The sequence below is a fragment of the Paenalcaligenes sp. genome (assembly GCF_030152715.1).
GTDB lineage: Bacteria > Pseudomonadota > Gammaproteobacteria > Burkholderiales > Burkholderiaceae_B > Paenalcaligenes > Paenalcaligenes hermetiae.
Genome location: NZ_JASLIX010000036.1, coordinates 1 through 42766 on the forward strand (window position 1 = coordinate 1; position 42766 = coordinate 42766).

36 protein-coding genes and 1 tRNA gene are annotated in these 42766 nt (G+C 48.2%); 19 read left to right on the plus strand and 18 right to left on the minus strand.

The genetic code is table 11. The annotated features are described in order from the left end of the window. The 4 genes from Q1V74_RS02660 to Q1V74_RS02675 form a co-directional block, all read left to right on the plus strand. The coding region (locus tag Q1V74_RS02660) for a hydantoinase B/oxoprolinase family protein (RefSeq protein ID WP_300646946.1) at positions 1-1932 on the plus strand (1932 nt) is incomplete at its 5' end. Positions 1933-2027: 95 nt separating this feature from the next. Further along, positions 2028-2996, plus strand: coding sequence for a TRAP transporter substrate-binding protein (locus tag Q1V74_RS02665; RefSeq protein WP_300646947.1), 969 nt, complete (start codon positions 2028-2030; stop codon positions 2994-2996). Between the two features lie 59 nt (positions 2997-3055). Continuing rightward, positions 3056-3607 (plus strand): TRAP transporter small permease, encoded by a 552-nt coding sequence (locus Q1V74_RS02670; RefSeq protein ID WP_300646948.1) that lies wholly within the window; start codon positions 3056-3058, stop codon positions 3605-3607. Beyond that, positions 3607-4908, plus strand: coding sequence for a TRAP transporter large permease subunit (locus Q1V74_RS02675; RefSeq protein ID WP_300646949.1), 1302 nt, complete (start codon positions 3607-3609; stop codon positions 4906-4908). The genes Q1V74_RS02670 and Q1V74_RS02675 overlap by 1 nt, the downstream gene beginning before the upstream one ends. A 78-nt stretch (positions 4909-4986) precedes the next feature. Here the strand turns inward: Q1V74_RS02675 and sodC are convergent, their stop codons facing one another. Continuing rightward, entirely contained in the window at positions 4987-5517 is a 531-nt protein-coding gene (gene sodC / locus Q1V74_RS02680; protein WP_300646950.1) for a superoxide dismutase [Cu-Zn] SodC, read from the minus strand. A gap of 203 nt (positions 5518-5720) precedes the next feature. Between sodC and Q1V74_RS02685 the strand changes: the two genes are divergently transcribed. The 3 genes from Q1V74_RS02685 to Q1V74_RS02695 all read left to right on the plus strand — a co-directional run bounded on the left by Q1V74_RS02685 (position 5721) and on the right by Q1V74_RS02695 (position 6892). Next, positions 5721-5799 (plus strand) — tRNA-Ile (locus Q1V74_RS02685). A gap of 153 nt (positions 5800-5952) precedes the next feature. Continuing rightward, entirely contained in the window at positions 5953-6501 is a 549-nt protein-coding gene (locus Q1V74_RS02690) for a TetR/AcrR family transcriptional regulator (RefSeq protein ID WP_300646951.1), read from the plus strand. A 1-nt stretch (position 6502) separates the two neighbouring features. After that, complete coding sequence (locus tag Q1V74_RS02695) at positions 6503-6892, plus strand: YchJ family metal-binding protein (protein WP_300646952.1); 390 nt, start codon at positions 6503-6505, stop codon at positions 6890-6892. A gap of 42 nt (positions 6893-6934) precedes the next feature. On the opposite strand, the gene mgtE is transcribed toward Q1V74_RS02695, so the two are convergent. Next, positions 6935-8269, minus strand: a complete 1335-nt coding sequence (gene mgtE / locus Q1V74_RS02700) for a magnesium transporter (RefSeq protein ID WP_300646953.1) — start codon at positions 8267-8269, stop codon at positions 6935-6937. Between the two features lie 9 nt (positions 8270-8278). Next, complete coding sequence (locus Q1V74_RS02705; protein ID WP_300646954.1) at positions 8279-9424, minus strand: PrpF domain-containing protein; 1146 nt, start codon at positions 9422-9424, stop codon at positions 8279-8281. A 104-nt stretch (positions 9425-9528) separates the two neighbouring features. On the opposite strand from Q1V74_RS02705, the gene acnA reads away from it, so the two are divergent. Next, positions 9529-12213 carry an aconitate hydratase AcnA gene (gene acnA / locus Q1V74_RS02710; RefSeq protein WP_300646955.1) on the plus strand — a complete coding sequence of 895 codons (2685 nt, stop codon included), beginning with the start codon at positions 9529-9531 and terminating at the stop codon, positions 12211-12213. Between the two features lie 69 nt (positions 12214-12282). Here the strand turns inward: acnA and Q1V74_RS02715 are convergent, their stop codons facing one another. The 7 genes from Q1V74_RS02715 to Q1V74_RS02745 all read right to left on the minus strand — a co-directional run bounded on the left by Q1V74_RS02715 (position 12283) and on the right by Q1V74_RS02745 (position 18057). Then, positions 12283-13101 carry an META domain-containing protein gene (locus tag Q1V74_RS02715; protein WP_300646957.1) on the minus strand — a complete coding sequence of 273 codons (819 nt, stop codon included), beginning with the start codon at positions 13099-13101 and terminating at the stop codon, positions 12283-12285. Between the two features lie 84 nt (positions 13102-13185). Further along, positions 13186-13680, minus strand: a complete 495-nt coding sequence (locus Q1V74_RS02720) for a hypothetical protein (protein ID WP_260649520.1) — start codon at positions 13678-13680, stop codon at positions 13186-13188. Between the two features lie 65 nt (positions 13681-13745). Next, positions 13746-14513 (minus strand): ABC transporter permease, encoded by a 768-nt coding sequence (locus Q1V74_RS02725; protein ID WP_300646959.1) that lies wholly within the window; start codon positions 14511-14513, stop codon positions 13746-13748. Next, a complete protein-coding gene (locus tag Q1V74_RS02730) occupies positions 14501-15682 on the minus strand; it encodes an ABC transporter substrate-binding protein (protein ID WP_300646960.1) in 1182 nt (393 codons plus the stop codon). The genes Q1V74_RS02725 and Q1V74_RS02730 overlap by 13 nt, the downstream gene beginning before the upstream one ends. Then, positions 15683-16432, minus strand: a complete 750-nt coding sequence (locus Q1V74_RS02735) for an ATP-binding cassette domain-containing protein (RefSeq protein ID WP_300646962.1) — start codon at positions 16430-16432, stop codon at positions 15683-15685. It abuts the gene before it with no gap. A gap of 3 nt (positions 16433-16435) precedes the next feature. Further along, positions 16436-17512: an acyl-CoA dehydrogenase family protein gene (locus Q1V74_RS02740; RefSeq protein ID WP_300646964.1), complete on the minus strand. Its 1077-nt coding sequence runs from the start codon at positions 17510-17512 to the stop codon at positions 16436-16438. Continuing rightward, complete coding sequence (locus Q1V74_RS02745) at positions 17497-18057, minus strand: carboxymuconolactone decarboxylase family protein (protein WP_300646965.1); 561 nt, start codon at positions 18055-18057, stop codon at positions 17497-17499. The genes Q1V74_RS02740 and Q1V74_RS02745 overlap by 16 nt, the downstream gene beginning before the upstream one ends. Before the next feature lie 119 nt (positions 18058-18176). On the opposite strand from Q1V74_RS02745, the gene Q1V74_RS02750 reads away from it, so the two are divergent. Then, the gene (locus tag Q1V74_RS02750) at positions 18177-19055 is read left to right on the plus strand and encodes an AraC family transcriptional regulator (RefSeq protein ID WP_300646967.1); all 879 of its coding nucleotides are present in this window, start codon (positions 18177-18179) and stop codon (positions 19053-19055) included. Positions 19056-19181: 126 nt separating this feature from the next. Then, positions 19182-19940, plus strand: a complete 759-nt coding sequence (gene nagB / locus Q1V74_RS02755) for a glucosamine-6-phosphate deaminase (RefSeq protein WP_300646968.1) — start codon at positions 19182-19184, stop codon at positions 19938-19940. Positions 19941-20003: 63 nt separating this feature from the next. Here the strand turns inward: nagB and Q1V74_RS02760 are convergent, their stop codons facing one another. Together Q1V74_RS02760 and Q1V74_RS02765 are read right to left on the minus strand one after the other, a co-directional pair. Then, positions 20004-20579 carry a DJ-1/PfpI family protein gene (locus Q1V74_RS02760; RefSeq protein ID WP_300646969.1) on the minus strand — a complete coding sequence of 192 codons (576 nt, stop codon included), beginning with the start codon at positions 20577-20579 and terminating at the stop codon, positions 20004-20006. Positions 20580-20768: 189 nt separating this feature from the next. After that, positions 20769-22793, minus strand: a complete 2025-nt coding sequence (locus Q1V74_RS02765) for a ligand-gated channel protein (RefSeq protein ID WP_300646970.1) — start codon at positions 22791-22793, stop codon at positions 20769-20771. A gap of 155 nt (positions 22794-22948) precedes the next feature. Between Q1V74_RS02765 and Q1V74_RS02770 the strand changes: the two genes are divergently transcribed. The 7 genes from Q1V74_RS02770 to Q1V74_RS02800 all read left to right on the plus strand — a co-directional run bounded on the left by Q1V74_RS02770 (position 22949) and on the right by Q1V74_RS02800 (position 35981). Then, positions 22949-28426, plus strand: coding sequence for an alpha-2-macroglobulin family protein (locus Q1V74_RS02770; RefSeq protein ID WP_300646971.1), 5478 nt, complete (start codon positions 22949-22951; stop codon positions 28424-28426). Positions 28427-28442: 16 nt separating this feature from the next. After that, positions 28443-30530 carry a penicillin-binding protein 1C gene (gene pbpC / locus Q1V74_RS02775; protein ID WP_300646972.1) on the plus strand — a complete coding sequence of 696 codons (2088 nt, stop codon included), beginning with the start codon at positions 28443-28445 and terminating at the stop codon, positions 30528-30530. Positions 30531-30632: 102 nt separating this feature from the next. Continuing rightward, positions 30633-31196: a hypothetical protein gene (locus Q1V74_RS02780; protein WP_300646973.1), complete on the plus strand. Its 564-nt coding sequence runs from the start codon at positions 30633-30635 to the stop codon at positions 31194-31196. A gap of 97 nt (positions 31197-31293) precedes the next feature. Continuing rightward, complete coding sequence (locus Q1V74_RS02785) at positions 31294-32589, plus strand: aspartate carbamoyltransferase (protein ID WP_260649536.1); 1296 nt, start codon at positions 31294-31296, stop codon at positions 32587-32589. A 111-nt stretch (positions 32590-32700) separates the two neighbouring features. After that, positions 32701-33867: a nitronate monooxygenase family protein gene (locus tag Q1V74_RS02790; RefSeq protein WP_300646979.1), complete on the plus strand. Its 1167-nt coding sequence runs from the start codon at positions 32701-32703 to the stop codon at positions 33865-33867. Positions 33868-34070: 203 nt separating this feature from the next. After that, positions 34071-34478 (plus strand): tripartite tricarboxylate transporter TctB family protein, encoded by a 408-nt coding sequence (locus Q1V74_RS02795; protein ID WP_300646980.1) that lies wholly within the window; start codon positions 34071-34073, stop codon positions 34476-34478. A 3-nt stretch (positions 34479-34481) separates the two neighbouring features. Beyond that, on the plus strand, positions 34482-35981 hold the full coding sequence (locus tag Q1V74_RS02800; protein ID WP_300646974.1) for a tripartite tricarboxylate transporter permease: 1500 nt from the start codon (positions 34482-34484) through the stop codon (positions 35979-35981). Between the two features lie 53 nt (positions 35982-36034). On the opposite strand, the gene Q1V74_RS02805 is transcribed toward Q1V74_RS02800, so the two are convergent. Together Q1V74_RS02805 and Q1V74_RS02810 are read right to left on the minus strand one after the other, a co-directional pair. Beyond that, positions 36035-36586, minus strand: a complete 552-nt coding sequence (locus Q1V74_RS02805) for a hypothetical protein (protein ID WP_300646975.1) — start codon at positions 36584-36586, stop codon at positions 36035-36037. Between the two features lie 12 nt (positions 36587-36598). Beyond that, positions 36599-36988 carry an NUDIX domain-containing protein gene (locus Q1V74_RS02810; RefSeq protein ID WP_300646976.1) on the minus strand — a complete coding sequence of 130 codons (390 nt, stop codon included), beginning with the start codon at positions 36986-36988 and terminating at the stop codon, positions 36599-36601. Between the two features lie 106 nt (positions 36989-37094). Between Q1V74_RS02810 and argG the strand changes: the two genes are divergently transcribed. Further along, on the plus strand, positions 37095-38432 hold the full coding sequence (gene argG / locus Q1V74_RS02815) for an argininosuccinate synthase (protein WP_300646977.1): 1338 nt from the start codon (positions 37095-37097) through the stop codon (positions 38430-38432). 58 nt (positions 38433-38490) lie between these two features. Here argG and Q1V74_RS02820 read toward each other — a convergent pair whose 3' ends face one another. Together Q1V74_RS02820 and argF are read right to left on the minus strand one after the other, a co-directional pair. Then, positions 38491-39387 (minus strand): AEC family transporter, encoded by an 897-nt coding sequence (locus Q1V74_RS02820; protein ID WP_260649543.1) that lies wholly within the window; start codon positions 39385-39387, stop codon positions 38491-38493. Between the two features lie 105 nt (positions 39388-39492). Further along, entirely contained in the window at positions 39493-40425 is a 933-nt protein-coding gene (argF, locus tag Q1V74_RS02825; RefSeq protein ID WP_260649545.1) for an ornithine carbamoyltransferase, read from the minus strand. Between the two features lie 248 nt (positions 40426-40673). Between argF and Q1V74_RS02830 the strand changes: the two genes are divergently transcribed. Continuing rightward, a complete protein-coding gene (locus tag Q1V74_RS02830) occupies positions 40674-40958 on the plus strand; it encodes a DUF3579 domain-containing protein (protein ID WP_260649546.1) in 285 nt (94 codons plus the stop codon). A 156-nt stretch (positions 40959-41114) separates the two neighbouring features. Here the strand turns inward: Q1V74_RS02830 and rpsT are convergent, their stop codons facing one another. Beyond that, positions 41115-41381 (minus strand): 30S ribosomal protein S20, encoded by a 267-nt coding sequence (gene rpsT, locus Q1V74_RS02835; protein ID WP_260649547.1) that lies wholly within the window; start codon positions 41379-41381, stop codon positions 41115-41117. Positions 41382-41431: 50 nt separating this feature from the next. Further along, on the minus strand, positions 41432-42766 hold a 1335-nt coding region (murJ, locus tag Q1V74_RS02840), incomplete at its 5' end, for a murein biosynthesis integral membrane protein MurJ (RefSeq protein WP_300646978.1).

The following is a 42766-nucleotide window of genomic DNA, read 5'->3' on the forward strand; positions in this document are numbered from 1 at the left end:
CAGGCGTATTTGCAGCGTTATAGCTTTTTAATGCGAGATAAGCCGCTGATTGTAGAGGCCGTGTCAGTAGAGGCGATTGGTAAAAGCGGCGAGGATTTAGTTCCTACAGCCCCAAATACAGAGCCTTTAGAGCCACCGGCCGCTTTGGCGCATGTGCGAGTATTCTCGCAAGATCAGGCGCATTCCACACCTGTATATAACCGTGATGAGCTAGAAACAGGGGTGCGCATTTTAGGTCCCGCCATTGTTTTTGATCAGAATGGTACCACCATTGTCGAGCCCGAATGGCAACTCGATTTGCTTTCAGCTGGGGAGATGTTGCTTAGCCGTGTTAAAGCCAAAGCCAAAAAAGTGGCTATAGGTACGGATGTGGATCCCGTGATGCTGGAGATTTTTAATAATTTGTTCATGTCCATCGCTGAACAAATGGGAGCCACATTATCGAATACCGCTTTTTCCGTCAATATTAAAGAGCGCTTGGATTTTTCTTGTGCTTTGTTCGATGCTCAAGGCAATTTAATTGCGAATGCTCCTCATATGCCTGTGCATTTGGGTTCGATGGGAGAGAGCATTAAAGCGGTGATTCAGAAAAATGCGGGACAGATGCAACCCGGTGATACCTATGTGTTAAATGACCCCTACAATGGCGGTACCCATTTACCTGATATTACGGTTGTGACGCCAATTTTCGATGCGGCGGATGAGAACATTCTGTTTTTTGTCGCTTCGCGTGGGCACCATGCGGATGTAGGGGGGATTACGCCGGGGTCCATGCCTCCTGGCAGTCGTACCGTGATGGAAGAGGGTGTACTGATTGATAATTTTAAATTGGTAGAAAAAGGGGAAATGCGAGCGGAGGCTTTGCGAGAGCTGTTATCCAGTGGCCCCTATCCTGCTCGCAATATAGAGCAAAATTTGGCGGATTTACGCGCACAAATTGCAGCCAATGAAAAAGGGGTGCAAGAGTTGCAGCGCATGGTGCAGTCATTTGGTTTGGACGTGGTGCAAGCCTATATGCAGCACGTACAAGATAATGCGGAAGAGTCCGTGCGTCGCGTCATTGATGTGCTGCAAGATGGTGAGTTTTATTACGAGCTGGATAATGGCGCGCACATTCAAGTAGCGGTGCGGGTGAATAAAGCCGAGCGTAGTGCTGTGGTTGATTTCACCGGGACATCAGAGCAGCTAAGCAGCAATTTTAATGCGCCTAAGGCAGTTTGTATGGCGGCAGTGTTGTATGTGTTCCGGACTTTAGTCAATGATGAGATTCCGATGAACCAAGGGTGCCTAAAGCCGATCGAGGTCATTATTCCCGCTGGTAGTATGTTAAATCCTACCTACCCTGCAGCTACTGTGGCGGGCAACGTCGAAACCTCTCAGTGCATTACGGATGCATTATACGGGGCTTTAGGTGTAATGGCGGCATCCCAAGGCACGATGAATAACTTTACCTTTGGTGATGACGAATACCAATATTATGAAACCATTGCTGGTGGTTCAGGCGCGGGGGTAATTCTCAATACTGACGGCTCGCACGAGGTTTTTCCCGGAACAGACGTGGTGCAAACCCACATGACGAACTCACGCCTTACGGACCCGGAAATTTTAGAATGGCGCTATCCCGTTGTATTAGAAGAGTTCTCGATTCGAGCAGGGAGTGGGGGCGCTGGGCAGGCTGCAGGTGGGAACGGTGGCACACGGCGTATACGTTTTCTTAAGCCAATGACGGCCTCTATTCTTGCGAATCGTCGTCGGGTGCCCCCATTTGGTGCGGCGGGAGGTCAGCCAGGAGCACTAGGCGTAAACTATGTGGAGCGCACGGATGGCACAAGAGAGGATTTGAGTGCAACGGCCTCGGTGGTGATGCAAGCAGGTGATGTATTTGTGATTCACACCCCAGGGGGGGGAGGTTTTGGGAAAAAGCAGGAGTAAAAGCGGCTTCAGACCTAGTAGAGATCCCCATTTCTATTTCATTGGAATTTCAGAATAATAGCCTATCTTATTTTTTAGGCTCCCGAGGAGAAAATATGAAACTAAAACAACTCGTCTTTGTAGGTGCCGCGGTGGCCTTTTCGTTGTCCGCAGCTCAAGCGCAAACGTGGCGTATGGCAACGGCTTATCCTGAAGCCAACTTCCATACACAAAATATCAACCAGTTTGTAAAAGAGATCGAAGAGGGCACAGGTGGCAAGCTCACCATCAATGTACATCCAGGGGGGTCACTCATTAAACCTGCCGAAATTAAAAATGCTACGCGTTCACGGCAGATTGAAATGGGAGAATTTATCATTTCTGGTTTGGCAAATGAAAATCCGGTATTTGCTTTAGATTCTGTTCCTTTTATGGCCACCTCTTATGATGAGTCATTTAAGATGTATCAGGTCTCTAAGCCGTATCTGGATGAGCTATTTGCTAAACAAAACCTAAAGGTGTTGTATTCAGTGGCTTGGCCTCCTCAAGGGCTTTACACAGAGCGTCCTATAGAAAAAATCGAGGACCTGAAAGGCTTGCGTATGCGCGCTTATAGCCCACAAACGGAGCGCTTTGCTCAGCTAGCAGGGGCTGTGCCGACCCAAATCGAGGCTACCGATTTGGCCCAGGCTTTTACCACGGGTCGTGTTAATGCCATGATTACATCGGCATCAACCGGGGTGAACTCCAGTGCTTGGGACTTTTTAACGCATTACTATGATGTGGCCGCCTTTTTGCCTAAAAACGTGGTTGTAGTAAATAAGCGTAGCTTCGAGGCGTTGGATGAGGCCACGAAAAAAGTCATAATAGACGCTGCAGCAAAAGCGGAGCAGCGTGGTTGGGAAATGTCCAAAGAGGATCGTATTAAACAGGGGCAGGTCTTACGCGACCATGGCATCACTGTTAGCGAGGGTACAGAGGAGCTGCGTGCGGCTCTTCAAGCAATCGGCGCTAAGATGGCGACGGAGTGGAGCAAAGAAGCCGGTAAGCAGGGCGAAGATATTATTCAAGCTTACTCCAATTAATTCCAGTCATTTTGGGATATCGACGCAGCTTAGGCTGCGTCGTTTTTTAAGGAAATACAATGCGCAAAAGTCTCGACTGGTTGTATAAGTGTAGTGGGGCCGTCGCTGCATTATCTTTGCTAATGATCATGGTTGTGGTGTTTGGCCAGGTCATGCTAAATACGATCGATTTTGTAGCACTTTCTTTATTTGGCAAAAGTTATGGGTTTTTAATTCCTTCCTATGCGCTATTTTCTGGTTATGCGCTAGGTTTTGCTACTTTTTTATCTTTAGGCTTAGGCTTGCGTCGAGCCGTTCATATTCGAGTCACTCTTGTTGAAAACACCTTCTCCCTAAGGGGGCGTCGTTATAGCTTGACTCTAGTTGCCCTAATTGGTGTGTTGATGGGGGCATTATTTACATATAGTTTGGCAGAGCTTACATACCAATCTTGGGATTGGGGCGATACGGCATCCGGTTTAGTCCGCGTACCTTTATGGATACCTCAGCTGGTACTAACAATCGGAGCAGGTATTTTTACTATTGCTGCAGTAGATACTTTGATTGAAATGGTGCGTGATAAACAATCACCCGCTTTGCGTGCCACGGATCCTACTGAGGAGGGCATGTAATGTCTGATGTGTGGTTGTCTTTGATTTTAATTATTACGCTTATTGGTAGCTTAGCTTTAGGGGTATGGGTATCCGTTGCTTTGTTTGTGACAGGTGTGGTGGGGATACTTTTATTTTCCAGCGCGCCCTTAACTAATGTATTGGCAACAAATATTTGGAGCTCTTCGGCCGAATGGTCTTTAGCGGCTTTGCCTTTGTTTATCTGGATGGGGGAAATCCTGTTCCGCTCACGCATGTCCAAAGACTTATTTAGTGGTTTAGCACCATGGATGCGCTCGCTGCCCGGGGGGTTAGGACATGTAGGCATTTTGGCATCGGGGATTTTTGCTGCGGTTAGCGGCTCATCCGCCGCCACCTGTGCAACAGTAGCCAAAGTCACGGTGCCAGAACTGAAAGCACGGGGCTATGATGAAAAATTGGTTGTGGGCACAATTGCTGGTTCCGGTACGTTAGGTCTGTTGATCCCACCCTCGATTATTTTGATTGTTTATGGGGTAGCAGCAGAGTTATCAATTGCGCGTTTATTTGTGGCTGGGGTGTTGCCGGGGCTGATGATGATTGGCCTATTTATGGCGTATGTGGCGATTTGGTCATGGCGCAACCCCGATAAAGTACCAGCTAAAGACCCGCCGTTATCTTTTGTCCAGAAATTAAAGGCGACCTGTACGCTATTGCCGGTTACCTTATTGATCATCGGGATTATGGGCTCTATTTATTTAGGCTTAGCAAGCCCGACGGACTCAGCGGCGGTCGGGGTGGTAATTGCGTTGCTATTGAGCTGGGCCTTTGGTGACTTGAGCTGGAAAAGCTTTAAAGACAGCTTGATTGCCGCGATGTTATCTTCGTCGATGATTGCTTTTATTTTGGCGGGGTCGGCTTTTCTCACCATTGCGATGGGTTACTCGAATATCCCTATGAATTTAGCTCGCTGGATTGGAGAGCTGGGAATGAGTCCCTATGCCCTGCTGATTGTGCTGACATTATTTTTCATCATTTTAGGTAGCTTTTTAGACGGGATTTCCATAGTGGTATTGACTACCGCGATTTTACTGCCGGCCGTGCAAGCCGTAGGGATTGACCCGATTTGGTTTGGCTTATATTTGGTGCTGGTAGTAGAAATGGCACAAATTACCCCACCAGTGGGGCTAAACTTGTTCGTTTTGCAGGGGATGACGGGGCACGATATTGTGTATTTGTCTAAAGCCGCTTTGCCGTTTTTCCTTATGCTAGTGCTTGGCGTATTTTTGGTTATTCTTTTCCCTGAGATTATTTTGTTTTTGCCAAAACTAATGTACATGTAGTCACAAAACGGTCTCAAGGGGTAGGGGCGAGCCAGCCCCTTGAGGCTATTTACATAGATAGGCGGTCTGGTGATGCGATTATTGGATCACACCGCATGCCACTCTGGCTCCTCCCCCTCCTAAGGGTTTGGGGTGATCGGAGTGGTTATCTCCACCTTCGTGTACCATGAGCGAATGCCCGCGTAAATCATCGATGTTTTTTAGGCGTGGAGCGAGCACCGGCTGCGTGGCTTCACCATTTTCAGCCACATATAAAGGGGGAAGGTCGCCAAGATGGCCTTTGCCCCAAGGTTCGCCGTGCTGACCGGTGTTTTCAGGATCCCAGTGCCCTTTGGCTGCGCCGGCTGGTACCATTTTTCCATCTTGCTCTGATGGCTCGCAACTGGGGGCTTCGTGAATATGAAAGCCGTGTAGGCCGGGTTCTAAGCCTTGTAGCGCTGGGGTAAAGACCAAGCCATAGTCGGATGGGTTGACAGCGACCTCACCAATTTGTTTTTGTATCCCTTTTTCATCCACTATATGCATAGGAATTAAGAGCGAATCGGCCCACGCGGTGGCGCTTAGTGTGATGGCAGCCAGTGCAGCCATACCCCAGATACGTTTTTGCATTATCGTTCTCCTGATGAAGATGAATGAAAGATACCAGTATGACGCACAACCTATATGGCAGTGCGTAATCAAGCATAACTCATTGTGACAGGGGTCGAAGTAGAGAAAAAATCCTAATAGGCTTGTTATGCGTTTAAGTACTAGGCAAACCGCCCTAGTTTATGTAATAATTATGATCTTTGATGCATCCTTAGATGAATCAGGCCCCTCTAGCTCATGCTTGGTTAGAGCAGCGGACTCATAATCCGTTGGTGCGCGGTTCGACTCCGCGGGGGGGCACCATTTTCTATTACGAACAGAGACCACCTTTAGGGTGGTTTTTTTGTCCCTGCGGGTTTTTCGTTCGTTGCTCTTTTATTTGAATCCTTTTAGAATCACTGATTGGAATAAAATCGTTCCATTTGGTTTGTTTTTGATTCGGTGAAGGAGGGTAGGGTGAACGCAAAAAAACGGCAACGCATGGACGACTTAATTATCGCTTTAGCCACTAATCCAAGTGCGAGTTTAAATGAATTAGCAGAAGCTGCGGGCATAGGTAAAACCACCTTATATCGTCTGGGTGGTGCAAGAGAAAGCCTAGTCGAAAAAGCGGTCAGTTATGCCGTAGCGAAGCTTAGCGCCATACTGGATGAGTTCGTTTTTGATGCGCGCCATATCCGCCCATTGCTTGTGCGTTTGGCTCAGCGCTCCCTTGACGAGGGTGCAAGCATTTTATTGCTTGTGGCTTGTTGTCATCTAAATATCAGTGCCTTAAGCCAGCTTGAGCAGCGCTGGCATCAGACGCTAGACACCTTTTTTTTACAAGCACAACAAGAGGGGTTGCTGCGTATAGATATTAGTGCGAGTGCATTAACAGAGACATGGGGGGCGCTGATGTCAGGGCTCATCTTTTCGGAACAACAAGGGCGTATGACTAAAGCCGAAGTAGTGGATACGGTGGAAAAAGTTTTTTTCCAAGGCGCGTTAGCGCAGGGGAAAGCTTAAAATGAAAACGCAACCTTGTCCTTGTCAAAGTACAAAAGCCTATGCCGATTGCTGCCAACGTTGGCACGAGGGAGAACATTATCTACAAGCACCCGACGCAGAAAGCTTAATGCGCTCACGTTATAGTGCTTTTGTTTTGGATAAGTTGGAATATCTGTTACAAACTTGGCATCCACAAACGCGCCCTGAGTATTTGGATCCGAATCCCATTGGTTTGAAATGGCTGGGTTTGCAAATTCGCCAACATACAATTATTGATGATACGCAACAAGAGGTCGAGTTTGTTGCGCGCAGCCGATACCAAGGCCGAGCAACGCGTTTGCATGAAATAAGTCGTTTTGTGAGGGAGCAGGGGCGTTGGTTTTACGTGGATGGAGCGTTTAAGACATAAAAATAGGCTCCCGTAAATATGGGAGCCTATGTGTTAACAGCGTTACAGTAAGGTACCGGTCAGGATGAGGGCAGCGACAGAAAAATAAATCACTAGCCCCAGCACATCGACAAGTGTAGCCACGAGTGGCGCCGAGGCGCTCGCTGGATCAAATCCAAAGCGCTGTAAAAGAAATGGCAGCATGGAGCCAATGCTCGATCCAAAGCAGACAATGCCAATTAAGGACATCCAAATGGTGAAGCCAATCAGTAAGTAATGCTCGCCATAATCATAGAGTCCAATATGTTGCCACACAAAAATACGACTAAAGCCAATAGCGCCAAGCATTGCACCTAAAACGAGCCCTGTAGGCAGTTCACGCAATAATACTCGCCACCAATCGCGTAAGCGAACTTCATTTAAGGCCAGGCCGCGAATCAGAAGAGAGGTAGCCTGAGAGCCTGAGTTACCGCCAGAGCTCATGATGAGAGGGATAAACATGGCAAGCACCACCGCTTTTTCTAGCTCCATCTCATAATATTGCATAGCACTGGCGGTGAGCATTTCCCCTAAAAATAAAATAGCGAGCCACCCCCCGCGTTTACGTAACATGGTGCCAAAGCCTACCTCTAAATAGGGCTGATCAATATGCTCTCCACCCCCAAAGCGACCGAAGTCTTCGGCGGCCTCTTCCATAAGCGCATCAATGACATCATCCACGGTCACAATGCCAATCACTTGTTGCTCGTCGTCGACCACTGGTAACGCTAAAAAATCGTGACGACGGATTATGTGGGCGACCTCTTCGCGATCCATGAAGGCATCGACAGTAATAGGGGTTTGGCCAGTCCATAAATCGGTGAGGGGCGAGCTGGGATCGGCACAGACCAGTTGACGTAAAGGCAATACAAAACGAAGGCGTTGTCTATCGTCTACCACATAAATCGCATATACCGTTTCGCGAGTGCTTTCGACCTCGCGTATATGTTGCAAGGTTTGCGCTACGGTCCAGGTAGTAGGTACTTCAATAAACTCAGTGGTCATAATGCTACCCGCCGTACCTTGGGGGTAGCTCATGAGGCGTAGTACAGAGGCGCGTGTAGTGGGGCTTAATAAGTTTAGCGCCTGTTGACGGATGGGAGGCTCAAAGCCACTCATCAAGTCGGCCATGCGGTCTTCGGCAAGCTGATCCAAGACCTCAGCGCGGCCGGCTGCGGCCAAATACGCTGCCAGATCGGAATCACACCGGAGGTCTGGGTTCTCTAGTAAATCAACCAGGGCTGCGGAGTCGAGTTGGGCGGCCAGTTTTACCGCTTGCGTATTTTTAAGTTGATTCAGGTAGCTGACGGCATCGGCAACGTGATCAAATTGTTGTAAGGTATGAAAAGAAGTCTGCATAGTGCTGGCTTATGGTTGGTTAACCCAAACTCTCCCATCAAATAAACGACGTGCTGTACGGTAAAAAGCGCCTGATTTTGCTTGCCATTGTCCCGACTCATAATGCACCTCTGCATCAACGGTGAGCACGCCAGAGGGCATTCCCAAGCGTAGGGCTTGCGCACCGGCTTTAGGGCTTAGCACATCGGCAACCACGGTGCCTTGAATACGTGCGGCCACAGCGGTGCAAAGAGAGATAGTAAGGGGCAAAGCACGGTGTGGCTGTCCGTTAGACATCACGCGCGCGACCAAGTCCATTTCCTGTGCGGGGATGCGTTCACCGGCAAGGGTAGGGTTATCTTGACTAGGACTCACTAAGGCCACAAAAGGCACGATCGTAATTTGCTTAGCACTCTCAAGGTCGGGCGCGATTCCCATCGCTACAGAGGCGTGGCAGCGGATGCTTTCAAGGGTAGCAAGAAGCTCAGGGCGATTTTCAATCGCGTCGGGTAGCTCCAAGCCGGTAAGCCCAAGGTCTTGTGCTCGAATAAAGACGGCAGCATTGGCTGCATCCACTAAAGAAACCGTTAAAGGACCTAAACCTGGAATCATCAGCGTATCGGTAACCTGGCCTGTGGGTAAGAGCTGGCCCGTAGTGGCGCCGCCAGGCTCAATGAATTCCAGTTTAATTGGTGCGCCGGTTCCCCCCACTCCAGGAATAGCTAAGTCCCCTTGATATTGAGTTTGGCCATTGGGTGTGGCAAAGGTGCTATGGATGATTTTTTTTGTGTTGGTGTTGTAGATACGCACGGTGGTGGTTTCATCCTTTGGTATGACCAGCCCTTGATCTACGGCGAAGGGACCGACAGCTGCGCTCATATTGCCACAGTTGCCTTGGTAGCTGACTTTTTGCTCTTTGATCGCCACTTGAGCAAAGGTGTAATCCACATCAGCTTCAGGATGTGAGGAAGGACCAACGATGCAAACCTTTGATAAAGAGGAGACCCCGCCACCCATACCATCCAGTTGTCGTCCATAAGGGTCTGGGCTACCCATAGCAGCGCAAAATAAAGGTGCCCAGTCGTTTTGATTGGCGGGAAGATCCTTAGGTTGTAGCATAAGCGCTTTGCTGGTGCCTCCGCGCATGAACACAGCGGGGATAGAAATTTGGGACATAGGACTTTCCTTTGCTAAAGTATCGGTGTTGTCGGTTTGTTATGAGTAAGCAGTAAAAATGCAGTCAAAATAAGTTGATTCTTTTCTTAAAAAGGGGCAGGAGCATGTATCTTCATCCTAAACTAGAGCCAATACAGATCCATGGCAGAAGCTTTAATTATGTACCGATTCATACGATTCCTGGCATTGATCAACTACCCTTTTCTTTACGTATAGTATTAGAAAACGTATTACGCCAAACCGCAACCAAAGGTATTGATAATCATCGTGAAATTCAAGCGATTTTAAATCGTGATGTGGATGCAGGGATCCTCTTTTATCCCGCCCGTGTTTTTGGACATGATATTTTAGGTTTAGTGATGTTGTTAGACATGGTGGCTATGCGCGAAGCTGTTCACCATGCCGGAGGTGATGCCTCTCAGGTGCGTCCTACTGTGCCGACAGATGTGGTGATCGATCACTCTTTACAGGTGGATAGCTGGGCAAATCCTTTAGCCGCTGAAATTAACTTAAAAAAAGAATACGAGCGTAACGCCGAGCGTTTTGCTTTTTTACGTTGGTGTGGGGCGAACTTTGAGGGGGTGAATGTGATTCCCCCGGGCAAGGGCATCATGCATCAACTGCATATTGAACATATTGGGCAGGTGGTCGGAGCGACTCCCCTTCAGGATAAGGGGGCTACACTGCTTTTCCCTGATAGCTGTGTGGGTACAGATAGTCATACGCCCATGGTAAATGGGTTAGGGATTTTAGCGTGGGGGGTGGGAGGCATTGAAGCCGAAGCGGTCATGGTGGGGCTGCCGGTGAGTATGCCGCTGCCCGAAGTGGTAGGCATTGAGCTCACTGGGCAGCTACCCAATGGCGTGTTACCCACTGATTTGGTGTTAACGATTACAGAGCAGTTGCGTCAATTAGGTGTAGTAGGTAAGTTTGTTGAGTTTTTTGGTGCGGGGTTGGATCAATTGTCCTTAGGAGACCGGGGCATGATTGCTAACATGGCACCCGAATACGGTGCTACGGTGGTGTTTTTCCCCGTCGACCAGCAGGCCTTGGATTATATGCGCATGACAGGGCGTGACGAGGCGCATATTCAGTTAGTAGAGGCTTATTGCAAGCAGCAAAAACTCTGGCGCGATGCCACCACCCCCGCTCCTCGATTTGAAACGGTATTAACTATCGATTTGAGCGCGATTCGTCCGAGTTTGTCTGGACCAAGCAATCCCGAAGAACGGTTCGATTTAAAGCAAGCGGCATCACTTTTTGCGCAGCATCACCAACATATTGCTGGTCGCCCTGTTGATATGGAGCGTAGTATTCCTGTTCCTGGTGAAACGTTTACGCTTAAAGACGGCGATGTGGTGATTGCGGCCATCACTTCCTGCACGAACACGGCGAATCCAACAAATATGATTGCAGCGGGCTTGGTTGCCCAAAAAGCAGTTGCTAAAGGCTTACGTACTAAGCCTTGGGTTAAAACCTCTTTGGTACCGGGGAGCCAAGTCACTGCAGATGTATTACAAAAAGCGGATTTGCAAGCGGCTTTAGATCAGTTGGGTTTTCAAGTCGCAGGATTCGGTTGTACTACCTGTAATGGTGGCTCGGGGCCTTTGCCTACGGGTATCGCACAAGTCATTGCTGAACATGATTTAGTGACCACTGCCGTTTTATCGGGAAATAGAAACTTTGATGGTCGTATACATCCTAGCGTGCGCGCAAACTATTTAGCTTCCCCTGCTTTGGTGGTGGTGTATGCATTGGCGGGCTCCATGAATGTGAACGTCACCCAAGATATTTTAGGACATGACCCTAAAGGAAACCCGGTATACCTAAAAGATATTTGGCCTACGGCCGAGGAAATCGAAGCCACCGTGCGGTTGGCTTATGATCGCCAGTTATTCATTCAGCGCTATGCAGAGCTGTACGAAGGGGGGGAGCCTTGGGATGCTTTGGCCTCTGAGGCGGGGGCAACTTTTAACTGGGATCCTGATAGCCATTATATTAAAAAGCCGCCTTATTTTGAGGAGCTAGGGTTAGTGCCCGAGCCTGTTAAAGCCTTTCATCAATTGCGTCCGCTGGTGATTTTAGGCGACTCGATTACTACAGACCATATTTCGCCTTCGGGAGCGATTAGCTTGGGGACACCTGCCGCCGATTATTTACTGGCTCGCGGTGTGGAGCAAAAAGATTTTAATAATTACACCACTCGTCGTGCTAATCATGAGATTGTGATGCGAGCGACCTTTGCGAATATTCGTCTGCGGAACAAAATGGTGCCTGGCATTGAGGGAGGGGTGACCAAGGTCATGCCCGAAGGGGAGCTCATGCGTATTTTTGAAGCGGCACAAACGTATCAGCAACGTGGAGAGTCTTTAATTATTATTGCTGGTAAAAACTATGGGTGCGGTTCATCGCGAGACTCTGCGGCAAAAGGTGTGGCGATGCTAGGTGTAAAAGTGGTGGTGGCTGAAAGCTTTGAGCGGATCCATCGTACTAATTTGGTGGGCATGGGGGTGTTACCACTACAGTTTACCGCTGGGACTACGGTGGATGATTTGGCCTTAGACGGAAGTGAAACCTTTGATGTGCTCGGGCTAAGTGATCGGATAGGAGTACATAGTCGTTTGACATTACGTATCCATCGTCAGGATGGCTCCACGCAGGATGTGCCATTACTAGCACGTTTAGATACGGTGGAAGATGTGGATTATTGGAAAAATGGGGGGATTTTGCCATGGGTGTGGCGTAATTATTTACAGCCTGATGCTGCCCCTGTTAGCGAGGACAAATAAACAATAAAAAATGCCCTTGGATGAACTGACCCAAGGGCATTTTTATAAGCGGACTATGACCGATGCGTATTACAAGGCTTTGCCGGTGGCTACAACCATATCAAATTCATAGGCTTCGGTAGCGCTGCCAGCGGGAGCATTTTTAATTTCATAGCGCTTAGTGCGGATAATTTGATGTACGCCATTTTGGTGAGTGTAGCCATTGATGGCATTTGGCTGGAATAGCACCCAGTCACCGGCACTGGTTTGAACGCCATTACCATCGTAGGTAATGCTGCGTACTTTTAAGCAATTATTACCGCTCTGGGGGCAGACTTCAGTCTGTGGGGCGATCTCTAAAAATACGGTTTCTGCTTGGGATCCGTATTTTGTTTCTGCGGTAGGCTTACCCTCTAGGCGCCATTTATCCCCATTTTCAAAATGCAAGGTTAAGATTGGTGCCGGAGCATTGGTTTGGGTTTGGTCGGCCGAGGCAAGATTCCAGTCTGTTGCTGTGGGTAACTGCTTAGCTACCTGTTGCTCATATTGCATGAGTTGTGGGTCGCTACACATTTTCATGGTGCCGGCCACTTGACTAAAGTCAATATCACGCTCAGTCAGGGCGTAACCAGCGTTCATGGTGTTACATAAATTTTGGATGGCAACACGATTTTCAGCAAAGGTTAACATTAAAGGCTGATTTGTCGTGCTGGACACCCATGCAGGTTCCGCAGACCCGTCTGCTTTAATCGTATTAACTAAGTTCCAGTGATAGGCTTTAAGTGTTTGCTCTGGACTCAGGGTCACGACTTCTCCTGTATCGGTCATGACTTTGGTTGACGGGGCAGAGCAAGCTGCCAGTCCTGCAGTGGCTAATACAGCAGTTAAATAAGCGAGTTTGCGTTTCATCGTGTTTCCTTTTTTGTATTCACGTGTATTTATTGTGGAACGTTAAAAAAGGAAACACAAGGTGCTTTTACATTCTTTTAGTATTTAATTGTTATCAATGTGAGCGTTGATATTAATTAATTGACTAATTATAGCAATAAAGAGTAACGGCACGAGGTTAATGCCCAACTGAAAAATATCTAAGGTAGGGAACCACTTAAGAGCACCTGCGTACCCGAATCTAAATACTATATCCATACCATAGTTGCCTGGTTCGAGACGCATTAAAGGCACGACACCGAGTCCAATAATACTGTGGTAAGAAATCATAGTGGAAGTAAAGACGGGTACGCTAGTCCAGGACAGCCAATAGAGCCATTGGCCACCTTTGATTTGATTTTTCCAAAATAAAATAGAGCCATAGATGGCAACAATATTCTGGAAAACCATTAAGGCAAATAAGGTAATGGCTAATAAAGAGCTAGTAAATAAACCTAGACGGGGTAGTAATACATAGAGCCCAACGATACCGCCAATAAAATAGATCACACAAATAAGCTGGCGTAGTAATGTAGCAAGAGGACGAGGTGTGCTGGTCATGGTAATGAGTAAAAAGTGAAACCTAAGGTAAATCGTACCTTAATTTTGCGTGGCTGGCTAAGCGCTTAGGTATGGATGTGGCGGGATAAGCCAAGTCTGCATAAGGAATCTAGGGTGTAACCTAGTACGCCGATGTATAAAATGACCGCCATAAGTTCTGCATACGCTAATCGATCGCGTGTATCTAGAATCAAATAACCTAAGCCAGCGTTGACGCCGAGCATCTCACAGGGTACTAATACGATCCATAATACCCCTACAGCTAAACGGCAGCCGGTAAAAACATCATGACGAATAGCAGGGAACAAAATATAACGTAAAAATTCCCAGCGTGTGGCATTTAAGCTGCGACTGAGTAAACGCCAGCGAGGGTTGAGCTTTTCTACGCCTTGGGCGGTATTGATTAAGATGGGCCAGAGGCCAGCAAAAATCAGTAAAAAATAAATGGGAGCGTCGCCTACGCCAAATGCCATCACTGCAATAGGCATCCAGGATAGGGGCGATATCATCCGTAAAAATTGAAAGAGTGGAGTAAATAAGCGACGACATAGGGGACTAGATCCCATAACCAGCCCTATGGGCAAACCAATGAGTAGCGCTCCGCTTAACCCCACTACTATACGACGTAAGCTAGCTAGCATGTGCTCATAAAATAGCGGTGTTTGGAGTAATTGCAGAAGCTGTTGAAAACTGGGTTCTGGGCGCAGCTGCTGTATTAAAAAACCAGTATGTAAATGGCTCATTAACCACCAGATCCCTATTCCTAGCACCAAACCGACTCCACCATAGAGCCACCGTGAAAAGCGAGAGAAAACGAAGGTTAAGCGATCCATTCTGTTCGTTCCCAAGCATCATCTAAACCAAAGGCTCGTAGACCTCCCAGGTCATTGATAGCCTGCTTAACAAAGCGGTCATCAACTAAATCTGTAGCCACCTGAGGACCGTTCAATTGTTTTAAAAATGTATTTTGCGTATCTACCTGCATTTTTTGCAGTTGCTCAACCAAGGTCACCGTATAGCTGGGATAAGGATATGGCTGAAAAGTAATGCGCTGATCTTGCCAGGCAGGATGCTGGATAATACCTTGTTGCTCATACTGTTGTTGTTCTTGTGACTGCGGTGCTAAGACCTTGCGTAGTGTGGTTTCTGTATGTGGGGTGTAGCGGTGTTTCGCTGTGGTAGCCAATAGATGGGCAGTTTCTTCACGGTGAGCCAGAATCCAGTGCTGAGCTTTAACCAGAGCGTTCACGACTTTTTGTGACCATTCTGGCCGTTGATGTAAGTCTTGTTCTTGCATGGCGACCACACAGCAGGCGTGGTTTTTCCAAACATCCCCGGTAAAACGCAAAATCTTGCCTACGCCAAGTAACTCTGCTTGCGCATTAAATGGCTCGGCCACAATAAAGCCTGCAATTTGTTTGGCTGCAAGAGCCGGTATCATATCCGAGGGTGCCATCACCACAAGACGAACCTGATTGTTAGTAAGTGGCGCGCGCCCAGATAGTACTACTTCTAAGTGATGTTGGCGTAATAAATGCTGTAGCACCACATTATGTATGGAGTAGGTAAAAGGAATGGCAACCGTTTTACCCCCTAGTTCCGTGATTGATTGAATAGTTGGTGTAACGGTTAATGCCGAGCCACTCATATGATTCCAAGCAACCACTTTTAAGGGAGCGCGGCTTCCATAGCGAGCCCAAATGGTCATCGGAGAAAGTAAATGAACCACATTGACTTGGCCGGCTAAAAAAGCCTCAAGCAGTTGCGCCCAACTACGAAGCATCACAGGTGGGGCGACCTCTAGGCCTTCGGCTTCATAGAAACCTAAAGCATGTGCAACCAATAATGGGGTGGCATCAGTAATAGGCAAATAGCCAATACGCAGGACATCATCTTTAGCTTGAGCGTGTAAGCCTGACCACGGTGTAAATAGGCTACTTGTAGAGAATAAGGCCGCTAGCTTGAGCAGGTCACGGCGGCGGTGTCGAGTACTGAATGACATTTAAGCGGCCTCCTTATGGGCTAAGCGTAAATGGTGATGGAGATGGCTCTGAAGTTGTTGGCGTAGTGTTGGGTTGTGTTTGGTGGATGTTGAAATGGTCCAAGATGGAAGTGGGTCGGTTGACTTAGGTAAAACCATAATGACGCGTTGGGCAAGGGTAATGGCTTCTTGCAGATCATGAGTAACGACCACGATGGTGGTGCTGGTTTGAGCATGGATTGTTAGGAGTAACTGTTGCATTTCTTGGCGTGTGGCCTGGTCGAGCGCACTAAAAGGCTCGTCGAGCAAAAGCAATCGAGGTTGACGCACTAAGCAACGCGCCAAGGCGACACGTTGTGCCATGCCACCAGATAGTTGATGAGGGTAGAGGTGTTGAGCAGCGTGTAGCCCAACGAGCTCTAGCGCATGCTGTATGGCTTGCTGCCGTTGCGCGCGCGGTGGCTTTTCTTGATTTTTGAGTTTGAAAACAAAGCCAACATTGTCTGCCACAGTTAGCCAAGGCAATAATGTCGGATCTTGGAACATCATGGCAATATCAGAGCGGGGGCGTTGTAGTAATTGTTGGTCAAAGTAGATTCTCCCTTCATTAAGGGGTTGTAAACCAGCCAGACAAGCTAAAAGGCTGGACTTACCTGCCCCACTCGGTCCGACCAAAGCGACGATTTCATGGGCAGAGATATGTAAATTTAACTGCTTAAAAAGTGGGCGCGACCCATAGTGCAGCCCAATATGTTCCGCTCTAATTAACATGATTTATGCCGTAGCAAAGGTAAAAGGGGTTTGTAGCTGTTGCCGCAGCTGTTGTACGGTGGGAGATACCAGTGGCAAAAATAAGGCTTCTCGAACACGGCGTAGCGTGTGTTCGCGCTTGCCTTGAAGATAGCTGGCGCCACCTTCGGTATACAGCTCTAATAAGCAGGCTTCTTGACATAAACGCGCGATTTCAATGCGTAACGCGAATAGCTCTGTAGGCTGCTGTAGAAACACACCGTTTAGACAGCCGGTAATAATGTGACTCTGGGTAGTAACAAGCTTATGTTGTAGATCTTGGGCCTGAGTAGCGTGAGCCGTATTTAAACGTGGGTGTGCAAGCACTTGCTCTAGGCTTTGTAAGGCGACTCCCGTGGATAACGCACACTGGAAAGCTAAAAAAGGAGGACGCACTTGCTGAATAAATTCGGCCGCTTGGTCTGCGAGCAGGCGGTCTGTGCCAACGTGGCAGGATTGGATGTGTATGCTTGCTGTATTACTACCCTGTAAGCAATGTAAATCTAAATCGGCTTGACGGTGTAGCCCTTTATCATCACTTTGCAATAGGAAAATAGCAGGGGCTTGCTGGGGACGTTGTGCCGCTACGGCGACCACAAAGCCATCGTTATCGACATTGCTTACCCAAGGTAAAAAGCCATTGAGCTCCCAACCATCAGCTGTTGGTGTCGCATGGACTTGTAGGTCTTCTACACCACTTAAAAACTTAATTGCGTTAGATAACCCAGTGGCTCCAGTTAATTGACCTGATAATAGTTCAGGTAGATATTGAGCTGTGGCTGGGCGGCTAGGGTCTAAGAGTAAGTAGCTGATAAAGCAGCGCTGTGCCCAATAAGCAAAAGCAGCGCTTAAGGAATATTTTGCCACGGCGGTGATGGCCCACACTGCTTCTGCAAAATCGCTATGAGCTTGCCCGCCATAAGTGGCGGGTACTCCTAAGCCAAACAAATGGTGTTCAGCGAGCTTAGGAATAACGAGTGAAGCGTGATGATTGGATTGGTCGAGTGGCAAAGCATGTGCAGTAAGCCATTGTGCTAACTCGGGATTTAGTTGGTATGCCATGCGTAGTCCTCGAGTTGGCTGTTTAGCGGGGTGTGCGCTAAGTTATTGGCAAAATTACATATTGTTGCTAAACCTACTCCCGTGATGATTTCTAGTGCTTGCTGCGGACCATAGCCCTCGTCATAGAAAGCGTTGAGCACAGGATCACTGACTTTGGCGCGCGTGAGAATGATCTGCTCAGTGAATAAAGCCACAGCACGTAGACGGGGGTCGTTGATATCAGCAAAGCGGCGCTCGCGTAAGGCTTGAATATCTATTGGATCTAGCTTGGCTTTGTGCGTAGCGAGAGAAGTATGACCAGCGACACAAAATGTACAACCATGAGTGGTGCCTGCTACGAGCTGTACGACTTCTCGCTCTGCTAAAGACAAGGAGGCTTTGGCGTTTAAGGCAGAAAGGTCTTGGTAGGCTTGCAGAGCCACTGGAGCATTAGCGAGCACAGCGAGTAAATTTGATAAAAAGCCACTACTATTAATGGCTTTTTCTAGGTTAGACTGGATGGACGCATCGGCTTGTTCTAGCGTTAAAAGAGGAAGACGGGACATATCAACACCTGTTAGCTAAATAAGAAATATGTATAAATTGTGCTTTCTTGAGACCTAGCTAACAATGTGAGAGCGAAGCAGTTTTTCATGTTTTTGTGTCAACGGATTGCTATTTGCTTATGCGCTCGAACGATATAAACTTATTTTCTTATTCCCATCGATATCAGATATTACTACCGCTGTTGCAAGCCCAAAGTCATGTTTTTTATACAGGTGAGCATTGCGGGGATTGGCACTCTAGTCCTGCGGATGCGACACGCTGTGTTTTCCATTTGGTGATGACCGGGCAGTGTCGGTTACATGAGCCCGATCAACCCGAGGTTGTACTTCGAGATGGGCATGTTGTACTGTATTTGCAGCCACGATGGCATCAGTTACGAGGACATGCGGGGCAGAATGCTCACATGGTATGTGGTTATGTGGACTTTAAATGGCCATTGAGCCGATATGTATTGCAGCAGCTTCCGTCGCGAGTTATTTGTAGCGCGGAGCAAGAGCCAGCTTTACGTCACTTATTGGCGCTTATTCAGCTTGAGCAGCCGATGGCGGATACGTATATGCTCCAGCAGCTGTGTGATGTGTTATTAAGTTCTATTCTTAGACGCGAGCTATGTCAGCCTGTTGATGCCTTAAGCTATGGCTTGTTGAGTTTGGCTCAAGACCCGACATATGGGGTGGTACTGGATGCCGTATGGCAGCAACCGGAGCATGCTTGGCATGGGGAACAGCTTGCTCGGTTAGTTCATAGCTCCAAGGCGAGTTTTTATCGGCGCTTTAAGCGACTAACGGGCTTATCACCAACCCAGTTTGTAACGATGGTACGCTTATTTTGGGCAAAGCAGTATTTAGCAGAAGAGCTAAGTATCGAGGCCGTAGCAGAAAAAGTAGGGTATAGCTCTGCATCGGCATTAAGTCATGCTTTTAGGCGTGAGTTTGGTATTAATCCAGCACAATGGCGTTTACAAAGTCAGAAGGGGGGTTCTGAAAAAGAGGTTTAACGTAAAACAATTTTGTGATTTTACGAATTTTGTATACAAAAAATCACACCCCGTTATGAAATTTATATGATAATTTGAATCTAATAAGTCATAACGACATTTTTTATAGCGCTGACGGTTATTTTTATGTTTTTTTCTCTTCCCCATCCACAGGCAATTGCCGACTATGTCACAACCCGACTCATTCAATTAATTCAAAAAAAACCAAATGCTGTATTAGGCTTGGCAACGGGTAGTACGATGGAACCCATTTACGAGCAGTTTTGTCGTCAAGTGGCGAAGCAGGATGTGAATGTGTCTGAGCTGACAACATTTAACTTGGACGAATATATTGGGCTGGGGGCGGACCACCCTCAAAGCTATCATTATTATATGCGTCAGTATTTGTTTAATCGTTTGGCTTTTGCTCAGCACCGTACTTTTTTACCCGATGGTTTGTGTGGTGACTTACAAGAGCAATGTGAGCGCTACTCGCGTCTTATTCTCGAGGCGGGTGGTATTGATTTGCAACTATTGGGGATTGGTTCGAATGGGCATATTGGCTTTAATGAGCCAGGCACGCCTTTTGCTAGTCGTACACATGTGGTGGCGCTTTCGGAGCAAACCCGTATAGACAATGGTCGTTTTTTTGACTCGATGGATGAAGTTCCCACGCAAGCAATTACACTAGGGTTGCAAGATATTTTTGAGGCAAAAGAAATTGTATTAGTAGCCACGGGCACGAATAAAGCCCAAATTATGGCAGATCTTTATCATAGCCCTGTTGATGAGGCAATGCCGGCATCCATCGTAAAAGCGCATCCGCATGCCATGATTATTGTGGATGAAGCCGCTGCAGCATTGCTACCAGCTGGAGCATGTAAGCCTTTGCTGCAGCTAGCTTAGTCTTTAATGATCGTAAAAGTAGACCAAGTCCCAACGCCTCAGTAAGAGGGTTGGGGCATGAGCTTAGAGTGTAATCTGCGTACCAAGCAGGGCGAGAAACTGTTGAAGCCACGCGGGGTGAGCTGGCCAAGCGGGGGCGGTAACTAGATTGCCATCGGTGACGGCTTGATCAACGTTAATATCAGCATATTGTCCACCGGCTAGTTCGACATCCGGTTGGCATGCAGGGTAGGCGGAGCAAGTACGCCCCTTGAGCACATCGGCGGCGGCAAGCAGTTGTGCAGCGTGGCAAACAGCAGCTACCGGCTTATCTGTTTTGAAAAAATGTTGAATCATGTGGATGACTTCTTGGTTTAAGCGTAAAAATTCGGGACCGCGCCCACCGGGTAGTACCAAGGCATCGTAATCCTCCACCTGAATATCATCAAAGGTGGCTGTTAAGGTAAAAAAGTGCCCGCGTTTTTCTGAGTACGTTTGCTCCCCCTCAAAATCATGAATAGCAGTAATAATTTTATCGCCGCTTTTTTTGCCGGGACTGACGGCATCGACCTCATGACCTACAGCCAGTAGGGTTTGGTAGGGCACCATGGTTTCATAGTCTTCGCAATAATCCCCGCAAATCATTAAAATTTTAGCCATGCTTGTCTCCTGAAAAAATAAGTGACGTACTACGTGTAGGTGTTGACTCACCATAGCACTCTTTGATGATAAGCCGATGACGTAGTATTAAAAAGTTGTATTTTTTTGCAAACAAGGTAGCAAGAAGGTTCAAGGAGAACGGCTCCTAACCTGCATGGGTTAAGAGCCGTTCGATGGGTATACGTATGCTTAGAAGCCAATGGTCATTTGTGCCCAGTAGCGGCGGCCATCATACACGGCCCCGTAGTCCGAGTACTCCATGCGTTTATCAAAGATGTTGTATACGCCCAAACCAAAACGTGTATTTTTATTAAGCTGATAGCCCACGCCTAGATCGACAAAGGTAAAGGGTGGTGTGCCTTCACTCATCGAGGTGCGGCTTAAGTAATCAGAAGTACGACCACGGAAATTCACCCGGGTCCAGAGATTGAGCTGCTCGTCGTAATCCCAATCTAGCGTGCTATTAAACATATGCTTTGGCATTTTATTTAATGGGCGTCCTGCAAAGTCCCCACTTTTTTGCTTGGAGTGGGTAAACGTGTAATTGCTATTTAAACGTAGCTGATCCGTGATATCCCAAGTGGCGGTGGCTTCTACCCCACGCATAACAGCTTTATCGACGTTCACGCGGTCACTAATGAATTTATAACCGCGGTCACCGGGTAAAACATGGCAAGTCGGCAGACCATCGGGGTCTGTGCAACGACGCACCTCGGAGATTTTGTCTTTGAATTGCGTGTTAAACGCGGTCATACCAATATTTATGTTCTCTCGGTTATCCCAGATAAAGCCAATTTCTTGAGAAATACTTTTCTCGGGTTTGAGATTTGGGTTTCCTACGATGACGGCAGGCTCACCGCCCCCACCAGTGATTTGGCCCCAATCGGCGACAGCGGCACGCAGGCCAGGTGCTTTAAAGCCAGTTGAAACCCCTGCTTTAAAGGTAAACTGCTCGGTTGCATGCCAGACGCCGTATAAACGGGGAGTCCAGTGATTACCGTAGTTTTCATCATGGGTTAAACGAAGCCCGCCTGTAAGACTAAAATTAGGGTGTAACATCCACTCATCTTCGATAAAGGCCGCCCATTGATAACGCGATAGGTGACTGACCTCTGGTTTATATTGATTATTGGTGTCATCTAGCTTTTCTTTTAAATATTGCAGCCCAAAACTTAGCATATGGTGTTCAGCTGCTAGACTCCACTGTGTGTTGGCCTCTATGTTTTTGATGAACATATCACGACCTGGGTTTTTGGTGTCTTCTTGTTGAATGAAGCTTTCTGAACGTAATTGCCCCCAACGTCCGTAGTGGGTGAGACCATAGTGATTGCGCGAGTACTTGCTTTCGGAAATGCTATTCGGTGTGCAGCGGCCCCCTCGGCAAGATTCTGTGGCTGAGCTTTTGCCGGGGTGGCTGGTACGATCTTGTAGGGTGCGCCCGACCTCTGCGACGAGATCATGGTTTTGACTGGGACTAAGGGTGAATTTTACTGTGCCAGAGCGTGTGTCTTGTTTATTAAAGCCATTGATAAACTTATCTTCTTTGCGCAATGTTTTTTGGCCATAAATTTGCACGCCTAATAGGTCCTCTTTGATTGGACCGGCGACATAAAAATTGCCCTGATAGATATTGCCAGAATCGGAGTCCTCTTGGAAAGTGCCTTCGGTACGCAATGACCCTGTCCACTCATTGGCTATTTTACGTGTGATGATGTTGATGACGCCTCCCATGGCTTCGGAACCATATAACGAAGACATTGGCCCACGGACGACCTCAATACGCTCAATGGCTTGCATGGGGGGTAGCCATCCTTGCTCAATGCCAGAGCCGTCACTGTTTGGACGGGTTTCACGCGTATTTTGTCGTTTACCATCAACCAGAATCAAGGTATAGCCTGCAGCCATGCCTCGGATGCTGATGTCACTATTACTTCCGCCCCCCGTGATAACCACTCCAGGAACATCTTTTAAAGCGTCTGTTATATCTTTGTACGCTTTTTTCTGTAACTCCTCACGAGAGATCACACTAATCGAGGCGGGGGCATCTTCGATTTGCTGCTCAAAACCCGAGGCTGTGACCACCACATTTTGCAGTTGTGTCACACTGTTGTCGGTGCTTTGTGCAAAAGCGTAGGGGGTAAAAGCGAGCGCGACGCCGAAAGCACTCAAGCCAAGTCGATACTGTGAGCGTGGCGGCAAGGGAAGTTGTTGCATAGTTAACCTTAATCGTAATATTTAGTAGTAATGTTTTTGATAATGATAATTATTATCATTTGAATAATAGGATAAGTACCACAAAAAATAAAGTGCTCTGGGCCAAAATGGGGCACTTATAATAAGCAGATCAAATCAAGGGAAGTGAGGGGAGAATGCGTGGTCACCAATGGCTTTTAGGCTTGGGTTTGTGGATGATGATAGGGCTAGCTTATGCAGCGGTTTTGCAACACGTACAACCGGGGGTAGGTACGATTGATGAAGATCAGGCTTTTATTTTACATTTTGATCAGCCTGTTACCGCAGCTCAGCTGACGGAGCATAGTTATTGCCAAAGCAGTGCCTTAGGTGAACGTATACCTTTACAAGCTGTGCCTATGGAGCAAGCACAGGCGCTGCTTCAAGAGCAAAGTTACATGTATGAGGCAGATCGGGCAGATCAATTCTTGGTGATGCAGTGTGCCCAACGTTTGGCGTCGGGCTCTGAGCTTGTTTTGCAGCTGCGTGATCAGAGACAACGTAGCCTGGTACCCAAAGTGTTTTATGGTGACCAGCCTGGTCTGCATTTTCAAGTACGGGGGCCATTACGGGTGCAGCTGTGGTGCGACAAAACGCGTAGCACAGCGGATTGTAATCCTTTACGCCCGCTGCGGCTCCAGTTTTCAGCACCTGTTCCAACAGCGTTTTTAACTGCCTTACGCTTACGTGCGAAAGATGGGCAGCAGATAGCACCTGTACCTTTTTCAGAGCCGGTAGCCTGGAGTGATAGTGTGGAATTCCCAGCTACCTATAAGGAGCTTGCTACGTTTGTTTGGGATATGCCAGCAACAGGAGCTGGGGTGCGTGATGATGCGCAGCGTGCTTTATCCAATCCAGATTTTTTTCAACTGCCGGTCAAAACGGCGGCGATGCCTCCTTTGCTTAAGTTCGCTTATGAGGGCATGGGAGTCATAGAGCGATTTGCAGAGCGTCCTCCTACCTCAGAGCCTGAGCCAGCCTTGGTTCCTGTTGCGATTCGAGGGGTAGATGCGGCTATTTTTACTCAGCAAAATCAGGCGACGGCTGGGCAGTTGCGTTATTTGCATTTGACCCAGGCACAGGACATGCTGCAATGGTACGCGCGTTTACAGCGCGTGGGCGACTATGCTCTCTCAGAGAATCAACTTGAGGCCGCATGGCGTTTACAAGGGTGGCAAGAGGCGTCTCATGGCGCGGCGCTTAGCCCTGCAAGCCGCTCAATTTTTACGGTAACACAAACAGAAACACAACAAATAACGTTGCCAGCACCACCTGCATTGGCAGAAAAAGAGACTGAGTTAATCGGTGTGCCTTTAAGTGCGCCGGGGTTTTATGTGCTAGAAGCACAGTCTTCGCGCTTAGGTGAGGCTTATTTGAGTGATCACGAAGCGATGTATGTACGCAGTGCCGTATTGCTGACTAATTTAGCTGTACATAGCAAAATGGCCAATGGGCAGTTGCGAGTGTGGGTGACGCGTTTAGATAACGCCCAACCCGTCGCCCAAGCTCAAATTATGGTACTTGACGGTATAGGGAATACAGTGGCCCAAGGGGTAACGGACGATTCCGGACAATGGGCGTGGGAAGAGGCAACAGAAGCGAACTATTATGAGCAAACTGGGTTAGATGGTTATTTTATCAGTGCAGCGATAGGGGCGAATCATGCTGATGCCTATGGGCAAGCCGATCAAAGTTTTGTGATGACCTCATGGGATAGGGGGCTTGAGGCGTGGCGTTTTCAGTTGCCTTATTACTATGCAGGGGGCAATGCGGCCGAAGTAGCCCATACGGTGGTCGACCGACCGCTATTTTTAGCTGGGGAAACGGCGCACTTTAAGCATTATTGGCGTGGACAGCCAGCTCAAGACTTATCTGCGTTCTTACCTGAAATGCGCTTGCGTCATGTAGGGAGTGGAGCAGAGTTTATTCAACCTTTGCATTGGCAGCAATCTTCTACTGGGGCATGGTACGCAGAAAATACGCAAATTTTGACGGCGTCCATGCTATTAGGAACTTATGAGGTCTGGTTACAGGGGGAACAAGCCGCTTTTCAAACGGCCTCCTTACGTGTAGAGGCGTTTAAGCGCCCTTATATAGATGGTCGACTAGCGCTTACGTCTATGCAGCCAGCGCAACCCTTGCTAGTTGGAGAAAGTGAGACGGTACTTGATGCACAGTTGCATTACATAGCAGGAGGGGTGGCAGCGTATCTTCCCTTACAAGTAAGTGCTTTGTTACATCCTTTGGTGCCAGATTTTGCGGGCTATGAGGAGTATGATTTTAATCCTGTTCTGGGCTCACCACGGCCACAAGCCTTATTAGATAAAAAGCCATTGTTTTTGGACCATCAAGGTAGTGCACAGATGGCACTCACTTTGCCTGCGGTATCCTCCCCGCAGTCGTTAGTTATGAGCGCAGAGTTCAGGGATCCAAGCGGTCAAATCCAAACACTCACCCAGCAGCAACGCATTTGGCCGTCACAGGTGGTGGTTGGCGTACGGCATGCTTACTGGGAAGAGTCAAACACAGCTCATGTTCATGGCGTAGTATTAAGCCCTAGCGGCCAAACGGTTGCAAATCAACCCATCACCATTTCGGCACAAAGACAATCTTTTTATACAACCCGACAACGCATGGTGGGCGGGTTTTATCGTTATGAGCATCATGAGCAACGCGAATCGTTAGGACAAGTGTGTCAAACACAAAGTGATGGCGAGGGCCGATGGCAATGTGTGATTCATGTACCACAAGGTGGGCAGCTCATATTACATAGCCAAAGTCTGGATGCGGAGCAGCGACCCTATACGGCAGAGACCCAGCTATGGTTAGGGGATAGAGCACCAGCTGCACTGGGCGCCAATCATGATCGCATGGACATATTAGCAGATAAAAAATCTGCGCAACCGGGTGATACCGTTCGCTTTCAGGTGCAGATGCCTTTTGAACAGGCCTCCGCATGGGTGGCGGTAGAGCGTGATCGCATTTTACATACGCAGTGGGTAAGCTTGACGCGAGAGCAGCCTTATTTTGACTTAACCGTGGAACCGTCATGGGGCCCCAACGTGTATGTGTCTGTGCTAGCGGTACGGGGGCGTCAGTACGCTGTGTCGTGGCGAGATCTGATACAAGGGGACTGGAAAACGCCGTTGCAGTGGTTTCAACGATATAAAAGTGCGGCAAAGCAATTGCCGACGACAACGGTGGACTTAGCTAAACCCAGCTTTAGGTATGGGGTGACGCGTTTAGCGGTGGCAAATCATGCCCATACGCTCCAAGTCAGCTTACAGCCTGAGCAGTCTATTTATAGGGTGGGGCAAACTGCTCGCTTTCGTGTGCAAGCACAACTGCCCTCTGGTGAGCCCGCAGCGAACGCTTCAGTATTGTTAGTGGGTGTAGATCAAGCACTTTTAGCATTAAGAAAAAATACAACGTGGGATTTGTTAGGGGCTATGTATCCCGAAGTGGGCTATGGAGTCCGAACAGCGACAATGCAGTCAGAAGTTGTGGGGCGACGTCATTACGGGCGCAAAGCTATCCCAGCGGGTGGTGGGGGCGGGCAAGCACCAACTCGTCAAATTTTGGATAGCTTGTTAGTGTGGCGCAGTGATGTGACGTTAGATGATCAAGGGCAAGCCATCATAGAGGTACCTCTGAATCAGAGCTTAACGCAATTTGAGATTGTGGCATTAGTGGATACGGGTGGGGATGTATTTGGAGCAGCGCGTACACAAATTCAAACCCACCAGCCGATACAGATATTGTCAGCGTTACCACAGCAGATCCGTGCAGGTGATACCTTTGCCGCCGAGTTTACATTACGCAATCGTGAGCCTGTAGATAAAGTCATACGCGTACAAATCGAGGCTTATCTTGAGGGGGATACTCCTTGGGTGCAGACAGAACAAGTCTTAACAGTGGCAGCTCAGTCTAGTCATTCTTTTTCCGAATCAGTGCAGTTGCCCGCTGATATGGAGGCGAATCAAGGGCAGATTCACTGGAAAATCATCGCTGATGAAGAGCAGAGCCAAGTTCGCATGGATGCATTAGAGCTGACGCAGCATTGGCAAGCGGCTGTGCCCGTACGGCAGCAGCAAGTGCTTTGGCAGCGGCTGTTACCGCAGCAGTCACAACGCTTACAGGTGTCGAGACCAGCACAAGCGCTAACGGATGCAGCAGGGGTAACACGAGGACAAGTAGTCTTAGCTTTGTACCCTTCTTTAGCAGAGCAACAAGGTGCCCGTGATTGGTTTAAAGCCCATTCTTATTCTTCTTTTGAGCAGCAGATATCGGCAGCGGTGGCTTTGCAGGACGAGATGGCCTGGCAACAGTTGATGCAAGCCCTACCATCCTATTTAGACGAGGAGGGGTTAGTACGCTATTTTCCTAACCCTTATTTGGCAGGTAGTGCAGAGTTAACAGCTTATTTATTACAGCTGAATGCTAAACAGTCCTCGGGATTAGCTTTGCCGCCGGCTGTGGCCTCACAGCTTGTTGATGCATTGTGGCGGTATGTTCAAGGGCAGTCCAGACAACAACCCCAGCAAGTCAAAGAGCGGGTCGCTATTTATATGGCAGCCGTCAATGCTCTGGCAGCTTATGATCGGGTTCAGCGCGAGATGCTTGATGTGTTAGCGTTACCAGTGCAGCAGTGGCTTAGCTCAGCGTTGATTGATGGGCTGGAGTTATTACAACATCCACGTATGGAGGGAGCCAGCATCAAGATAGAATCCATTCAAGCGGAATTACAAAAACGCTTGTTACAGCGGGGCTCTTTATGGACTTTTGGGCCAAACCAGAGAGACTATATGCCTTCTTTGATGATGTCTGCGGTGACAAATCAAGCTCGTTTGATTTTAGCTGTAATGGATTTACCTCAGTGGCAGGATTATTTACCTGGGCTTATGCATGGACTTCTGGCGCAGCAGCAACAGGGACATTGGGGCACGGCACCAGAGAACAGTTGGGCGCTATTAGCATTGGCGCGTTTGGATCAGCAAGAGTGGGCGGATGGCTTCACCTTAGTGCAACAAGACCATGCAGAGCAGCGAGTGGATTGGGCAGAGCATTCAAGTCCTTATGTGCAGTCATGGTCGTGGGCTCAGCAGGGAGCAGTCACAGTGTTGCATCAGGGCTCCGGCCCGATTTGGGCAAAACTCAGTGCCGAGGCAGCGGTGCCCATTAGTGTGCCTGTAATGCAAGGCGTACAACTGCGTCGAGTCGTCACTCCCCTACAGCAAGCACAGGCTGGACGTTGGCAGGTGGGGGATCGTTATCGTGTGGAGATAGAAATCGAAACCGATCAAGCACAGGGTTGGACAGTGCTGGAGGATCCGATTCCTGCTGCTGCGATGGTGACAGCGAGCGGTGGCGGTCTTTTGGAGCAAGATGACTTCGCCGCCTCGCTAGCTCTACCTAGTTATGAGGAGCGGTTAGCGGGAAGCTATCGTGCTTATTTCGATTCCTTGCCCGTCGGTGTGAGCCGCATACGTTATGAGGTGCAGCTTAATACCGCGGGTGTGTTTGTGTTGCCGGCGACAGAGCTACGTGTTTTATACGATGCATCTGTACAGGCGCAACTACCGTTAACACCGATACAGGTTTATGCGCAGCCTTAGTCGTTTGTTTTTGATCATGAGTTTGCTGGTCGCTTGGACGGCGGCATGGGGGGAGCCTTTCCCTTCGTTTGAGCAGGTTCAGCAACAAACCCAATCGTCTGATCAGATAATTTTGGACCGTTCGGGACAGTTATTGCAGCGGCAACGAACCCAGTGGTTATGGCAGCGGGGGGACTGGCTACGTTTAGATCAAATCTCTCCGGCATTGTTACGCTTGCTGCTGCATGCCGAGGACCAGCGTTTTTATGAGCATGCGGGCGTTGACTGGTATGCCGTGTTGGGCTCGGCGTGGTCATCGCTGTGGGGGCAGCGTTTACGTGGTACTTCCACACTTAGTATGCAGCTGGTGGACTTATTGGGGTTAGGATCAGGGCGTCGTAATGGGCCACGCTCTTTGACGGCTAAGTGGGAGCAGGCGCGGTTAGCACAACAGCTGGAAAAGCGTTGGACTAAAGCCCAGATTTTAGAGGCGTATGTGAATTTAGCTCCCTTTAAAGGGGAGCTCGTTGGTGTGGATGCGATGGCTCGAGTCCTATGGCAAAAAGAGGCGAGGGCATTGAATTACGCGGAATCGGCCCTAGCGGTAGCGATGCTTCCAAGTCCTAATGCCTCATTGAGCGTATTAAAAGCGCGCAGTTGTGTTTTATGGCGAGGGGTGCAGCCCCAGGCGGATTGCGAGGCTTATGCGTGGTCGTATCAACAGGCACTGGCGCGTAGTGGGCAGCCCGCATGGGGAAACCCGCAATTAGCACCACACTGGGGGCGCTGGGTTGGGTCTTTAATCAAAACGCCGATTGTTAAAAGCAGTATAGATAAAACAACACAGCAGCAAGTACAAGCGCTCATACACAAGCATCTTTTAGACTTGCGTCATAGCCATGTTCGTGATGCGGCTGTGGTGGTATTGGAAAATATATCGGGGCACGTGGTGGCCTATGTAGGGGCCAGTGCGGTGTCGACGGCTTCCCAGTATGATCATGTGCAAGCATTACGACAGGCTGGATCTACATTAAAACCTTTTTTGTATGCATTGGCTTTTGCACAAAAGCGGATAACTCCCGCTTCGTTGTTAGCGGATACGGCTGCGCAGTTTTCTACTCCCTATGGGTTATATATTCCTCAAAACTATGATGAGCAGTTTATGGGCTGGATCTCTGCTCGAGTGGCTTTAGCCAGCTCGTTAAATATTCCAGCCGTTCGAGTCTTAGCGCAGGTAGAGGTGGCCTCTTTTCAGCGGCTCTTGCAGCAAATGGGGTTTTCTTTGCCCTATGCTGAAGATTATTATGGGCTTGGGTTGGCTCTAGGTGGCGTGGAGGTCAGTTTATGGCAATTGAGCCAAGCCTATCGGGCTTTGGCCAATAATGGGCAGTGGACGCCCGCTTGTTTACAAGCCGATGGGTGTGCCCACCAAGCGAAGCCTTTGTTGCCAGCTACAGCCACATGGCTTGTTCAGCATATTTTATCGGATAATATGGCGCGGGCTTTAACCTTTGGTCTAGATAGTCCATTGCATACTCCATTTTGGAGTGCTGTGAAAACAGGAACATCTAAAGATATGCGGGATAACTGGGCAGTAGGTTTTAGCCAGCATTATACAGTAGGCGTGTGGGTGGGAAATACGGATGGGTCGGCAATGCACGATGTCTCTGGTGTGAGTGGGGCCGCGCCGATTTGGCATGAGGTTATGCAGTGGCTACATCGAGATGTAGCCAGTGAGCCACCAGCTATGCCTGCTGGCGTTATATGCCAAACCATACAATATCGTCATCATGATGAGCCTTCACGGCAGGAGTGTTTTTTGCAGGGCACCCAGCAGGCGGTGATTGAGAGTGTAATGACAGCGACACCTCCTCGTATTAGCGCCCCTACAGCACGCGCACATTACGCGTGGGACCCGGATATTCCTGTGACACAGCAGCAGATTCGATTCGAAGCAAAAGGGGTGGAGGCTTTACCTATTGTTTGGCGGATCAATAAACACGTGGTTAGCCGTGCTGCTATTTTTTATTGGCAACCTAATCAATTTGGTCGGTTGCAGATTGATTTACTTCATGCGGATACACTTCAAATATTGGATACAATTTTTATCTCTATACAAGAATGATTTAATATAGCTTAACAATGTAAACAGCAAAGGCCGTGGAGCTTCTTGTTGGTTGCTGTTAAACTTTTTTTATTATGATTTCTATAAATGAGGATGGTGTTTATGCCTAAATTAAAAACATTAAGTCGCTTATTGGTTCCGGTAGCGCTCATGGCGCTGGCAGCTTGTCAGACTCCACATCAGCCCGGAAGCTCTACAGCGTCTACAGCACCAGCGACCACGCAAACAGATCCTGCTGCAGGGGTAGATGCTTCGGTACAGGCTCCCGAAGCCCAAACAATGGCACCTTTGATGATTTTTTTGGCAGATACCAAGCCTCAAGCGGATTGGGCAGAAATCCAGCTTGATGAAAGCAATACACTGTATATGGAGCCCGATCCATTTCTTACTCGCAATGATTTGAGCAGTGTTGAAGCCGGTACGGCAGAAACAGGCGAGGGTTTGTTGGCTTTAACGCTTAACGAGACCGCGACCCAGCGTTTAACGACTATTACCCAGCAGAACCCAGGCAAACGGTTGGCTTTGGTGGTAGATGGGACCTTACTAGCGATCCCGGGTTATTCAGAGCCCATCACTGAAGGACGTTTAATCTTCATGGTTGGTAGCAAAGAAAATGCAGTAACGGCTGCCCAAATTATTGCTGGGCAAAACGCAGAGCCTATGTAATATTGTTGTTTTTATGCGTAAAGCATAAAAAAATACCTGTTGGGCTGCAGCTAGGGTTAAAATATACGCATTGCGTATAGTTTGAATGGAAATCCCTATGTCTGTCTCCCAACAGGTTTTTTTGCGCGACGCTATGCGTCGCTTAAATTTGACCCGCGATGTTTTTGCTGCTCGCATTGGGGTTAAACGTCGTGCCTTGGATACGTGGCTATTGCCCGAGGGCTCGCAAGAGTTTCGTGGTATGCCCGAGGTTGTCCAGCGTTTTGTGACCGAAATCGTCGAAAACGAATCATTGCTCGCTAAATATGCCCAAAATTCGCAAACGGGGCCTTTGCGTGACCGTATCGCTATTAATGGCAAACATCAACTGCTCTCAGTAGAGCAGTTTACTCGCGACTCCGTCGAGGAGTTAGTACGTATCGCCGATATGATGCAACCGATTGCGCGTCGGCAAAAAGTCTCGCGGGTACTAGAGGGAGCGGTTTTAGGTAATTTATTTTTTGAGGCCAGTACACGTACGCGGGTAAGCTTTGGAGCCGCCTTTTGCCGCTTGGGTGGCTCAGTGTGTGATACCACTGGTTTTACCTTTTCCTCTATGGCTAAAGGTGAGTCAATTTACGATACCAGCCGTGTCATGAGTGGTTATGTGGATGCTATGGTAATACGCCATCCAGAGCAGGGGTCGGTTGCTGAGTTTGCTGCCGCTACAAATATCCCTGTAGTGAATGGGGGGGATGGGGCTGGGGAACACCCTAGCCAAGCATTATTGGATCTTTATACAATTCTGACCGAGTTTTCTCGCTTGGGTAAATTGCTTGATGGCGCGCATATTGCAATCACAGGGGACCTAAAATACGGGCGCACGGTGCATTCGCTTATGAAAATGTTGGCGCTCTATAAAGGCTTAAAATTCACCTTGGTTTCTCCGCCTGGGTTGGAAATGCCGACTGAGATCATTGAGCATGTCGCAGCACGCGGCAATCATGTGATTGAGCAAACGCACTCGATGGCTGAAGGATTAAAGGGTGCGGATGTGATCTATGCCACCCGTGTACAAAAAGAACGTTTCAATGATGAGCAGCTAGAAGGCTACAGTGCCGACTTTCAAATTAACAAAGCGCTTATTGATACTTATGCTAAAGAGGATGTGATCATCATGCATCCTTTGCCGCGAGATAGCCGGGCCGGCTCACATGATCTGAGTGTGGATTTGAATCACGATCCACGTTTAGCGATTTTCCGCCAAGCCGATAATGGTATTCCCGTGCGAATGGCTATTTTTGCTGTTTTGCTTGGTGTGGAAAATCTAGTGCAACACTCCATGCGTGACGTGACCTGGAGCCCGCCGTCGCATATTGGGCCAGAAGACGCAGTATTTCACGGCATGTATTGATTCTTACCTTTGCACTTAAATGCAGCGACCTTGATACACATTAAGGTCGCTGTTTTTATTTGGGGGCATAGTAGTGGGGTCGGCGTCTATGCCAAATGGAAAAAGGAAACAATGGTGTTTGATGAAGTAACCCAACGCTTTTTGCTTAAAAATAAATCGCTTTTGCCCGTGGTGCAAGGGGGGATGGGGATAGGGATATCCGCGCATCGGCTTGCTGGTGCTGTAGCTAAACTGGGTGCCTTAGGGACTATATCTAGTGTGGATTTACGTCGCCACCATCCTGATTTGATGCAAAGCTGTAGCGAGCAGCCAACTAAAGCGCATATTAATGCGTGTAATCTGATCGCATTAGACCGTGAAATCAAAGCCGCGAAGACAATTGCTCAAGGGCAAGGCGCTATCGCAGTTAATATCATGAAAGCCGTCTCGGCTTACCCCGATTTTGTGCGTCAGTCGTGTGAAAGTGGAGCCGATGCGATTGTGGTGGGGGCTGGGCTGCCGTTGGATTTACCCGATCTGGCGGCAGATTACCCCGATGTCGCGCTGATTCCTATTTTGTCTGATGCTAGAGGTACACAGCTAGTACTGCGCAAATGGATGCGGAAAAATCGTCTACCGGACGCGATTGTGTTAGAAAATCCTAAATTTGCTGCGGGGCATTTGGGGTTGGCTGACACGAAAGACATGGATAAACCTAACTATCAATCCATTCAGGTCTTAGAGCAAACTCAAGAGGTCTTTGAAAAATTAGGCATTGCACCTATTCCTTTAATTGTTGCTGGGGGCATACACCAGCCTAAGCAAGTGCAGGCGTTGCTCGATGCAGGGGCAAGCGCTGTGCAACTAGGTAGTGCATTTGCGGTAACGCACGAAGGCGATGCGCATGACAATTTCAAAAAAGTCTTGGTCGAAGCCGAGCCAGAAGACATCGTGACCTTTATGAGTGTGGCTGGCTTACCGGCGCGTGCGGTGCGTACCCCATGGTTAGAGGCTTATTTGCATAAAGAGAATAAACTACAAGAGGTTGCCAAGGCACGTGACTGTTCAGAAGGTTTTGATTGCTTGGCATTTTGTGGTTTACGCGATGGAGTCGCCAAAAGCGGTCAGTTTTGCATTGATCGACAGCTGGCCTATGCCTTGGCAGGCGATATCGCCCGAGGGCTATTTTTTCGGGGCTCAGAGATTTTACCTTTAGGTAAAGCGATTGCTCCCGTAAAAGAGCTGATGGCTTATTTGCTTAGTGCATTAAGCCCTACAACGCCAGCAGCGGCCTCTTGATATATAACCGTCGCCATATTCAGCGGGAAAATTATTTTTGTTATCCTGTAGAACGGTTTACACTACTAGAATCCTAAACAGCCCGATATAATGATAGCTTTTTAGTTCATTGGGGCTGTTTTTGATTTTTTCCCCTTATTTGGAACCCTCTTTTGGCGATGAAGTTTGGCATCAATAAAAAGGAGCTGCCGCCCGCGCTCCTCATGCTGTTTATAGGCATGGCAACCGTTTTGGGCAGTTTAAATTATCAAATAGGCTCTTTGGCGCGTATGGGGCCGGGCTATTTTCCATTGCTCTTAGGAGCAGGGTTGATGTTGGTTGCCTTACTGATTGCGCTGAGCCCGCCAGAACCGCAGTCTGTCACGACCTCTTTTGTGCCCCAGTTTAGGGCTTGGTTTTTGGTTGTGGCATCTATTTTATTGTTTATTGCCTTAGGACAATACGGCGGGCTGATTCCTGCGACCTTTGTATTGGCTTTTGTAGCGACACTAGCAGATCAGAAAAATACATGGAAAACGGCGCTTGTGGTTGCCGTGGTACTGACCCTGATGGCGATCATTGTATTTTATTATGCATTGCAAATGCAGTTTCCTCTCCTGCGCTGGGGTTGATCCATGTTAGATAACATTATTCTTGGTTTTCAAACAGCGCTGTCGCTGCATAATTTGTTTTACTCCTTTATAGGGGTCTTTATTGGTAACTTGATTGGCGTCTTGCCGGGCATTGGTGCCCTGGCCGCCATATCTATGTTATTGCCTATCACCTATGGCTTAGACCCCGCTGGGGCGCTTATGATGTTAGCGGGGCTGTATTACGGTACAAGCTATGGGGGCGCCACCACGACAATTTTGCTCAACCTTCCGGGCACACCTACCCATGCCGTAGTGTGTTTGGATGGTCATCCTATGGCAAAGCAGGGGCGAGCAGGTTCTGCTTTATTGATGGCAATGATTGCTTCTTTTATCGGGGCTACCATCGGGATTATTCTCATGATGGCGTTTGGACCGCTATTAGTAGAGCTTTCCTTTAAATTTGGTCCTGCTGAATACTTCTCCTTAATGTTGTTAGGCTTATTGGCTGCGTCCACGCTTACCACAGGGGCCCCCTTAAAAGGTATTGCCATGGTGTTGGTGGGTTTGATCATGGGGGTGGTGGGCACTGATATTAATACGGGTGTAGCCCGCTTTACCTTTGGTATTCCTGAGCTGCAAGACGGTTTGGTGGTTGTAGCGGTGGCAATGGGGCTATTTGGTATTGCGGATGTGTTGTCTCATGCAAATCAACTGGGCACGGGCACAGCGGTTTCCAGCTCAAAAATTGGTTGGCGAGCCATGCGTCTACAAAAAGGCGAATTCAAACAGTCTGCACCGGCCATAGGGCGTGGTGCGGGGATTGGCGCTTTTTTTGGTGTACTACCGGGTACGGGTGGTTCCATCGCTTCTTTTATGTCTTATGCTGTGGAAAAACGATTTAGTCGTGAGCCTAAACGCTTTGGAAAAGGGGCGATAGAGGGGGTTGCGGGCCCCGAATCAGCGAATAGTTCCGCAGCACAAACGGCTTTTATCCCTACGCTAAGTCTAGGTATCCCTGGTGATGCCGTGATGGCGCTGATGCTGGGGGCGATGATGATTCATAATATTCAGCCAGGCCCACAGCTAATGGTAGAGCACCCTACTGTATTTTGGGGGTTAATTGCTAGTTTTTGGATTGGTAATTTGCTTTTGCTCTTTTTAAATATCCCTTTGGTGGGGATGTGGGTAAAGCTGCTTTCTGTGCCGTATCGTCTGATTTACCCGGCCGTTTTGTTCTTTATTTGTATTGGTGTCTATAGCGCGAACAATAACCTATTTGATGTCGGTATTGTATTGATTATTGGTTTATTTGGTTTTGTTGCGGCGCGCATGGGTTTTGAGCCCGCTCCTTTGTTATTAGGATTTGTGCTTGGTCCGATGATGGAAGAAAACTTCCGGCGTGCATTACTCTTATCGCGGGGGGATATGACTGTGTTTTTGACACGTCCTATTAGTGCAGTATGCATGACAGCGGTGTTTGCGATGCTGGCATTTGTCGCCTTTAAGCGACTTAAGCAGCGAGCCCGAGCGGTGGAGTCTTAAAACAGTATTGCGCAAAAAAATGCCTGCTTAATGCAGGCATTTTTTGTTGGCGCTTAAATTAAGCTCTGCTGTACCCCAACCAATGGGGCTTGCTCCTCAAGAAGCTTTTTAGCTTGCTCTTCGTCGATTTGAATGGAGGGATCGGCTAAAGAGGGCTGCTGAGGATCATTGATCTGTGCCTTGGCTTTATCCAGCGGAGAGGGGTCGTGTGCGGGTAGGTCGGTTTCAGTAGGAGCAGGGGCTGCTTGTGCCGCTGCTTTTTTTGCTTTGCTGACTTTGCTCGCTGTTTTTTTGGCTGCTTTTTTCACGGGTTTGTCGCTATGGCTTTGTTGCTCGGGTGCATAATGGGTGACATCAAAGCTGCCGGTGACAATGCCGACACGGCGTAATACCCCAAACGCTTGCGCGGGGTTTTTGAACATACGTGGTGAGCGACTGCGAGCCGTGACAAGAACAGCATGCTGGCCGGTACGAAGCTGGATTTGGATGAAAAAACCATTACCTTGGCCCTTTAGCGACACACCTGCTACGCCACCCGCCTGAGTTGCAGCGCGCAGTTGTTGTAAGGTAAAGCAGTGTGTGGTTTGGGTAATATGTGTGGTCATGCTCAGTGGAGCCTACATCAATAATGGAAGAATAAAATGCTCGGTGAGCGGAGCCAAAGGGAGCAAGTGGGCTTGACGTGGATCTTCCCAGCGTGCTTCTTCGATTTCCGCTGCAATATGAATAGAATTATGCCATGTTAACTGATAAATATGGGCATGTACGGTGTGATTTGGCTCATTGGCAGCGGGAGCATGAAATTCGCCATGATAAATTATCTGTTGTGGGTCTGGTTGGATTTGTAACTCTTCGTCTAGTTCTCGTAATAGTGCTTGCAATGGCGTTTCTCCAGCTTCAATTTTGCCACCTGCTTGCATAAAACGTTGGGTGTTTTTTTTACGAACGAGTAGCATTTTTTGATTGGCATCAGTAATAATGGCCGCGGCAATATGAATGTGAGACATGATGAATCGTTAATGTAAAGCCTTAGCATAACATTCTTTGCTGAAAGCCTTTGTAATGAGCGATATAATAGACCTATTATTTTTACATTGTGTATTTGGACTCATTATGACGACGACTATTCTAGAAAATATTCCAGTCAACCAAAAGGTTGGTATTGCTTTTTCTGGTGGCTTGGACACCAGTGCCGCGATTTTATGGATGCGCAACAAAGGTTCTATTCCGTATGCATACACGGCAAACTTGGGTCAGCCAGACGAGTCCGATTACGATGCCATTCCTAAAAAAGCGTTAGAGTACGGGGCAGAAAAAGCCCGTTTAATCGATTGTCGCCAGCAGCTTGCTGCAGAGGGTATTGCGGCTTTACAGTGTGGTGCGTTCCATATTACAACGGCTGGGGTGACCTACTTTAATACGACGCCTATTGGTCGTGCGGTAACGGGAACCATGCTCGTGGCGGCCATGAAAGAGGACGACGTTCATATTTGGGGCGATGGCAGCACATATAAAGGCAATGACATTGAGCGTTTTTACCGCTATGGCTTGCTCACAAACCCCCAGCTCAAAATCTATAAACCGTGGCTAGATCAGATGTTCATCGACGAGCTCGGCGGGCGTGCCGAAATGTCTGAGTACATGGAGAAATACGGCTTTGACTATAAAATGTCCGCTGAAAAAGCTTATTCCACGGACTCCAATATGCTAGGAGCAACACACGAAGCCAAAGACCTTGAGTTTTTAAATACTGGCATGCATATTGTGCAGCCGATTATGGGGGTAGCTTTTTGGCGTGATGATGTCCAAATCGAAAAAGAAACCGTCACAGTTCGCTTCGAAGAAGGGGTTCCTGTTGCGCTAAATGGGGTTGAATATCCTGATCAAGTTGAGCTCATGCTTGAGGCAAACCGCATCGGTGGACGCCATGGTTTGGGAATGAGCGATCAAATCGAAAACCGTATTATCGAAGCAAAGAGCCGCGGTATTTACGAAGCTCCCGGGATGGCTTTGTTGCATATTGCATACGAGCGTCTAGTGTCTGGGATTCATAACGAGGACACCATTGAGCAATATCGTATTAATGGCCTGCGTCTGGGGCGTTTGTTGTATCAGGGGCGCTGGTTTGATCCGCAGGCTATTATGCTGCGTGAGACCGCTCAGCGTTGGGTCGCACGTGCTATTACTGGCGAAGTCACTCTAGAGCTACGCCGTGGTAATGACTATTCAATTTTAAATACTGAATCGGCTAACTTAACCTATCGCCCAGAGCGCCTCACGATGGAAAAAGAAGGGGATGATACCTTCACCCCACGTGATCGTATTGGGCAGCTTACCATGCGTAATCTGGATATTATTGATACACGTGATAAGCTCTTTACTTATACGCAGGCTGGCTTATTAGCACCTGCCGAAGGGGCAGCTATTCCTCAATTAAAAAACCAGAAATAAGAAATTATTGTTTCATAAAAAGCCGCCTTAATAGGCGGCTTTTTGGTTTTTAAATGCATTAATATTGGATGAGTAGCCATAAGGGCATCGTAAAAGCTGCCAATAGAGTACACAGCGACATCGTTAGGGCAACCAAACGTCCATCTCCCCCCATACGTACAGCCAGCACATAGGTTGTAGAGGCCGTTGGCAGGCTGGCAAAAAGGAGCAGCATTTGTTGTTCTAGGGGGTTTAAAGGTATAAGCGCGTTTACCAGCAGAGCGGCTAGGGGACAGGCGATTAATTTTACAGTAACCATCCAGCCAACTACCTGTTGCGCTCCCTGTAGGGCGTGTAAGGAAAAAGAAGCACCTACACAAATCAACCCCATGGCGAGGGCACTTGCACCTAAGCGGGATAGGGTAACATCGAGCACAGCGGGCAGAGGCAACCCCATAAGATTCCAAAGTAACCCACTTAGCGTTCCTATAATAAGAGGATTTTTCGCTAATAATTTCAAAAATTGGCTGGATTGATGGTTGGCCAAACTTGAGACAGCCAATAGGTTGCCTAAAGGCACCGCCACCACGGCAATGACCGCCATAGCACTGAGTGCGGGCTCTCCTCCTAGTGCTCCCGCAATAGAAAAAGCCAAATAGGAATTAAATCGATAGGCGCATTGTGTGGTAGAGGCATGTTGCAGTCGGTTGGGTTTAAGCGCCGGTAGAGCGAGCCAAGCCAAGGCAGCGCCTATAAGTATAACGAGTGCGGTGCCTACTCCTAGTGTGGAAATTTGTGTAAGACTCAAATGGCTTTTGGCCATGGATGAAAATAACAAAGCAGGGAATAAGACGTAATAAACCAGCTTTTCGGCACCATTAAAAAATGATAGGGGTAAAAAGCGCCACCGTAATAAAAGTAGCCCTAATGCCATTAATAAAAAATCAGGCAATATAAGGAAAAAGGTAGCGAACATAATTACCCGCCTAAAAAGAGGTATGTCTTAGCTGCTTAACTGGATATTAAGCGAAAAAATACCCCAAGAGCGAATGCTGATGGGGTAGAGGGCAGTCAGTGGATGTTAGGTATCAAGCTTACCTAAGAGAAGAAATTCCATCAGGGCTTTTTGTACGTGCATACGATTTTCTGCTTCGTCCCAAACCACACTTTGGGGGCCATCAATGACTTCGGCGGTGACCTCTTCGCCACGGTGGGCAGGCAAGCAGTGCATAAAGAGGGCGTTAGGGTCAGCAACTGCCATCATGGCTTCGTTAACACACCAATTAGCAAAGGCTTGGCGACGCGCCTCGTTTTCGTCCTCGAAGCCCATGCTGGTCCATACGTCGGTAGTAACAAGATGGGCGCCTTTGCAGGCTTCCATGGGGTCATCGAACGCTTGTAGTACAGTGGCATCCGGGTTGCCAATGAGTGCTGGGTCGAGCCGGTAGCCCTCGGGGCTAGAGATGTGTAGTTTGAACCCTAGCATCTGTGCGGCTTGCAACCAGGTGTACGCCATGTTGTTGCCATCACCAATCCACGCTACTGTTTTACCCTCGATGGAGCCGTGGTGTTCCATGTAGGTGAAAATGTCGGCCAGAATTTGACAAGGGTGGTATTCGTTAGTGAGGCCATTAATGACCGGAACACGTGAGTATTCGGCAAAACGCTCAATGCGCTCTTGGCCAAAAGTGCGGATCATGACAATATCCACCATGCGTGAGATAACGCGAGCCGTGTCTTCGATAGGCTCGGAGCGCCCCAGTTGGGAGTCATTGGTTGTGAGGTGAATCACAGAGCCCCCCATTTGGTACATGCCCGCTTCGAAAGATACACGGGTGCGCGTACTGGCTTTTTCAAAGACCATGGCAAGAGTGCGGTCGTGTAAGGTTAGGTGGGGCTCGTAACGCTTGAAACGGTCTTTAATAAGGCGTGCGCGATCCAGTAAATAAAGCGTTTCGTCTTTAGATAAGTCGTTAAATTGTAAATAATGCCGTATCGGCGCCGTAGCGTTCATACTAAACCTTAGCAAAAAAATAATTAGCCAATTTTATATAATAGAGCAAAGTCCGATTTACGCCTAGTCATAATAGGTTGTGTTGATCGTATTGATTCACTATATGGGCAGACGCTAAATAGGATACAATGGTGTTTGTGGTGTTTTACGGTAGGTAGTAGGTTATTTTGTCGTCAGCGCAAGGCGCTTGTTATCACCCAGACCAAGCGCTACATTGTATTGGCGGCAGGTGTCAATATTGGAATTTTATGACTGCAAAGCTTGTAATACATGGCACAACCACTTCTGGACAGCGTTTTCGGCCTAGTGATTGGGCAGAGCGCTTAGCGGGGGTGATGTCTCAATTTAGACCCGAGGGTTCTGTTGGTGGCCCGTTTACATATTCCCCTTATGTGGTGCCAAGACTAATTGATGGTGTGCGTTGTGTGGTGGTTGATCCTAAACTGCGCGAATTAGAGCCTTTGGCTTGGAAGTTTGTTTGTGGGTTTGCTAAAGACAATAACCTGCAGACTTCTGGAATGGATATGGATTAGTGCACTATTTGTTTATGTATTAAAAGCCCGCTATGGGCTTTTTTAGTATACGCGCTTTAATCTGCTGTGTTAGGACTAAAAAAGGGTGCTTTAAGCACCCTTTTTGTCATGGATCTAGGTGATCCAAGCTGACTCGGCCAATTAAACCTAGCCGGTTTAGGAAGCCATCGCCTTGATGGCGGAGGCTAGGCGGCTTTTGTGGCGAGCAGCCTTGTTTTTGTGAATGATGTTTTTGTCGGCAACGCGATCAATAACGCTGGAAGCTTTTTTGAAGACTTCGTTCGCAGCGGCTTGGTCACCGGCTTCGATAGCTTGGCGTACGCGCTTGATGGATGTACGCATCATGGAGCGCATGCTTGCGTTGTGTTTGTTACGCGCATCTGCTTGACGGGCGCGTTTACGTGCTTGTGCTGAATTAGCCATATTTAAAAAATCAAGTAAAAGGTTTAATTGGCAAAGACTAATACTATATATTAGGGGCGCGCCTTTGTAAAGTCACGCAGTCTAAAGCCAAATAAAATAAGCATAAATCCGTAGCTTAGTGCGCAAATACCGACGGTAAGTAAGAGGTATAAGGCACGTTGCCACGGCACGTGTGCTAGGGCGACCCAATCGATATGATGGTCTGCCACAAGCAAGATAGAGGTCATCACGGCAAGCGCGGGGATAAGTCGTAGTATAAACCGCAACCAGCCCGATTGGGGGCGGTAAATGTGGCGTTTATGCAATAAATATAATAAGCATAGTGCATTAATGCTGGCACCAAGCCCAATCGACAAGGCTAGGCCGGCGTGCGCATAGCGTGGTACAAAAATCACATTAAAGAGCTGCGTTAAGATTAACACCATAATAGCAATGCGCACGGGGGTTTTTATGTCTTGGCGAGCATAAAAAGCTGGCGCTAGGATTTTAATGGCTAATAGGGCCAGCAAACCCACGGCATAAGCCATGACGGCGAGCTTGGTTTGCGCGACGTCCTCGGCATTAAAAGCACCGTAGTGAAATAACGTGGCTACCAGACCATCTGCTAATAAAGCTAGTCCAAGAGCTGCAGGTATACCTAGCATGATGACTAAGCGCAGCCCCCAGTCAAGTAGAGTCTGGTATTGCTCATACTGTTTTTTAGCATAAGCTGCAGATAGCTTTGGGAGTAATACTGTACCTAGCGCCACGCCTAGCAATGCAGTAGGAAACTCCATCAGTCGATCAGCAAAAGAAAGCCAGGTCACACTTCCGGCTTGTAGCCAGGTCGCAATGTTTGTGTTAATTAATAGGGAGATTTGGGCTACAGAGACGCCTAGAATAGCTGGCAGCATTTGTTTGACCACACGCTTTACTAATGGGTCTGTCCATGCTTGTATCACCCGAAAAGAATACCGTGGCATGAGCCCGAGGCGCGCCAAAGCCATCCATTGCACACTAAGTTGAGCAATGCCACCTATTATTACGCCAACGGCTAAAGCGTAAATAGGAGGGTCAAAATAAGGTGCAGCAAAAACACTGGCCAATATCATGGAAATATTGAGCAGAATCGGAGTAAAAGCCGGTATGGCGAAACGACTCCAGGTGTTTAGAATCCCCGAGGCTAAGGCGACTAAAGACATACAGAGGATGTAAGGAAACATAGTCCTTGTCATCCAGATAGCGGCGTGAAATTCCGTTTGTTTATCGGCGGCAGTCATACCGCTGGCCATTGCACTGACGACCCAAGGGGCAGCGATCATGCCTAAAGCCGTGATCAGCATGAGCACACTGGTCAGAGCAAGTGCTACGCGATCTAGCAGTTGTCTGACGTCTTTATCTGTGCC

Bases quoted from the DNA above. Each gene is read 5' to 3' on its own strand.
- Q1V74_RS02665 (WP_300646947.1), top strand. From the start codon at position 2,028: ATGAAACTAAAACAACTCGTCTTTGTAGGTGCCGCGGTGGCCTTTTCG.
- Q1V74_RS02670 (WP_300646948.1), top strand. From the start codon at position 3,056: ATGCGCAAAAGTCTCGACTGGTTGTATAAGTGTAGTGGGGCCGTCGCT.
- Q1V74_RS02675 (WP_300646949.1), top strand. From the start codon at position 3,607: ATGTCTGATGTGTGGTTGTCTTTGATTTTAATTATTACGCTTATTGGT.
- sodC (WP_300646950.1), bottom strand. From the start codon at position 5,517: ATGCAAAAACGTATCTGGGGTATGGCTGCACTGGCTGCCATCACACTA.
- Q1V74_RS02695 (WP_300646952.1), top strand. From the start codon at position 6,503: ATGAAAACGCAACCTTGTCCTTGTCAAAGTACAAAAGCCTATGCCGAT.
- mgtE (WP_300646953.1), bottom strand. From the start codon at position 8,269: ATGCAGACTTCTTTTCATACCTTACAACAATTTGATCACGTTGCCGAT.
- Q1V74_RS02705 (WP_300646954.1), bottom strand. From the start codon at position 9,424: ATGTCCCAAATTTCTATCCCCGCTGTGTTCATGCGCGGAGGCACCAGC.
- acnA (WP_300646955.1), top strand. From the start codon at position 9,529: ATGTATCTTCATCCTAAACTAGAGCCAATACAGATCCATGGCAGAAGC.
- Q1V74_RS02715 (WP_300646957.1), bottom strand. From the start codon at position 13,101: ATGAAACGCAAACTCGCTTATTTAACTGCTGTATTAGCCACTGCAGGA.
- Q1V74_RS02720 (WP_260649520.1), bottom strand. From the start codon at position 13,680: ATGACCAGCACACCTCGTCCTCTTGCTACATTACTACGCCAGCTTATT.
- Q1V74_RS02725 (WP_300646959.1), bottom strand. From the start codon at position 14,513: ATGGATCGCTTAACCTTCGTTTTCTCTCGCTTTTCACGGTGGCTCTAT.
- Q1V74_RS02730 (WP_300646960.1), bottom strand. From the start codon at position 15,682: ATGTCATTCAGTACTCGACACCGCCGCCGTGACCTGCTCAAGCTAGCG.
- Q1V74_RS02735 (WP_300646962.1), bottom strand. From the start codon at position 16,432: ATGTTAATTAGAGCGGAACATATTGGGCTGCACTATGGGTCGCGCCCA.
- Q1V74_RS02740 (WP_300646964.1), bottom strand. From the start codon at position 17,512: ATGGCATACCAACTAAATCCCGAGTTAGCACAATGGCTTACTGCACAT.
- Q1V74_RS02745 (WP_300646965.1), bottom strand. From the start codon at position 18,057: ATGTCCCGTCTTCCTCTTTTAACGCTAGAACAAGCCGATGCGTCCATC.
- Q1V74_RS02750 (WP_300646967.1), top strand. From the start codon at position 18,177: ATGCGCTCGAACGATATAAACTTATTTTCTTATTCCCATCGATATCAG.
- nagB (WP_300646968.1), top strand. From the start codon at position 19,182: ATGTTTTTTTCTCTTCCCCATCCACAGGCAATTGCCGACTATGTCACA.
- Q1V74_RS02760 (WP_300646969.1), bottom strand. From the start codon at position 20,579: ATGGCTAAAATTTTAATGATTTGCGGGGATTATTGCGAAGACTATGAA.
- Q1V74_RS02765 (WP_300646970.1), bottom strand. From the start codon at position 22,793: ATGCAACAACTTCCCTTGCCGCCACGCTCACAGTATCGACTTGGCTTG.
- Q1V74_RS02770 (WP_300646971.1), top strand. From the start codon at position 22,949: ATGCGTGGTCACCAATGGCTTTTAGGCTTGGGTTTGTGGATGATGATA.
- pbpC (WP_300646972.1), top strand. From the start codon at position 28,443: ATGAGTTTGCTGGTCGCTTGGACGGCGGCATGGGGGGAGCCTTTCCCT.
- Q1V74_RS02780 (WP_300646973.1), top strand. From the start codon at position 30,633: ATGCCTAAATTAAAAACATTAAGTCGCTTATTGGTTCCGGTAGCGCTC.
- Q1V74_RS02785 (WP_260649536.1), top strand. From the start codon at position 31,294: ATGTCTGTCTCCCAACAGGTTTTTTTGCGCGACGCTATGCGTCGCTTA.
- Q1V74_RS02790 (WP_300646979.1), top strand. From the start codon at position 32,701: ATGGTGTTTGATGAAGTAACCCAACGCTTTTTGCTTAAAAATAAATCG.
- Q1V74_RS02795 (WP_300646980.1), top strand. From the start codon at position 34,071: ATGCTGTTTATAGGCATGGCAACCGTTTTGGGCAGTTTAAATTATCAA.
- Q1V74_RS02800 (WP_300646974.1), top strand. From the start codon at position 34,482: ATGTTAGATAACATTATTCTTGGTTTTCAAACAGCGCTGTCGCTGCAT.
- Q1V74_RS02805 (WP_300646975.1), bottom strand. From the start codon at position 36,586: ATGACCACACATATTACCCAAACCACACACTGCTTTACCTTACAACAA.
- Q1V74_RS02810 (WP_300646976.1), bottom strand. From the start codon at position 36,988: ATGTCTCACATTCATATTGCCGCGGCCATTATTACTGATGCCAATCAA.
- argG (WP_300646977.1), top strand. From the start codon at position 37,095: ATGACGACGACTATTCTAGAAAATATTCCAGTCAACCAAAAGGTTGGT.
- Q1V74_RS02820 (WP_260649543.1), bottom strand. From the start codon at position 39,387: ATGTTCGCTACCTTTTTCCTTATATTGCCTGATTTTTTATTAATGGCA.
- argF (WP_260649545.1), bottom strand. From the start codon at position 40,425: ATGAACGCTACGGCGCCGATACGGCATTATTTACAATTTAACGACTTA.
- Q1V74_RS02830 (WP_260649546.1), top strand. From the start codon at position 40,674: ATGACTGCAAAGCTTGTAATACATGGCACAACCACTTCTGGACAGCGT.
- rpsT (WP_260649547.1), bottom strand. From the start codon at position 41,381: ATGGCTAATTCAGCACAAGCACGTAAACGCGCCCGTCAAGCAGATGCG.